General features: G+C 62.0%; 54 protein-coding genes (1 of these 54 only partly in view). 20 read left to right on the forward strand and 34 right to left on the reverse strand.

Going from position 1 to position 55,034, the window contains the following annotated elements:
• From PG2093B_RS06175 to PG2093B_RS06210, 8 genes are all read right to left on the reverse strand, one after another.
• Nucleotides 1-335, reverse strand: partial view of a DUF3159 domain-containing protein gene (locus PG2093B_RS06175; RefSeq protein ID WP_129897751.1) — the start only. 400 nt of this gene lie to the left of the window's left edge; only the first 335 of its 735 coding nucleotides appear in the window; its start codon is at nucleotides 333-335; its stop codon lies beyond the left edge, outside the window.
• Nucleotides 335-1,192, reverse strand: a complete 858-nt coding sequence (locus PG2093B_RS06180) for a DUF3710 domain-containing protein (protein WP_129897752.1) — start codon at nucleotides 1,190-1,192, stop codon at nucleotides 335-337. The genes PG2093B_RS06175 and PG2093B_RS06180 overlap by 1 nt, the downstream gene beginning before the upstream one ends.
• A 170-nt stretch (nucleotides 1,193-1,362) precedes the next feature.
• On the reverse strand, nucleotides 1,363-2,223 hold the full coding sequence (locus PG2093B_RS06185) for an exodeoxyribonuclease III (protein WP_129897753.1): 861 nt from the start codon (nucleotides 2,221-2,223) through the stop codon (nucleotides 1,363-1,365).
• 118 nt (nucleotides 2,224-2,341) lie between these two features.
• A complete protein-coding gene (locus PG2093B_RS06190; RefSeq protein WP_129897754.1) occupies nucleotides 2,342-4,360 on the reverse strand; it encodes a dipeptide ABC transporter ATP-binding protein in 2,019 nt (672 codons plus the stop codon).
• Nucleotides 4,361-4,379: 19 nt separating this feature from the next.
• Nucleotides 4,380-5,333, reverse strand: a complete 954-nt coding sequence (locus tag PG2093B_RS06195; protein ID WP_101429902.1) for an ABC transporter permease — start codon at nucleotides 5,331-5,333, stop codon at nucleotides 4,380-4,382.
• 17 nt (nucleotides 5,334-5,350) lie between these two features.
• Nucleotides 5,351-6,277: an ABC transporter permease gene (locus PG2093B_RS06200; protein WP_129897755.1), complete on the reverse strand. Its 927-nt coding sequence runs from the start codon at nucleotides 6,275-6,277 to the stop codon at nucleotides 5,351-5,353.
• A 219-nt stretch (nucleotides 6,278-6,496) separates the two neighbouring features.
• The gene (locus tag PG2093B_RS06205; RefSeq protein WP_129897756.1) at nucleotides 6,497-8,122 is read right to left on the reverse strand and encodes a peptide ABC transporter substrate-binding protein; all 1,626 of its coding nucleotides are present in this window, start codon (nucleotides 8,120-8,122) and stop codon (nucleotides 6,497-6,499) included.
• Between the two features lie 364 nt (nucleotides 8,123-8,486).
• Nucleotides 8,487-9,404 (reverse strand): tyrosine recombinase XerC, encoded by a 918-nt coding sequence (locus PG2093B_RS06210; RefSeq protein ID WP_129897757.1) that lies wholly within the window; start codon nucleotides 9,402-9,404, stop codon nucleotides 8,487-8,489.
• Between the two features lie 554 nt (nucleotides 9,405-9,958).
• Here PG2093B_RS06210 and PG2093B_RS06215 point away from each other — a divergent pair.
• Both PG2093B_RS06215 and PG2093B_RS06220 read left to right on the forward strand, forming a co-directional pair.
• Nucleotides 9,959-10,765 carry an ABC transporter ATP-binding protein gene (locus PG2093B_RS06215; protein ID WP_129897758.1) on the forward strand — a complete coding sequence of 269 codons (807 nt, stop codon included), beginning with the start codon at nucleotides 9,959-9,961 and terminating at the stop codon, nucleotides 10,763-10,765.
• 8 nt (nucleotides 10,766-10,773) lie between these two features.
• The gene (locus tag PG2093B_RS06220; protein ID WP_129897759.1) at nucleotides 10,774-13,608 is read left to right on the forward strand and encodes an ABC transporter permease; all 2,835 of its coding nucleotides are present in this window, start codon (nucleotides 10,774-10,776) and stop codon (nucleotides 13,606-13,608) included.
• A gap of 87 nt (nucleotides 13,609-13,695) precedes the next feature.
• Here PG2093B_RS06220 and PG2093B_RS06225 read toward each other — a convergent pair whose 3' ends face one another.
• The gene (locus PG2093B_RS06225; RefSeq protein WP_129897760.1) at nucleotides 13,696-14,853 is read right to left on the reverse strand and encodes a glycerate kinase; all 1,158 of its coding nucleotides are present in this window, start codon (nucleotides 14,851-14,853) and stop codon (nucleotides 13,696-13,698) included.
• 90 nt (nucleotides 14,854-14,943) lie between these two features.
• Between PG2093B_RS06225 and PG2093B_RS06230 the strand changes: the two genes are divergently transcribed.
• Nucleotides 14,944-15,192 (forward strand): DUF6725 family protein, encoded by a 249-nt coding sequence (locus tag PG2093B_RS06230; RefSeq protein ID WP_026644009.1) that lies wholly within the window; start codon nucleotides 14,944-14,946, stop codon nucleotides 15,190-15,192.
• 12 nt (nucleotides 15,193-15,204) lie between these two features.
• Here PG2093B_RS06230 and PG2093B_RS06235 read toward each other — a convergent pair whose 3' ends face one another.
• The 12 genes from PG2093B_RS06235 to PG2093B_RS06290 form a co-directional block, all read right to left on the reverse strand.
• Nucleotides 15,205-16,245 carry a prephenate dehydrogenase gene (locus tag PG2093B_RS06235; RefSeq protein WP_240814948.1) on the reverse strand — a complete coding sequence of 347 codons (1,041 nt, stop codon included), beginning with the start codon at nucleotides 16,243-16,245 and terminating at the stop codon, nucleotides 15,205-15,207.
• Nucleotides 16,246-16,298: 53 nt separating this feature from the next.
• On the reverse strand, nucleotides 16,299-17,300 hold the full coding sequence (locus PG2093B_RS06240) for a prephenate dehydratase (RefSeq protein ID WP_129897761.1): 1,002 nt from the start codon (nucleotides 17,298-17,300) through the stop codon (nucleotides 16,299-16,301).
• Nucleotides 17,297-17,740, reverse strand: a complete 444-nt coding sequence (locus PG2093B_RS06245; protein ID WP_101399479.1) for an alcohol dehydrogenase — start codon at nucleotides 17,738-17,740, stop codon at nucleotides 17,297-17,299. Before PG2093B_RS06245 ends, PG2093B_RS06240 begins: the two co-directional genes overlap by 4 nt.
• A 138-nt stretch (nucleotides 17,741-17,878) precedes the next feature.
• Nucleotides 17,879-19,807: a translational GTPase TypA gene (gene typA, locus PG2093B_RS06250; protein ID WP_101399481.1), complete on the reverse strand. Its 1,929-nt coding sequence runs from the start codon at nucleotides 19,805-19,807 to the stop codon at nucleotides 17,879-17,881.
• 178 nt (nucleotides 19,808-19,985) lie between these two features.
• A complete protein-coding gene (locus tag PG2093B_RS06255) occupies nucleotides 19,986-21,392 on the reverse strand; it encodes an MFS transporter (protein WP_129897762.1) in 1,407 nt (468 codons plus the stop codon).
• A gap of 32 nt (nucleotides 21,393-21,424) precedes the next feature.
• Nucleotides 21,425-22,237, reverse strand: a complete 813-nt coding sequence (locus tag PG2093B_RS06260) for an NUDIX hydrolase (protein ID WP_242502841.1) — start codon at nucleotides 22,235-22,237, stop codon at nucleotides 21,425-21,427.
• 128 nt (nucleotides 22,238-22,365) lie between these two features.
• Entirely contained in the window at nucleotides 22,366-23,205 is an 840-nt protein-coding gene (locus PG2093B_RS06265; protein ID WP_129897763.1) for a ParA family protein, read from the reverse strand.
• A 144-nt stretch (nucleotides 23,206-23,349) separates the two neighbouring features.
• Nucleotides 23,350-24,273, reverse strand: coding sequence for a site-specific tyrosine recombinase XerD (gene xerD / locus PG2093B_RS06270; protein WP_129897764.1), 924 nt, complete (start codon nucleotides 24,271-24,273; stop codon nucleotides 23,350-23,352).
• Nucleotides 24,274-24,374: 101 nt separating this feature from the next.
• A complete protein-coding gene (gene rplT, locus PG2093B_RS06275) occupies nucleotides 24,375-24,758 on the reverse strand; it encodes a 50S ribosomal protein L20 (protein WP_022857986.1) in 384 nt (127 codons plus the stop codon).
• A 47-nt stretch (nucleotides 24,759-24,805) separates the two neighbouring features.
• Nucleotides 24,806-25,000 carry a 50S ribosomal protein L35 gene (gene rpmI / locus PG2093B_RS06280; RefSeq protein ID WP_026644000.1) on the reverse strand — a complete coding sequence of 65 codons (195 nt, stop codon included), beginning with the start codon at nucleotides 24,998-25,000 and terminating at the stop codon, nucleotides 24,806-24,808.
• 14 nt (nucleotides 25,001-25,014) lie between these two features.
• A complete protein-coding gene (gene infC, locus PG2093B_RS06285) occupies nucleotides 25,015-25,713 on the reverse strand; it encodes a translation initiation factor IF-3 (RefSeq protein WP_129897765.1) in 699 nt (232 codons plus the stop codon).
• Between the two features lie 255 nt (nucleotides 25,714-25,968).
• Nucleotides 25,969-27,609, reverse strand: a complete 1,641-nt coding sequence (locus PG2093B_RS06290; RefSeq protein ID WP_242502842.1) for a spermidine synthase — start codon at nucleotides 27,607-27,609, stop codon at nucleotides 25,969-25,971.
• A gap of 131 nt (nucleotides 27,610-27,740) precedes the next feature.
• Between PG2093B_RS06290 and PG2093B_RS06295 the strand changes: the two genes are divergently transcribed.
• From PG2093B_RS06295 to ybaK, 3 genes are all read left to right on the forward strand, one after another.
• The gene (locus PG2093B_RS06295) at nucleotides 27,741-28,496 is read left to right on the forward strand and encodes a thiamine diphosphokinase (RefSeq protein ID WP_242502843.1); all 756 of its coding nucleotides are present in this window, start codon (nucleotides 27,741-27,743) and stop codon (nucleotides 28,494-28,496) included.
• Between the two features lie 195 nt (nucleotides 28,497-28,691).
• Nucleotides 28,692-29,750, forward strand: a complete 1,059-nt coding sequence (gene gap / locus PG2093B_RS06300) for a type I glyceraldehyde-3-phosphate dehydrogenase (RefSeq protein ID WP_026643997.1) — start codon at nucleotides 28,692-28,694, stop codon at nucleotides 29,748-29,750.
• A 98-nt stretch (nucleotides 29,751-29,848) separates the two neighbouring features.
• Nucleotides 29,849-30,358 (forward strand): Cys-tRNA(Pro) deacylase, encoded by a 510-nt coding sequence (gene ybaK, locus PG2093B_RS06305; protein ID WP_129897767.1) that lies wholly within the window; start codon nucleotides 29,849-29,851, stop codon nucleotides 30,356-30,358.
• Here ybaK and PG2093B_RS06310 read toward each other — a convergent pair.
• The gene (locus PG2093B_RS06310; protein ID WP_129897768.1) at nucleotides 30,350-31,324 is read right to left on the reverse strand and encodes a 4-hydroxy-3-methylbut-2-enyl diphosphate reductase; all 975 of its coding nucleotides are present in this window, start codon (nucleotides 31,322-31,324) and stop codon (nucleotides 30,350-30,352) included. The genes ybaK and PG2093B_RS06310 overlap by 9 nt on opposite strands.
• A gap of 211 nt (nucleotides 31,325-31,535) precedes the next feature.
• On the opposite strand from PG2093B_RS06310, the gene PG2093B_RS06315 reads away from it, so the two are divergent.
• Nucleotides 31,536-32,486: an aldose 1-epimerase family protein gene (locus tag PG2093B_RS06315; protein WP_129897769.1), complete on the forward strand. Its 951-nt coding sequence runs from the start codon at nucleotides 31,536-31,538 to the stop codon at nucleotides 32,484-32,486.
• 82 nt (nucleotides 32,487-32,568) lie between these two features.
• Nucleotides 32,569-32,643 carry a 50S ribosomal protein bL37 gene (locus PG2093B_RS09145; RefSeq protein ID WP_369803150.1) on the forward strand — a complete coding sequence of 25 codons (75 nt, stop codon included), beginning with the start codon at nucleotides 32,569-32,571 and terminating at the stop codon, nucleotides 32,641-32,643.
• A gap of 104 nt (nucleotides 32,644-32,747) precedes the next feature.
• Here the strand turns inward: PG2093B_RS09145 and PG2093B_RS06320 are convergent, their stop codons facing one another.
• Both PG2093B_RS06320 and PG2093B_RS06325 read right to left on the reverse strand, forming a co-directional pair.
• Nucleotides 32,748-32,975: a hypothetical protein gene (locus PG2093B_RS06320; RefSeq protein ID WP_230473157.1), complete on the reverse strand. Its 228-nt coding sequence runs from the start codon at nucleotides 32,973-32,975 to the stop codon at nucleotides 32,748-32,750.
• 53 nt (nucleotides 32,976-33,028) lie between these two features.
• Nucleotides 33,029-33,718 carry a sigma-70 family RNA polymerase sigma factor gene (locus PG2093B_RS06325; RefSeq protein ID WP_101429886.1) on the reverse strand — a complete coding sequence of 230 codons (690 nt, stop codon included), beginning with the start codon at nucleotides 33,716-33,718 and terminating at the stop codon, nucleotides 33,029-33,031.
• Between the two features lie 103 nt (nucleotides 33,719-33,821).
• Between PG2093B_RS06325 and PG2093B_RS06330 the strand changes: the two genes are divergently transcribed.
• From PG2093B_RS06330 to PG2093B_RS06340, 3 genes are read left to right on the forward strand one after another with little or no spacing between them, the layout of a single operon-like run.
• The gene (locus PG2093B_RS06330; RefSeq protein WP_129897770.1) at nucleotides 33,822-35,354 is read left to right on the forward strand and encodes a UDP-N-acetylmuramoyl-L-alanyl-D-glutamate--2,6-diaminopimelate ligase; all 1,533 of its coding nucleotides are present in this window, start codon (nucleotides 33,822-33,824) and stop codon (nucleotides 35,352-35,354) included.
• Nucleotides 35,355-35,371: 17 nt separating this feature from the next.
• Nucleotides 35,372-36,457, forward strand: a complete 1,086-nt coding sequence (locus PG2093B_RS06335; RefSeq protein WP_129897771.1) for a lipid II:glycine glycyltransferase FemX — start codon at nucleotides 35,372-35,374, stop codon at nucleotides 36,455-36,457.
• Between the two features lie 4 nt (nucleotides 36,458-36,461).
• Nucleotides 36,462-36,920 (forward strand): hypothetical protein, encoded by a 459-nt coding sequence (locus PG2093B_RS06340; protein WP_129897772.1) that lies wholly within the window; start codon nucleotides 36,462-36,464, stop codon nucleotides 36,918-36,920.
• A gap of 65 nt (nucleotides 36,921-36,985) precedes the next feature.
• Here the strand turns inward: PG2093B_RS06340 and PG2093B_RS06345 are convergent, their stop codons facing one another.
• Nucleotides 36,986-38,533, reverse strand: a complete 1,548-nt coding sequence (locus tag PG2093B_RS06345; protein WP_129897773.1) for a bifunctional folylpolyglutamate synthase/dihydrofolate synthase — start codon at nucleotides 38,531-38,533, stop codon at nucleotides 36,986-36,988.
• A gap of 110 nt (nucleotides 38,534-38,643) precedes the next feature.
• Here PG2093B_RS06345 and PG2093B_RS06350 point away from each other — a divergent pair, with 110 nt between their 5' ends.
• Entirely contained in the window at nucleotides 38,644-38,997 is a 354-nt protein-coding gene (locus PG2093B_RS06350; protein WP_129897774.1) for a response regulator transcription factor, read from the forward strand.
• A gap of 192 nt (nucleotides 38,998-39,189) precedes the next feature.
• Here PG2093B_RS06350 and PG2093B_RS06355 read toward each other — a convergent pair whose 3' ends face one another.
• The 8 genes from PG2093B_RS06355 to PG2093B_RS06390 form a co-directional block, all read right to left on the reverse strand.
• Nucleotides 39,190-39,780 (reverse strand): hypothetical protein, encoded by a 591-nt coding sequence (locus tag PG2093B_RS06355; RefSeq protein WP_129897775.1) that lies wholly within the window; start codon nucleotides 39,778-39,780, stop codon nucleotides 39,190-39,192.
• Between the two features lie 61 nt (nucleotides 39,781-39,841).
• Nucleotides 39,842-40,099: a hypothetical protein gene (locus tag PG2093B_RS06360; RefSeq protein WP_129897776.1), complete on the reverse strand. Its 258-nt coding sequence runs from the start codon at nucleotides 40,097-40,099 to the stop codon at nucleotides 39,842-39,844.
• A gap of 216 nt (nucleotides 40,100-40,315) precedes the next feature.
• A complete protein-coding gene (locus PG2093B_RS06365; protein ID WP_129897777.1) occupies nucleotides 40,316-41,527 on the reverse strand; it encodes a hypothetical protein in 1,212 nt (403 codons plus the stop codon).
• Nucleotides 41,528-41,769: 242 nt separating this feature from the next.
• The gene (locus PG2093B_RS06370; protein WP_129897778.1) at nucleotides 41,770-42,249 is read right to left on the reverse strand and encodes a hypothetical protein; all 480 of its coding nucleotides are present in this window, start codon (nucleotides 42,247-42,249) and stop codon (nucleotides 41,770-41,772) included.
• 14 nt (nucleotides 42,250-42,263) lie between these two features.
• A complete protein-coding gene (locus PG2093B_RS06375) occupies nucleotides 42,264-42,884 on the reverse strand; it encodes a hypothetical protein (RefSeq protein WP_129897779.1) in 621 nt (206 codons plus the stop codon).
• 130 nt (nucleotides 42,885-43,014) lie between these two features.
• Nucleotides 43,015-43,581 (reverse strand): GNAT family N-acetyltransferase, encoded by a 567-nt coding sequence (locus PG2093B_RS06380; RefSeq protein WP_129897780.1) that lies wholly within the window; start codon nucleotides 43,579-43,581, stop codon nucleotides 43,015-43,017.
• A 72-nt stretch (nucleotides 43,582-43,653) separates the two neighbouring features.
• A complete protein-coding gene (locus PG2093B_RS06385) occupies nucleotides 43,654-44,070 on the reverse strand; it encodes a HepT-like ribonuclease domain-containing protein (protein ID WP_165369728.1) in 417 nt (138 codons plus the stop codon).
• Nucleotides 44,071-44,087: 17 nt separating this feature from the next.
• Entirely contained in the window at nucleotides 44,088-44,420 is a 333-nt protein-coding gene (locus PG2093B_RS06390; protein WP_129897782.1) for a nucleotidyltransferase family protein, read from the reverse strand.
• A 179-nt stretch (nucleotides 44,421-44,599) separates the two neighbouring features.
• Here PG2093B_RS06390 and PG2093B_RS06395 point away from each other — a divergent pair, with 179 nt between their 5' ends.
• The 7 genes from PG2093B_RS06395 to dtd all read left to right on the forward strand — a co-directional run bounded on the left by PG2093B_RS06395 (nucleotide 44,600) and on the right by dtd (nucleotide 51,766).
• Nucleotides 44,600-46,183 carry an aminopeptidase P family protein gene (locus PG2093B_RS06395; RefSeq protein ID WP_129897783.1) on the forward strand — a complete coding sequence of 528 codons (1,584 nt, stop codon included), beginning with the start codon at nucleotides 44,600-44,602 and terminating at the stop codon, nucleotides 46,181-46,183.
• On the forward strand, nucleotides 46,180-46,707 hold the full coding sequence (locus PG2093B_RS06400; protein WP_129897784.1) for an NUDIX hydrolase: 528 nt from the start codon (nucleotides 46,180-46,182) through the stop codon (nucleotides 46,705-46,707). Before PG2093B_RS06395 ends, PG2093B_RS06400 begins: the two co-directional genes overlap by 4 nt.
• A gap of 169 nt (nucleotides 46,708-46,876) precedes the next feature.
• Nucleotides 46,877-47,566, forward strand: coding sequence for an NAD(P)H-binding protein (locus PG2093B_RS06405; RefSeq protein WP_129897785.1), 690 nt, complete (start codon nucleotides 46,877-46,879; stop codon nucleotides 47,564-47,566).
• Nucleotides 47,567-47,781: 215 nt separating this feature from the next.
• A complete protein-coding gene (locus tag PG2093B_RS06410) occupies nucleotides 47,782-48,990 on the forward strand; it encodes an ATP-binding protein (RefSeq protein WP_129897786.1) in 1,209 nt (402 codons plus the stop codon).
• A gap of 120 nt (nucleotides 48,991-49,110) precedes the next feature.
• On the forward strand, nucleotides 49,111-50,358 hold the full coding sequence (locus PG2093B_RS06415; protein WP_129897787.1) for an ROK family protein: 1,248 nt from the start codon (nucleotides 49,111-49,113) through the stop codon (nucleotides 50,356-50,358).
• 5 nt (nucleotides 50,359-50,363) lie between these two features.
• Nucleotides 50,364-51,260: a carbohydrate kinase family protein gene (locus PG2093B_RS06420; protein ID WP_022858004.1), complete on the forward strand. Its 897-nt coding sequence runs from the start codon at nucleotides 50,364-50,366 to the stop codon at nucleotides 51,258-51,260.
• A gap of 26 nt (nucleotides 51,261-51,286) precedes the next feature.
• Nucleotides 51,287-51,766, forward strand: coding sequence for a D-aminoacyl-tRNA deacylase (dtd, locus tag PG2093B_RS06425; protein WP_129897788.1), 480 nt, complete (start codon nucleotides 51,287-51,289; stop codon nucleotides 51,764-51,766).
• Between the two features lie 6 nt (nucleotides 51,767-51,772).
• Here dtd and PG2093B_RS06430 read toward each other — a convergent pair whose 3' ends face one another.
• The gene (locus PG2093B_RS06430) at nucleotides 51,773-53,797 is read right to left on the reverse strand and encodes a M13 family metallopeptidase (protein WP_165369729.1); all 2,025 of its coding nucleotides are present in this window, start codon (nucleotides 53,795-53,797) and stop codon (nucleotides 51,773-51,775) included.
• A gap of 254 nt (nucleotides 53,798-54,051) precedes the next feature.
• Here PG2093B_RS06430 and PG2093B_RS06435 point away from each other — a divergent pair, with 254 nt between their 5' ends.
• Complete coding sequence (locus PG2093B_RS06435; protein WP_129897790.1) at nucleotides 54,052-54,480, forward strand: PH domain-containing protein; 429 nt, start codon at nucleotides 54,052-54,054, stop codon at nucleotides 54,478-54,480.
• The last annotated feature ends 554 nt before the right edge of the window (nucleotides 54,481-55,034 follow it).

The following is a 55,034-nucleotide window of genomic DNA, read 5'->3' on the forward strand; positions in this document are numbered from 1 at the left end:
TTCGTGAGGAACCCGTACATGTAGTAATCGCGCGCCTCACCGGTACGCCATGCCCAGATCAGACAGATCGCGACCGCCGCCAAGCCACTGAGCGCACCCATGACCGATTGGCGTTGGCACAGCCGCACCACTACCTGCAGCACGGCGAGCGCCGCGGACATGATGATCGTGAGCTGCAGATTCGACGTGACGACGAACATGACGACGAAGAGGAAGCCCGGCAGCATGGATTCCACCACGCCGCGCGGGCCGCCGATGGCCGTGATGACCGAGAAATCGTCGTCGCCGGCCTGTGCGAGCGCGCCGAGTCCGGTGCGTTTGCGGTCGTTGCCCATCAACGCAGTTCCGAGAACATCGGTCCGCGCGACAGTGTCGTCTTCGTCTCCGTCTCTTGGTCGGAGTTGAACGGACCTTCCGGCTTGCTAGGCAGCTGTGCGCCCTCGCCGTCCTGCTGTGCGGCGTCACGCTCGCGGCGCTCGTTCGGTGTGAGCGGCGGTGCCATCGGGATCAGATCGCGCGGGGCGAGCGGCTCCTCGCCGCGGTCCACGACGATGTCGGAGAAGAAGCGGTTGAGGATCTCCGCTTCCGGCGACTTGGGGTCCTCGGCCGCGGGGCCCGAGAAGATGCCGCGCAGCATCCAACGCGGGCCGTCCACACCCACGATGCGCGTGGTGTGCACCTTGCCGTTGTCGAGCTTGACGGGCAGTTCGATCTCGGCTCCGAAAATGCCGGGCACTTCCTTGGCGTTGGCGTTGCCTTCGAGCAGGTCCTCGCGCACGTCGTCCCACAGGCCGAGCGTCTTCGGCGCGGCGAACGCCTCAAGCTCAAGGCTCGACCGCCCGATCGTCACCGTCGCGCCGAGCAGCGTGTTGTCCGCACGGCTCGCCTTGATGCGCAGCTGGATGCCACGCACGAACGGGATGTAGAACGCGCCGAGCGACATGTATTCGTCGAAATCAGGGGCGTTGTCCTCGTCGATGTCCCACGGGCCGTACTCTTCGCCGCGGCCCTCGTATGTCATGCTCGTCTCTTCGGGGATCTGCCCCGTCATGCGCTCGCCAGCCGCGGCATCATCGCCCTGCTGAGATTCGTTGTCGATCCGGACGTCTTCCTTCGCCATGTCTTCGGTCTGCGAGGCGATGGCCTCGGCCTCACGGTTTTTCTTCTTCTTGCCGAACCCGAACAGTCCCATATATCCTCATTTCGTTGCGGGCCGCCGGCGGCGCGCATGGCCACCGGCAGCCCATTGGCAATAGTCAATCACTACTTCCAGTTCAGTATAGGGCGCATGAGTGATTGCATGGAACGCCGCGCCCGGTTACTGCACCAAACATCCATGGCCTGCATGCGCGGTCTTGTGCGTCAGACGTCGTACGTGATGGTCAGCGGCGCATGGTCGGACCACCGCTTGAACCATTCCTCGGCGCGGTCCACACGGAATCCCCGTGCGGTGAGCGCAAGCTCGGGCGTGGCGAACTGGTAGTCGAGGCGCCAGCCGGCGTCGTTGTCGAAGGCACGGCCGCGCTGGCTCCACCACGTATACGGCCCTTGGATGTCGCCGGCAAGGTCGCGCATCACGTCCACATACTCCATTTGTCCGATCCAGCGGTCCATGTAGGCGCGCTCCTCGGGCAGGAAGCCGTGCGTGGTGATGTTGGCCTTCGCGTTCTTCAGGTCGATCGGCGTGTGCGCGATGTTGAAGTCGCCGCAGATCACCGCCTGGTTGCCGCCGGACGCCGCGATGTCCTGCAGTTCACGCATGCGTTCGGTCATCGCGTCAAGGAAGCGGTATTTCTGCACTTCCTTGATGTCGTCACCGTCGCCGCCCGCGTGCACATACACGCACACCACGGTGATCTCGTACCCCTGCGGAGTGTGCACGTCGGCCTCCACCCAGCGCCCCGAGTCCACGTCTTCGTCAAGCCCCGGCAACCCGATGCGCGTGCGTTCCACGGGGCGGTCGGTGACAAGGCCCACACCCGCGCGCCCCTTGATCCGGCACACGTCGTCCACGGCGGCCAGGTCGTCGGGCGTGGCGATGCGCCCCTGCTCCACATAGGTCGCGCCGAAGTCCTGGAACATCGCGTCAAGGATCTCCTGCGGCGCACGCGTCTCCTGCATGCACCAGATGTCGGGCGTGTTGCGGGCGAGCCATTTGCTCACCCCTTTGCGTTTGGCGGCGCGGATGCCGTTGAGGTTCGCGGTGGTGATTGTGAGTGTCATGCTTTAGAGCCTACCAGTGCGCCGGATCCACCACTCCCGTTCATGCGTGGTGAACGCACTGACAATGGTGGGCGGGTCTCGTGGAAGGTCGTCCTTCCACGAGACCCGCCCCTTCCCATCAGTCCAGATTGAGGCCGAGCTCGAGCTTGCCGCCCGGGATCGCGTCGAGCAGGTCGCGTGTGTACTGCTGCTGCGGGTGCAGGAATACCTCGTCGGTGGTGCCGTGTTCCACGAGCTTGCCATGCTGCATAACGACCACATCGTCGGCGATCTGGCGCACGACCGCGAGGTCGTGCGTGATGAACAGGTAGCTCAGGCCGTTCTTGGCCTGCAGATCGTTGAGCAGATGGAGCACCTGGTCCTGCACAAGCACGTCGAGTGCAGACACGGCCTCATCGCAGACGATGACATCCGGATTGAGCGCCATCGCGCGCGCGATCGCGATGCGCTGGCGCTGTCCGCCCGAAAGCTCGTTCGGGTAGCGCCGCATGACCGACTCCGGCAGCTCCACAAGGTCGAGCAACTCACGCACACGCGCGGCACGGCTCTTCTTGTCACCGATCTTGTGGATGCGCAGCGGCTCCTCGATGGAACGGAAGATCGAATACATCGGGTCGAGCGAACCGTAGGGGTTCTGGAACACCGGCTGCACATGGCGGCGGAAGTCAAGCAGGCTCTTGCCCTTGAACTGTGCGATGTCGCTGCCGTTGTACGTGACGGTGCCGCTTGTGGGCTCAAGCAGCTTGAGCACCATGTTCGACACAGTGGACTTACCGGAACCGGATTCGCCCACAATCGCCAGCGTGGTGCCGCGCTTGACCTTGAAACTCACGTCGTCGACGGCCTTGAACATGTCTTTGGTGCGCGGGAGCTTGAACTCGCGGGTCAGGTGGCTCACCTCGATGATCGTGTCCGCCGTCTCGAGCGACTGCTCATTGACCTTGTGCTCCATGATCGCGGAAGCGTCCTGGCCATGCTCCTCGACCGACACGATGCGCTGCGAGGCGAGCGAAGGCGCCGCGGCCACCAGGCGCTTCGTGTACGGGTGCTGCGGGTGCTGCAGTACCTCAAGCGACGGGCCGGACTCCACTACCTGCCCCTTGTACATGACCACGATGTGCTGGGCGCGTTCGGCCGCCAGACCCAGATCATGGGTGATGAACAGCACGGCGGTACCCAACGAATCGGTCAGGTCCTGCAGATGGTCGAGGATCTTCTTCTGCACCGTCACGTCGAGCGCGCTCGTCGGCTCGTCGGCGATGAGCAGTTCCGGCCGGCAGGCCAGACCGATCGCGATCAGCGCGCGCTGGCGCATGCCGCCGGAGAACTCGTGCGGATACTGGCGTGCGCGCGTGGCGGCATCGGGCAGGCCGGCCTCATCGAGCAGGCCGGCGATGCGGTCCTCCATCGACGAGCCGGTGACGTATTTCTTGGCGATGTACCATGCGTCGTCATCCTTGACGCCGGCCTTGATCAGGTCGTCGGCCACGCGCCAGCGGGTTTCGGAGCCCGGCACCCATTCGGAGCGGAAGTACCCCATCTTCTTCGTGAACGCGTCGCCTTCCACGCCAATGCCCACAAGCGCCTGTTCGGCGGCTTCGAGCAGTTCCGGCAGCTCCTTGGAACCGAGGAACGTCTCGTCGCCTTCGCTCTTGATCTCGATGTCCGCGTTGGCGAGCGCCTTGGCCAGATCGGAGCGCTTTTCGTGCGAGACGTCCATGTTGTTGGCCACAAGCGCCTCTTTGACCTGCGTGCCGATGCGCCACACCGGATTGAGGTTGCTCATCGGGTCCTGCGGCACAAGGCCCATCTTGGAGCCGCGCACGTTCACGAACTCTTTTTGCGTGTAGTGCGAGATCTCGGTGCCGTTGAGCTTGATGGAGCCGCCCACGACCTTACCGGTGCCCGGCAGCAGGCCCAGGCACGCCATGGCGGACGTGGATTTGCCGGAGCCGGATTCGCCCACGATGGCCACCCACTGGCCCGGGTAGACGCTGAACGAGGAGTCGCGCACCGCATGCACGGCGCGGCCGTCGTCGGTCGTGAAGTCCACCTGCAGGTCCTTGACCTCGAGAAGCGGCCCTTCGGCGCGCTGCAGCTGGTCGAGTTTATCGTCGATATTCGTTTGCTCACTCATTTGCTTAACCTCGCGAAGCTCACGCCGTACGGCTCTTGGGATCAAGGGCGTCCTTGACGGCATCGCCCATCATGATGAACGCCAACACGGTGACCGCCAATGCCACGGACGGGTAGAACAGCACCATCGGGTCGGTGCGCAGAATCGACTGCGCGTTCGAGATGTCGCCGCCCCAGCTGACCGTCGTCGATGGCAGACCGATGCCAAGGAAGCTCAGTGTGGCTTCGGAGACGATGTACGAACCGAGCGACGTGGTGGCGATGACGATGATCGGCGCAAGCGAGTTGGGCAGGATATGGCGGAACAGGTTGCGCATCGGGGTGGAGCCCAGTGCGGTGGACGCCGTGTTGAATTCGAGGTTCTTCGACGAAAGCACGGCGCCGCGGGCGATGCGCGCGGTGGAGACCCAGCCGAAGAGCGCGAGCACGAGCACGACCTTCCAGATCGAGGTGACGGTGCGGAACATCTGCAGCACCACGATCGCGCCGAGCAGCATCGGGATGGCCATGAAGATGTCGACGATGCGGCTGAGCACCGCGTCGATCCAGCCGCCGCAGAAACCGGCGATGGCGCCGATGAGCGTGCCGACCGCCACGACGATGAGGGTGGAGAGAATGCCGACGCTCAGCGATGTGCGTGTGCCGTAGATGACACGCGCGTACACGTCACAGCCCTGCATGTCGAATCCGAAGGGGTGCCCCGGGCGTGCGGGCTCAAGCGAATCGTCGAGCGTGCAGTAGTTCGGGTCGGTCTTGGTGAAGACGCCCGGGAAGAGCGCCACGAAGATGATGAACACGATGAGGATCGCCGAGATGATGAACAGCGGGTTCCTGCGCAGCGTGCGCCACGCGTCGGACCACATGCTTGTGGCCGGTGCGGATTCGTCGACCGTGTCCACCGTCTGCAGCGGCGTCTCTTCGAGCGGGGCGACGTAACGCTCCTGCCCCGGAAGCGTTGTATTGATGTCTGTCATGTGCAATACCCCTTTACTCACGCGTACCTGATGCGCGGATCAAGTGCCGCATACAGCATGTCGACAAGCAGGTTGCACACCACGAACACGAGCGTGAGCAGTGTGACGACCGAGACGACCATGTTGGCTTCGCCCTTGAGGATGCTCTGGTAGGTCAGGAAACCGATGCCGTGGATGTTGAAGATCTGTTCGGTGATCATGGCGCCGCCCATCAGCGCGCCAAGGTCCTGGCCCAGATAGGTGACGACCGGGATCATCGAATTGCGCAGAATGTGGCGGAAGATGACCGAACGGTTGCTCATGCCCTTGGCGCGCGCCGTGCGCACATAGTCGAGCGAGACGTTCGACGAGACCTCGGAACGGGCCAGGCGGATGATGTAGGCCATCGAGACCGATCCCAGCACCATCGCCGGCATCAGCAGGTCGAAGAAGCCCGGGTTCGAGCCCGCCGTGACCGGCAGGATGCTCCATTTGACGCCTAGGAAATACTGGCCCAGGAAGCCGGTGACGAATGTCGGCACCGAGATGAGCAGCAGCGAGACGATCAGGATCACCGAGTCATACCACTTGCCCTTCTTGAGGCCCGAGATGACACCAAACACACATCCGAAGATGGCTTCGAAGCAGAATGCCATGAGCGCGAGCTTGATCGTCACGGGGAACGCGCGACTGATCTCGTCGATGACCGGCTGCCCGGAGAAGGTGTTGCCGAAGTCGAGTGTGAAGGCGTTCTTCAGGAACAGCAGATACTGCACCAGGAATGGCTTGTCCAAATTGTATTCCGCGCGGATCTGGGCGGCGACGGATTCATTGACAGGCTTGTCTCCGAACATCGCCTTGACCGGATCGCCCGGCAACGCGAAGACCAGCGCATACACCAACAGTGTCGTACCAAGAACCACAGGGATCATCTGCAGAATGCGTCGCAGAAGATATTTGCCCATCGGTTTCTCCTTATTCCTCTTGACCCCGTTCGGCCACGGCGGCGTGCGCGGTCGGCGCGGCTGCCGTCCATGGGGTCCACAAGTACCCAGCAAGTCTACCGCATGCGCTGACTTAGCGTTCAGCTCATGCATCAATCATCACAAAGGCCCCGCAATCATTGACGATTGCGGGGCCTTGCCATGGAACGGTTTGTTCAGCGTTTCACTGCGAGCGCCGTCTCACTTGGAGAGGTTCTCGTAGATTGGCTGGTTCTGCCAGTCCATCTCGAAGTTCTTGATGCCCTTGGCGGCCACGCCGTTGGCGTTCGAGTAGTACAGCGGAATCGCAGGGAGCTGCTCGAGCAGGATCTCCTCGGCCTGCTGGTACAGCTTGTTCTGCTCATCGGCGCTCGGCGAGGACGCCGCCTTGGAGAGCAGCTCGTCGACTTCGGCGTTCTTGTAGTCGCCGTCGTTGGAACCGTGGCCATCGGCCGCGTCCGAATCGTACAGCTGGTACAGGTAGTTCTCCGGCGACGGGTAATCCGGCTGCCAACCGGTGCGGAACGCGCCTTCGATCTTGCGCTGCGAGACGGCGTCGCGGAACTCCTGGAAGGTCGGCATGGGGTTGGTGGCCACATCGATGCCAAGGGTGTTCTTCACGGAGTTGACGATGGCGTCGTAGATCGGCTTCGCGCCGCCGTCGGCGTTGAACGAGAAGGTGAGCTTGCCGTCATACTTGGAGATGGCGTCGGCCTTCGCCCACAGTTCCTTGGCCTTCGACTCGTTGTACTTGAGGTTGTCGGAGCCCTTGAGGTCATCGGAATACCCCGGGATCACAGGCGCGATGAAGTCGGTGGCCGGCGTGCCCACGCCATTGAGCACCTTGGAGACGATGTTCTCACGGTTGATGGCCATGGAGAGGGCCTGACGGCGCAGCTGGCCTTCCTCGGTGCTGGTCTCCCAGTGCTTGAGGCCCGCGGGGATGGTGAAGGTCTGGATCACGGAACCGGCCTTGTTGTAGGCCTCGACCTTGGAATCGGATTCGAAGGTCTTGGTGGCGGAAGCGGGGACGGTGTCCATCACGTCGAGGTTGCCCGCCTGCACGTCGGCATAGGCGGCATCGGTGTCGGTGTAGATCTTGAAGGTGACGCCGTCGTTCTTCGGCTTATCCTCACCCTTGTAATCGCCGTTCTTGGTGAGCACGATCTGGGAATTGTGGTCCCACTTGTCGAGCTTGTACATGCCGTTGCCCACCGGCTTTTCGCCGAAGGCCTTCGGATCCTTGTAGAAGGACTCCGGCAGCGGGGCGAACGCCAGGTAGCCGACCATGATCGGGAACACCGAGTTCGGGGAGTTCAGATCGACGGTGAAGGTCTTGTCGTCCTGCACCTTGAGGCCCTCGAGCTGCTCGTCGCCCTTGAGCGAATCGGCGTCCTGCAGCTTGTCGTAGCCCTTGATGGAGCTGAAGAACGACGAGCACTTCTGCGCGTTCTTCGCGTTGGCCGTGTAGCTCCACGACTTGGTGAAGGACTCGGCGGTCACCGGGGTGCCGTCCGTGAACTTCCATCCGTCCTTGAGCTTGATGGTGTACTGGGTGGCGTCCTTGTTCGGCTCGATCGAGTCGGCCACTTCCATCTTGGTCTCGCCCTTGGAGTCGTAACGCACCAGGTTCGCGAACAGCAGCTGGCCCACCTTGCCGCCGCCGGTCTCGTTGGTGTCTCCCGGGATGAGCGCGTTCTGCGGCTCGGAGTTGAACGCCGTGATGACGTTGCCCGCCGAGGCAGTAGAGCCGGATCCGCCACAGCCACTGAGCAGCATGCCGAGCGTACATACGCCGGCAGCGATCGCCATGACCTTCTTCTTCATGTTGTACTCCTGTCCTTGAGGAATGCGGATGGTGTATCCACCAAAGCAATGGGGTTGAACGCGCGCATACGCATATGCGCTCCGTCAACCCCGTTGCTGCATAGCTCACCATTGTGCCACACGGGTATGGCGCGCAGATTTCAACAACGTTTGCAAAACCATGAGCAAAAGAGGTGCTTCTTCACACAACACTCACTGTCATTCCACAACATCATACGAGGTACTGCACGCTATTTACCGGGATTTACGAGGTCGCCGCACACGCCAATATGTCCCGAAAACGATTGCATCCGTCTTCGAGCGCCATGTTCACCCAATGCGAACCTTCACAATTGCGCCACAACCACACCGTGCAGCGACCGCGCTACGCGCGCGGGAACGCCTGCTGGTAGCGAGATTTGAGCTGCTCGATCGACACATGCGTATAGCGCTGCGTCGTCTGCAGCGAGGAATGCCCCAGCATCTCCTGCACCTCGCGCAGGTCCGCTCCCCCGTCGAGCATATGCGTCGCCGCGCTGTGACGCAGCGCATGCGGTGAGATGTCGGGCACACCGGCACGCGCCGCTTCGCGGTGTACGACACCACGGACCACGCGCTGGTCGATGCGCGCGCCACGCGCGCCAAGGAACAGCGCGTTGCCCGAACGCGGCGTCATGAGGCACGGCCTGCCCTGTTCAGTCCATTGTTCGAGCGCATGCTGTGCGGGCACGCCGAACGGCACGACGCGCTGCTTGTCGCCTTTGCCCGTGACGGTGATTGTGCGGTTGCCGTAGTGCACGCTGCCCAGGTCCATCGAGACCAGTTCCGCGACGCGGATGCCCGTCGCGTACAGCACTTCGAGCATCGCGCAGTCGCGCAGTGCGAGCGCGCGTGCATGCGGGTCGTCGTCGCCCCGTGCGGCTTCGGCGTCGGCTTCGTCCATAAGCGCCCCTGCCTGCGTCTCGTTGAGCACGGCGGGCAGCGTCTTCGGCAGTTTCGGCGTCTTGAGCGCGGACGCCGGATTGTGCGTGAGCACACCGTGTTCGAGCGCCCATGCAAAGAACCGGCGTACCGCGATTGTCTTGCGCGCGAGGCTGCTTTTCGAGACGTGGTGCGACTCCTCCCCCATCCACATCCGCAAGTCGGACAACGTCACACCGTCGAGCTCCGTCTTCCCCGATGCCGCGAGCGCGTCGAGGCATTGGAGCACATCGGAACGGTAGGCGGCGACGGTGTGTTCGCTCAATCCTTTCGCCGCGCGCAGATAATCGACGAACCGTTCGACCGTATACTGTGCGTCCATCCGCTCCCCTGTTCTGTCGACGATGCCGTTTCCACCTCTCACTATATCCATCCATATCCACGGCGCATACGTCCTCGGCAGCGCACGCAACTGCTGTGTGCATATCCGCTGCTTCCCACATTGTGAGACGGACGTCGGCGCGGCGGGGAATCGAGAGGTCCCCCAGCATCGTTGCAATGACGCGGATGCAACCGTCGGTTGCGGGCATTCGGGCGTGGTGCAACGCGGCGTTGCCGCCGAGAGTGTGCGCCATCGGGTATAGCTGGAGTCGTCCTTGACGGGCGGCCCCGGTACGGCCGCACGAACGTGGACATTGTGGCAAACCGCACACGCCGATACGGTACGATGCGGTCATGGGCGGTCCGCCCGTTGAAGTTTCGGACACGATGGAGCAGTGACAGCAGTCACGGCTCCATCCAAGAACAGTGACAGCAGTCACGGCTCCATCGAGACGGTTTCGCGGACAATGGGTAACGGAAAAGCACACGGCAGGCGTCTGGCGCGCCGCCGTGCATCGAATCATCACTACCACCAGATCACTGGGAAAGGTTCATATGAGCAGGAAAACCACAGGCGCACCCGCGCCGAGCAATGATCCGATCGTCGCGAAGGCGGTCGATTTATACAAGACCTATGGAGACACCGACAGCCAGGTGACGGCACTCAACCATGTGAGCGTCGACTTCCGCCGCGGCGAACTCACCGCGATTATGGGGCCGTCCGGTTCCGGCAAATCGACCCTGATGCACTGCATGGCCGGCCTTGACGTGCCCACAAGCGGCCAGGTGTTCGTCGAGAACCTCGAGGTCTCGTCGATGAATCAGAAGCAGCTCACGCAATTGCGCCGCAAGGAGATCGGCTTCATCTTCCAGTCGTTCAACCTCGTACCGACACTGACGGCAGAAGAGAACATCCTACTGCCGCTGCAGATCGCGCACCGCCCAATCGACCGCACCTGGTTCAAGAAGGTCGTGGGCGTCGTCGGTCTGGAGAACCGCCTCGACCACCGCCCGAGCCAGCTGTCGGGCGGGCAGCAGCAGCGCGTCGCATGCGCCCGCGCGATGATGGAGCGTCCGAGCGTGATTTTCGCCGATGAGCCGACCGGCAACCTCGATTCGCGCTCAAGCCGCGAAGTGCTCGAGTTCCTGCGCAAATCCGTGCGCGACTACGGACAGTCGATCGTGATGGTCACACACGACCCGCGCGCGGCGAGCTTCGCCGACCGCGTGCTCGTACTGTCGGACGGCTCGATCACACAGGACATGGACCACCCGACCTACGACGACATCCTCACCGTCTTCGCCGAGCACGACGACCCGGACAACAGCCCGGTCGAGGTCGAGTCCGCCAAGGAGGTCTGAGCCAAACGATGTTCCGCATAGGATTACGAGACACGAAGGCGCATTTCCGCCGCTTCATCATGTCGATCATTGCGATCGCGCTCGGCGTCGCGTTCGTCGTCGGCTCGTTCTGTTTCCGCGAGATGCTCAACGACCAGGTCGCGCAGATGATGGGCTCCAACTCGGATGCCGACGTCTATGTGCGCGGCGCGACCGAGCAGAAGAAGGAGAACGGGGGCAGTGTCACCAGCTACAACAGCACCTACAATGAGATCAGCGCCGACATCATCCCCGACATCGAGGAGATCAAGGGCGTGGCAAGCGCCGACGCGACGCATCAGCTAGGCAACGCCGTATTGCTCGACCATAATGGCGACGCGATGACGACGGTCGGCGCGCCGACGCTCGTCATCGGCTTCGATAAGACCGACCCGTGGCGTTCCGTGCATTTCGTCTCGGGCGAATATCCGCAGACGGATGATGAGATCGCGCTGCTGCAGGACACGGCGGACAAGGCCGGGCTCAAGACCGGCGACACGGCGAAGCTCGTCGTCGACGGCGAGGTGCACGAGATGAAAGTCTCCGGCGTCTTCACGTCGCCATCGACACAGCTCGGCGCGATCCTGATCCTCGCCCGCCCGAGCTTCGTCGAGCACACGCTGCAGCAGGAGGGCGAGGACACGTCGAGCGTCCAGTTCATCGGCGTCTACGGCAGCAAGACGACGCCGCTCGACGAGCAGGCGCAGCAGCAGCTCGCCGACCGCATCAACAAGGAGCTGCCGAAGAGCGCCGACGCGCACGCCGTGACCGGCGACTCGGTGCGTGACGACGCGACGAAGAGCATCCAGGACCAGCTCGGCTTCATCCAGCCGCTCATCCTCATCTTCGCGGCGATCGCATTGTTCGTCGGCGCGTTCATCATCGCGAACACATTCACGATGATCGTGCGCGAGTCGATGCGCGGCTACGCGTTGCTGCGCTCGGTCGGCGCCTCGCCGGCCCAGGTGTTCGCAAGCGTGCTCATTCAGGCCGTCATCCTCGGCCTGGTCGGCTCCGGCATCGGCGTATTGCTCGGCTGGGGTCTGCTCGAAGCGATCGCGAAGGGCATGACAAGCGGCGGCATGCCGCTGTCCGGTTCCCCCGCGCCATCGGCGACCGACGTCATCATCGGTGTGGTCGTCGGCGTCGTCGTGACGATCATCGGCGCGACACTGCCCGCCAAAACCGCCGCGACCGCTCCCCCGATCCAGGCGATGAACGAAACGGTCAATCCGGAGAAGCCGGTCAGGACCCGCGGCTGGATCGGCATCGCCATGGTGCTGCTCGGCGCGGCCTTCTGGGTGCTGTGCTACCTCGACGCCGCGAAGACGGTCGACTGGCAGTGGCTCAAGGACCTCGGTTCCGGCTGGACGCTCGGCCTTGGCGCGGCATTCGTCGTCATCGGCGCGATTGTCTGCGCGCCGGCGTTCGTCGCGCCCGCCGCAAAGGTGCTCGGTTGGATCCCATCAAAGATGTTCCCCGTCACCGGCAAGCTCGCGACGCGCAACATCGGCCGCGCGAAGCGCCGCACTGCGAACACGGCCGCCGCGCTGTTCATCGGCGTTGCGATCGTCAGCTGCCTCGGCGTCGTCGCGACGTCGATGAAGACATCGGTGAGCAACCTCGTCGACAACAACGTGAACGCCGACTATGTGGCGATGACGGCGAGCATGACACAGCCGATCTCGACGAAGGCCGTCGACGCGATCGAGGGCACCAAGGGCGTGGGCGCCTCATCGGCCGTGTATATGCTGCCGACCGTGGAGGCGACGAATGCCGAAAAGGACGTCATGACGGCCGCGATCAAGACCGATCTGCTCACGAAGCTCGCACCAATCGAGCAGCAGGACGGCGATGCCGCGAAGGCGATCGAAGACGGCGAAGCTGCGGTCGGCCGCACGGTCGCCGACGACGAGCATTGGAAGATCGGCGACGTGATCGAGCTTGAATCGGAGAACACGTCGGTCGACGAAGAGGCCACGAAGCAGGCGTCCGAAGCGTACCAGAAGCAGGTCGAGTCCCAGGCGGTGGCGTTGCAGCAGGAAGCGCAGCAACTTGCGGCCTCCGGCGACGTCTCCGGCGCGCAGGCCAAGGCGAAGGAGGCCGAGGACGTCGTCAAACAGGCACAGAACGCCGACCCGAAGCAGTTCGTCAAGATGAAGACCGAGACGAAGAAGGAGCAGGTCAGGATCGGCGCGATCATCGACGACTCCCTGTATGCGGACAGCATCTTCGTCTCGGTGCCGACCGCGGAGAAGATCACAAGTGAAGACATGATGATGGTCACGCAGATGTACGTGCAGGCGAAGCCCGGCGCGAACGTCGAACAGCTCGGCAAGGACCTCAAGGAGACCGTGAAGCCGTTCTACACGGTCTCGGTCCTCACGCGCGACGAGTTCAAGTCGTCGATGAGCTCGATGATCAACTCGATGCTCGCGATCATCTACGCGCTGCTCGCGTTGTCGATCATCATCGCGATCTTCGGCATCGTCAACACGTTGGCGCTCAACGTGTCCGAGCGTACGAAGGAGATTGGCCTGCTGCGCGCGATCGGCACGTCGAATGGCCAGGTGCGCGGCATGCTCGCGATCGAGGCGGTCATCCTCTCGGTGTTCGGCACCATCGTCGGCATCGTCGTGGGTGTGGCGGCTGGTGTCGTCATCCGAGCAGCCTACGAGTCACAGGGCATGACGACGTTGACGATTCCGTGGGACCAGCTCGTGCTGTTCCTCATCGTCGCGATCCTCGTCGGCCTCGTGGCGAGCATCTCGCCGGCGCGCCGCGCGCTCAAGCAGCCGGTGCTGGACGCCGTCGCGAGCGAGTAACGGCAACTGTTTTCGCCCCAACGGAAGGAGGGTGCGCCCGTCACCATGGTGACGGGCGCACCCTCCTTCCGTTGTTGTCTGGTCTCCCTAGACCCGCGGAGTCATGCCCTTCGCGCAGGCGATCAACCGGGTCACGTTCGCAGCGCAACGTTCCAGATTCTCCGCACCGCAAGCGAGCGCCTGCCGCAGGCTCTGTGGGCCAGGCACGATGCCGAACACGGCATCGATGCCCTGGCTGTACAGCTCCTCGACGCCACCGCCCACATTCCCGGCGAACGCTACGACCGGGCAATGGGGTGCGGCTTCTTTCACTGCACGGGCCACACCGATCGGCGTTTTGCCGTATTGTGTCTGGCTGTCGATGCCGCCTTCGCCGGTGAAGCACCAATCCGCGCCGGCCGCCAGCGTATTGAGCCCGGTCGCCTCCACCACGAGGGACACGCCCGACTGCATCTGTGCATTGGTGAACGCGAGGAATCCAGCTCCAAGGCCTCCTGCGGCGCCAGCCCCCGGCACGGCCTCCACGTCACGGCCAAGGTCGCGCGCCACAATCGACGCGTAATGGTGCAATGCCGCATCGAGTTCGGCCACCATCAATGCATCGGCGCCTTTCTGGGGGCCGAAGACCGACGACGCACCCTGTGGGCCGGTCAGTGGATTCGTCACGTCGGAGGCCAAGCGGATGCTGGCCGTGGCGATCCGCGGGTCAAGGTCGGAAGCATCAATGGCGGCAAGGTCGGCGAGCGCCGCGCCGCCGAAGGGCAGCTCCCCTCCGTGGGCATCCAGCAGGTGCGCGCCGAGGGCCTGAGCCATCCCCGCACCCCCGTCGTTCGTGGCGGATCCGCCGAGGCCGATGATGAACGCCGTGACACCATGGTCGAGTGCGTCGCGAATGAGCTCGCCCACACCATAGGTTGTGGTGATGCGCGGGTCGCGGGTCGTCTCGTCCACGTAGCCGATGCCACTGGCCGCGGCCATCTCGATGACCGCCGTCCGCCCATCGCCCAGCATGCCATACTGTGCGTGCACCGGCGTGCCCAATGGCCCGGTCACCGTCGCCTCGAGCAATGTGCCGCCGGTCGCGTCCACGAGAGACTGCACCGTGCCCTCGCCACCGTCGGCCATCGGCACGAGCACGCATTCAGCATCCGGCAACACATGGTGCACACCGTGTTCCATTGCCTCAGCCGCCTGCCGTGCGCTCATGCATCCCTTGAAGGAGTCTGGTGCGATCACGATCTTCATGCGACGCCTCCATTGGCATGGCTGACTCGATGGACCGGGCGGTATGATGAGGTGCTGCAGCATAGACCGCCCGATGCCAAGGAGACCCCCATGCGACTTCCCGAGACCATTCCCGCAGGCGCGCGCATTGTGGTGCGCACATACGCCGGGCTCGACCCGCATACCGGCAGACAGCAGTACCGCGACGTCGTGGGCCATGTGCGGGCTTGGGACGGCACGACGCTCGAGATGACGCGCGACGCCGCCGCCAATGGCTCACGGCCTGCACAGGACGTGAGCATCGACGCCGCGAGCATCGCGATTCTCAAGCCGGTGCCCGAGCGTCCGCGGCGCCGTTGAGGCGCCACAGGTTCAGATGGTGGGGTGACGTTCGGCGAGCGCATGGTGCCCCGAGGTGAAGCGCACAATGTATTCACCACGTTTGGCTGACTCGAGGAAGTCACTGCGCCAATGCTCCGGGTGGATGCGCAGCGTGGTGAACACCGTCTCGGTCTCCCCGCTGTTGCGGTTGGCCAGATGCTGCTTGAAGTCGCGGTATGGCTGGCCTTCTGTGAAGAACCGGTGGATGGCGGCCACATCGTCATCACGCAGGGCGTCGGCGAATTCGGTGAGACGGCTGGCCATCTGGCGCAGCAGGACCTCCACGTTCTGGCTGTTCTCCACGACCATCGCGCATGTGCGGTCCGGGTCGGTGAGCGCCACACGCGTCATGTCGCGCCATGATCCCGCCGACAGTTCGGCGGCGATGTTGCGGTCGGGGTCGGCTGTCATCTGATTGATCAGCGCCGTCGAGACGACATGCGGCATATGCGAGATCAGCGAGGCGGCGCGGTCGTGTGTCTCGTCGTCGATGACGATCAGTGAATTCTGCAGGCCGCGCGTGATCAGGCCAGCCACCTGCACGATGCGCCGGTATTCGGTGTGCTCGTCGTAGGTCAGGGCCCACAGCGCATTGTCGAAGATGCCCGGGTTGGCGGCCGTCCAACCGGAACGCTCATTGCCGGTCATCGGGTGTGCGCCCACATAGCAGTCAGTGATGCCTGCGGCGTGCACCTGCTCGCGCACCAAGCCCTTCACGCTGCCCACGTCGGTGAGCGTTGTGCGCGCCGGGTCGATGATCGGCTTGATCGTCTGCAGGATCTTGGGCATCGCGACAAGCGGATTGCACAACACGAGCACATCCGGCTGGGCCTCCACGAGTTCTTCGAGGGTGTCTTTGCACTCAATACCGATGCGCGCCGCAGTCTCATACGGGTGCGCGCGGTGGTTCCATGCACTGACGGCGCAACCCGCGGAACGCAGACGGACCGCGAGCGAACCACCGATGAGCCCGAGGCCGACGATGCCCACGTGCTGCGGGCATTCGATGCCGTCTGCGGCGATCGCCGGCAATGTGGACGTGACTTCAACCGGGGCTGCCGCCGGTGGTGTAGGGGTGTGTGCTTCTACCACAGCAGTTCCTTTCTCATGGACGCATCGCCTTGCCATGCCTCCTGCAAGGTTCCTGCATTGCATCGTACGCCCCCTTGTGGAAGCATCCATTCATCCACGGGCGGATGCGGGCGTTCTTGGCGCGGGTAGACGGCGAGTGTCTTGAGCCAGTCGCCGTGCTCCGCTATCTCGATGAGCGTTTCACGGAAACGCGGTTCCCACGGCGCCGCATCGAGGGTCACGATGAAACTGTAGGTGCCATCGTGCCCCTTGATCGGCCTAGAGATGAAACTCGTCATGTTGAGTCCCGCGTCACGCACCACGTCGAGCAGATCGGCGAGCACGCCCGGGCCAGTGGCCAGGGGGATGAACGTGAGGATCGATTCGAATTCGCGCACACCGCGCTCCCGTGCCCCGGCGAGCAGGCGTTGCACACGGTCGCGGGGGGCGACGACGAGGAATTCGGTGCGGGCGCCGGTGAAGTCCTCGACATGTGCGGCCACACGTTCCAATCCGTAGAGCTCCCCACAGATGGACGGGCCAAGGCCCACCTCACCCTCGCGTAGGTCGCGGCAGGCGGCGGCATTCGACGACGCGGGCACGGCGCGCATGCCGTAGCGGTCCGCAAAGGCGCGACATTGCGCCAAACCGTGCGGGTGGGCGGTGACGACGGAGCAGGATTCGAGGATGTGGTCACGATCCTGCGCGTGCTGCGCGGTCGCGGCGGTCACGAATGCGTCGAACGTCACATCCACACCGACACGCATGAACGCGGCCACGTCAGTGGCGTCGATCATCATGTCGAGATTCGGCACCACGTAGCCTTCCACATTGTTTTCCCAGGCGATCACGCCCAGCCCCTCGCCGGCTGCCACATGGCGCAGGATCTGCGGCACGTCGGCGCACGCATGCAACCGTGCGTCATGCTCGCCGTGGCTTGCAAGACCTTCAGCCGCAGCGATCGCCGCCTGATGAGTGAATGTGCCTTCGGGGCCCAGATAATATACGTCGGTCATTGGCGCTTCCTGTCCGGAATCGTGAACCAGCGCGCGGGCAGGAACAGCATGATCGCCTGCAGCAGAATCGAGCCATACAGCCAGATCACGCCGCAATACAGGCTGAGCCACGGCAGGGTAGAATCGTGGAAGCCCACAATGACCGCGTCACCGTTGGGCCAACCCTGGGCGATCATATAGATCAGCAATGTGGAGCACAGCATGTGCACGGCGAATCCGGTGATGCCACCGCGCGAGCGCGCGCACCACGCCGACATGCCAAGCAATGCGAACGCGATCACCAGACCGATCGGCATGTTGTACGCGGCGCCGATGCGCGAGGCGAATGTGGCGACGAGGGCCGATCCCAACGCCGAAAAGACGGTGATGAGGGTGCGCACCGGTGCGCTGCGGCGATGCGACCACGGTTGGCTCGTGTCCTGCTGCTGTGGATTGCTCATATCTGCCCAGTGTAAGCCGACCGCGCAACTTCGCCCGGGGCAGCATCGGGCGTAGGCGCCCGAATATGCGTGGGCGGGGCCCGCACAATCCACTGTGCGGGCCCCGCCCATGTCATCCCCGTTTGCGGGGTTCGGCGCTTACTTGGTCGCGTTGTTGTTGGCGCGGCGCTGCTTGGCGCGCCACTTGTACCAATCCTCACGGTTGAGGATGATCTTGCGGATGCGGATCGATTCCGGCGTGACCTCCACGCACTCGTCCTCATTCGCGAAGTCGAGCGACTCCTCGAGGCTCATCTTGATCGGCGGCGTGAGCGTCTCAAGCACGTCGGCGGTGGCCGAGCGCATGTTCGTCATGTGCTTGGCGAGCGTGATGTTCACATCGAGCTCTTCGGGCTTGTTGTTGACGCCCACGACCTGGCCTTCGTACACCTGCGACTGCGGCTCCACGAAGAAGTTGCCGCGCGCCTGCAGGCGCTGCATGGCGTACGGGGTCGCGGTGCCCTGGCGGTCGGAGACCATCGAGCCGTTCTGGCGGGTCACGATCTGGCCGGCCCACGGCGCATAGCCCGCGGAGAGCGACGACGAGATGCCGGTGCCGCGCGTCGCCGAAAGCAGCGCGGTGCGGAAGCCGATCAGGCCGCGCGACGGCACGGTGAACTGCAGGCGCACCCAGCCGGAACCGTGATTCGACATCGATTCCATGCGGCCCTTGCGGTCCGCCATGAGCTGCGTGACGGTGCCCATGTATTCCTCGGGCACGTCGATCGTGGTGGATTCCATCGGCTCGCACAGCGTGCCGTCAATCGTCTTCGTCACGACCTGCGGGCGGCCGACGGTCAGCTCGTAGCCTTCGCGGCGCATCTGCTCGGCGAGCACGGCGAGCGCGAGTTCGCCACGGCCCTGCACTTCCCATGCGTCCGGGCGGTCGGTCGGGATGACCTTGATCGAGACATTGCCGATCAGCTCGCGGTCCAGACGGTCCTTGATCATGCGGGCGGTGAGCTTGTGGTCCTTGCCTTCGGTGCCGGCGAGCGGGGAATCATTCGTGCCGAAGGTCATGGAGATGGCCGGGTCGTCCACGTGGATCAGCGGCAGCGGGCGCGGATCGTTGGGGTCGACGATTGTCTCGCCGATCATGATGTCGTTCACACCGGCCACGGCCACGATGTCGCCGGGGCCAGCGGAATCCACCGGAATGCGGTCGAGGCCCTGCGTGCGCAGCAGCTCGGAGACGCGGAAGTTCTCGATCGAGCCATCCACACGGGAAAGACCGTAGGTCTTGCCCTTCTCGAGATTGCCGTTGTAGATGCGCACCAGGCCAAGGCGGCCCAGGAAGTCGGAGGAGTCGATGTTCGCCACATGCGCCTGCAGCGGGGCATCCGGATCGTATTCCGGAGCCGGGATGTTCTTGATGATCGCGTCGAACAACGGCTCGAGGTTGTCGTTGTCGGGCAGTTCGCCGTTCGCGGGCTGGTCCGTGGAGGCGTAGCCCACCTTGGCGGCGCAGTAGATGACCGGCAGGTCGAGCAGCGAATCGAGGTCGAGGTCCACGCCTTCCTCGATCACGTCCTGGGCCAGACCGAGCAGCAGGTCGGAGGCTTCGCCCACCACTTCCTCAATACGCGCGTCGGGGCGGTCCACCTTGTTGACGCACAGGATGACAGGAAGCTTGGCCTCAAGGGCCTTGCGCAGCACGAAGCGGGTCTGCGGCAGCGGGCCTTCGGACGCGTCGACGAGCAGCACAACGCCGTCGACCATCGAGATGCCGCGTTCCACTTCGCCACCGAAGTCGGCGTGGCCCGGCGTGTCGATCACGTTGATCGTGATGCCTTCCGGGTGGCCGTACTTCTCGGCGAGCGGGCCGGTGTATTCCACGGCCGTGTTCTTCGCGAGGATCGTGATGCCCTTCTCGCGCTCGAGATCGTTCGAGTCCATGACACGGTCGGGCACTTCCTCACGCTCGTTGAACACATGGGACTGCTGAAGCATTGCGTTGACCAATGTGGTCTTGCCGTGGTCAACGTGAGCCACAATTGCCACATTACGAATATCGCCGCGAACCGCCATTGCTGTTTTCTCCTAAAAAGTATTGATGCTCTCGTGTAACCGGTGGCATGACATAGGCATTCACCATTCGTACACAAACCGGCACAATACTACGCGCACATGCTGACACGATGATTGCGTGCAGCCCTCTCGACCAATGCGAGAAGGCTGCACGCTCAGGAAGGTCAGACTGGTCCGCTCAGTCGTCGAGCGATGCTCCCGTGCGCTCCGGCAGGAACAGCGCCGCGACGCAGGCGAACACGAACGACGCCGCGAACACGATGAACGCGATCGACTTGTTGCCACCCGAAAGCGTGAGGAACCACGGCACAAGCAGCGGTGCCACAATCGCCGCGACACGACCGCATGCGGCTGCGGCGCCGGCTGCGGCACCACGCAGACGCGTCGGGTAGATCTCTGGCGTGACCGCGTACAGCACGCCCCATGCGCCCAGGTTCGACGCGGACAGCAGCATGCCGAAGCACAGCACGGCGGTGACTGTGGAGGACCGCGAGAACAGGAACGCCGCCACGGCGGATGCCGCGAGGAACACGCTCAGCGTGGTGCGCCTGCCCCAACGCTCCACGAGCCATGCCGCCAAGAAGTAACCGGGCAGCTGTGCGAGCGAGATGGCCAGCGTGTAGCCGAAGGACTTGGTGAGCGAGCCGAACTGGTCGGCGAGCAGGCTCGGCATCCATGTGAACGCGCCATAATACGAGAAGTTCACAAAGAACCATGTGGCCCAGATCGCCAACGTGATCGGCAGGTATTTGCGGCCGAACAGTTCGCGCGTGCGGATCTTGGGGAGTTTGACCGCCTTGGCGCTCGCCACCGGACGCACGCCACTGGCCGCCTCGAAGTAGCGCACCGACCGTTCGGCGCCATCATCGTCGCCGCGCGATTCGAGGAACCGCACCGATTCTGGCAGTTCACGGCGCACGATGATCGCATAGAGCAACGGCAGTGCGCCGATCAGCAGCGCCCAACGCCAACCCCAGTCGCCGGTCGTGGGGATCACGAAATAGCCGATCATGGCGGCCAGGATCCAGCCGATGGCCCAGAAGGATTCGAGCAGCACCGTCATGCGGCCGCGCTGTTTGGTCGGCGAGAACTCCGAGACGAGCGTGGAGGCCACCGGCAGTTCGGCGCCAAGTCCCAAGCCGATTACGAAGCGCGCGGCGAGCAGCATGCCGAGGGTCCACGAGAACGCCATCGCGCCATTGGCGACGCCGAAGATGATCATCGTAGCGGTGAAGACGGTCTTGCGGCCCCAACGGTCGGCGAACCAGCCGCCGAGCGCGGCGCCGATCGCCATGCCGATGAAGCCGATCGAGAGCACCCACGACTTCTGCATGGCGTTGAGGTTGAAATGCGGGTCAGCGGCGATAGCCGTCACCACGAACGAGACGAGGCCCACGTCCATCGCGTCGAACGCCCAGCCCACGCCGGAGGCGACGAGCAGGCGGCGGTGCGCCTTGTTGAGCGGCAGGCGGTCCAGGCGCTCATTGCGCGTGAGCGGGGCGCCTTCGCGGTCAACGGGTTCCGGTTCTATACGTGGGGCCGGCGCGCCGGCAATGGCTCCGGCGGTGATTTCGGCAGCCGTCATCATAACCTCCAGGGGGAAACGGCGGGTGAATGTCAATCGTGAAGCAGAGCGGTGGTCAGCGATCCGAGCGGATTATCATCCGCACAGGCGCGTTCTGGCGCAGTGTTCATATGCTCGAGCTGCTCGCCTTCGCAGCCTGCGGGGAGCCATGGGGCGCCCGCATCGTCCAGCGCGCCCGGGCGGAACCGGTAGAGCGCGGCCGGGCGTTGCCGCCCTTCGCGCAGCACTCCCCCGGTCTCTTCGAGCAAGCCGGACGCGAGCATGCGGCGCCGGTAGTTGGCAACGTCGACGCGCTCGCCTCGGATCGCCTCGGTCAGAGCATGCAATTGGCGCAGCGTGAACGGTTCGCCGACGAGCTGGCGCACCACGCGCGGGCTGTCCATGCGGTGGCGCAGGCGCCACAGCGCATAGTCCACGATCGCGCGGTGGTCGAACGCGAGCGGCGGCAGGTCGTCGTCGGCGAACCACTGCACGTTGTGCCGCGGTTCGAGCTGCGCCACATCCGCCTGGCCCACGAGCGCCCAGTAACACACCGAGACCATCGGCACTCCCCCGTGCGAGCGCGCGGGGTCACCGAAGGTATAGAGCTGTTCCAGATAACGCGGGCGCAGGTCGGTCGTCGAGGCGAGCGTCTCGTACGCCGACTGTTCGAGCGACCGGTCGGCGCGCAACGGGCCTCCCGGGAGCGCCCACTGTCCGAGGAACGGCTCGCGCACGCGGCGCACGAGCGGCAGCCAGAGGCGCCGCCGCCCGTGCTCGCGCGCGGGTTCCAACGCCAGGATGACGGAGGTCACGCCCACCTGTGGCGGCTCATGCCGCCGTTCGCTGACGTTGCCCCGGTTCATGATGGCTCCTGACGATATGCTGAACTCTTGCTTCCACGGCGAGCCTATCAGTAATAGTCAACGTGACTATAAGTCAGGGCCGCATTGTGGACATACCATGCGATGCGGTTGTGTGGGTGCGCGGCGCCTCAGGCGACGATGCCCTTGGCGATGAGCTCGCGCGCGACCTCGCGGTATTCGCGCGCGGTCTTGTGGTTATGCGCATAGTACGTGATCGGCGCAGCCGCAACGTTGGCATCGGGCAGCTTGATCGAACGCGAGATCACCGAGTGGAACACCTTGTCTCCGAACGCCTCGTAGATGCGCTGCATCACTTCGTCGCAGTGCAGCGTGTGCGTGTACATCGTCACGAGCACACCGTACACCTCAAGGCTGGGGTTGATGCGCGACTGCACCTTTTCGATGGACTGCATGAGCAATGCCACGCCACGCAGGGCGAAGAACTCGGCGGCCACGGGGATGATCACCCCGTCGGCCGCGGCGAGCGCGTTCACCGTGAGCAGGCCGAGGGACGGCTGGCAGTCGATGAAGATCGCGTCGTACTCATTGACGATCGGCCGCAGCACGCTCGCGAGGATCTGCTCGCGCCCCACTTCCGTGACGAGCTGCACTTCCGCCGCGGACAGGTCGATGTTCGCCGGGATGATGTCGAGCCCGTCGAATTTGGTGTGCTGGATGATCTCATGCACGTCGATGCGCGGGTTGAACAGCGCGGTGTAGATCGTGTTCTCGAGCGCGTTCGCGTTGATGCCGAGACCCACGGTCGCGGCGCCCTGCGGGTCGAAGTCCACGATGAGCACGCGGCGGCCGTACTGGGCCAACGCGCCCGCGATGTTGATCGAGCTCGTCGTCTTGCCTACGCCGCCCTTCTGGTTGCACATGGCGATGACCCGCGCGGGCCCATGCTGCCGCAAAGACTCAGGCACCGGAAAGGTCTCGTATTCTCGTCCAAGCAAATCCGTAGGCATACAGCTCTCTTTGATCAGTCCGTGCACATCCTTGAGGCGTCCCCACCCGCGCCGCACGCCGGATGCGCACCGCGGGATGGCCGAGGGGGCGCCGTATTCCTCATTGGTTCTCAAGTGTACCGCTTCACCCGCACAGCGCGTCGCCTATTTGGCGCGTGGGTGAGCGGTGATGTAGGTCTCGATGAGCTTGTCGGGGCTGATATGCGTGTAGATCTGCGTTGTCTTGACCGAGGCATGCCCCAACAGCTCCTGCACCGTGCGCACATCGGCGCCCCCTTGGATCAGGTGCGTGGCGAATGAGTGGCGCAGGGTGTGCGGGTGGAGCGGGCGGTCGATGTGCGCGCGTTCGCCGGCGCGCCGGATCACCTCCCACACCGATTGGCGCGACAGGCGTTTGCCGCGCAGATTGAGGAACATGGCGCGCATCTCCTGCTCGCCCTTCGCCTTGGCCGCAAGGGCCGGACGGCCGTGGCGCAGATACCCCTCAAGTGCGCGGCGCGCGTAGTCGCCGAACGGCACAAGCCGCTGTTTGCCCCCCTTGCCCATGAGCCGCACCACGCATTCGTCGAAATCGACGTCGTCGAGATTCACCCCCACAGCCTCGCTCACACGGCAACCCGTGGCGTACATGAACTCCAACAACGCGCTGTCGCGCAATCCCACGGCGTCCTGCGGGTCGGCGGTCTGCGCAGCCTGCAGCAGCGCGGTCACCTCGTCCACATCGAGCACGTCGGGCAGCTTGGAGCCGGTCTTCGGGGCGCGCACCTGTTGCGAGACGTCGTCGGGCACCATGCGCTCGCCGAGCAGGAAGCGGTGGAACATGTGCACGCTCGCGAGATGCCGGGCGCGGCTCGTGCCGCTTTGGCCGGCGAGGGCCAGCGCCTGCATGAACGCCTCCACATGGAGTGTGGTGATCTGCCGTGCGTCGTCGATGCCATGGTCGCCGAGCCACTCGATATAGCGGTCGAGGTCACGCCGGTAGGCTTCGACCGTCGCATGGGCGAGCCCTCGTTCCACGTCGACGTAGGTGAGGAACCGCGATTCCATCATCTGCAGTGCGTGTGCCATCCGCGCTCCTTTGCTGTGCTCGATGTGCGGCTGTCAATGCAAAGAGCCGAACCCGCGCACGGCTGGGTTCGGCTCTTTGCGATCAGTGCGATGCAGTCGGCTCAGGCGGCAACCGGAGCGTTGACGTCCTCAGGCAGCGCGGCCTTGGCCTGCTCGACGATGGCCTTGAACGTGTCGGGATCGGACACGGCCAGCTCGGCGAGGGCGCGGCGGTCCAGCTCGATGCCGGCGAGGCGCAGGCCTTGGATGAAGCGGTTGTAGGTGATGCCTTCGTTGCGGACGGCGATGTTGATGCGCTGGATCCACAGCTTGCGGAAGTCACCCTTGCGGGCCTTGCGGTCGCGGTAGTTGTAGTTAAACGAGTGGAGCAGCTGTTCCTTCGCCTTGCGGTACAGGCGGGAGCGCTGGCCACGGTAGCCCGAAGCCCTTTCGAGTACGGTACGACGCTTCTTGTGTGCGTTCACTGCGCGCTTGACACGTGCCATTTGATTTCCTCAGCTTTCTAACGTATTCCCAATGTCTGCGGTGCGGTTCAGCGACCCAGCAGGCCCTTCATCTTCTTTGCCTGTGGCGTCGACAGGACGTCGTCACGCTTGAGCGCGCGACGCTTGCGAGCAGACTTGTGCTCGAGGTTGTGGCGCATGGCGCTGCCGGCATGCATCACCTTGCCGGAACCGGTGATGCGCACACGCTTGGCTGCTGCGGTCTTTGTCTTCATCTTCGGCATTGCTGCCCTCCTTGTTATTTCTTCGTTTCGGAAGTCTCGGTGGCTTCGGAGACCACGGCCTTCGCCGCTTCGGCCTCCTGCGCCTTGGCCTCTTGCTTGGCGGCGAGGCGGGCGGCCTGGCGCGCCTGGCGTTCGGCGCGGGATTCCGCACCGCGGCGGCGCTGCTCGGACTGCGTGTGGACCTTCTTGCCCTTCGGCGCCAACGTCATGATGATGTTACGGCCCTCTTGCTTCGGCGCGGATTCAATCGAACCCGACTCTGCAACGTCGTCGGCGAGTCGCTGCAGCAGCTCCACACCGCCGATCGGGCGGGACTGTTCACGGCCACGCAGCATGATCGTGACCTTGACTTTGTCTCCGCCATTGAGGAAGCGCTCCACATGGCCCTTCTTGACTTCGAAGTCATGGTCGTCGATCTTCAGGCGGAAGCGGATCTCCTTGATCTCAGCCGTGCTTTGGTTGCGGCGCGCTTCACGCTGCTTGACCTTTTCGTTGTATTTGAACTTGCCGTAATCGATGAGCTTGGCGACCGGAGGTTTTGCGTTCGGTGCCACCTCGACGAGATCGAGGTTCGCTTCCTTCGCCAGGTTCAGGGCCACTGAGGTGGCGATGACGCCGACCTGTTCGCCGTTCGGTCCAATAAGACGCACCTGTGAGACGCGAATCTCGTCGTTAATGCGTGGTTCGTCGCTAATGATGACTCCAATCCTCATATGGTTGTATGCGCGGGCCCCTTGGCACACACCGTGATCGGATTCAACAAGCAACCGTGCGCATGCTCAGCACGCGACGGCATGACGCCCATATGCACACCGGCCTGCTGCCGTATGCGATTGCGTGCCTCATGCACGCCGGAGGCGTTGCCTTGAACCCGAAACCACAATGGGCTTCCAGGTGGGTTTCCCACTTTCTTGATTGCTCAAGCCTTGTCGAGTATAGCACAGCCCCCGACAACAGCCATCCGCGTGTCAGCGCACTTCGCGCAGTAGTCCCCCGATGCCTTCGTCGCGCAGGATCTTCCGGTACGGGCCCGCCTGTTCGGCGATGATGCCGTCGATCGCGCGCATGCCGAGCACTTCCACGGGCGCCTTGTCGTCGGTGAGCACCACTGGCCGCCTCCCCACATGCACCGGTTCGAACACCGGATCGACCTGGTCGACCGCACGGTCGAGGGCCGTGCTCCCCGCGTGCATCGCCGCGATCCGCTGGCCGATGGACGGCGACGACGCCGAGCCGCGCTTGAGCGCGAACAGCTCGCGGTTCGTGGTATGCGGCACATCCGCCGTCACGATGTTCGCCTCGCCGAACACGCTGGCGATCGTGTCGGTGAGCGCCTCGTTGATCGACCCTTCGCCGTCGCTGATCATGTTCATGTTGACGACCATGACGCCGCCGTCGTTGAGATGCTCATGCACGAGCGTGAAAAACTCCTTGGAGCTCATCTGGAATGGGATCGTGATGTCCTGATACGCGTCGACCATGATCACGTCGAACCGCTCGTGGCTCGCCGCAAGCCATGCGCGCCCGTCGTAGGTGGCCACGCCGATGTCATCCGGCTCGTCGAAATACGTGTTCGCCAGATGGGTGATCTTGCTGTCGATCTCGACGCCCGTCACTGCCGTCCCCGGCGAATACTTGCGCAAGGCGCGCGCATACGTGCCGGTGCCCATCCCCAGGATCAGCGCGGAGTCGGCGTGCTCGGCGATCGCGGGGGCGGCGAGCGCGACGTCGTAATACATGCCGGTGGGTTCGTCGCTCTTCATCGTCACCGACTGCACACCGAAGAGCACGTTCGTGGAGAGGATCGTACGGTCGGGCAGATCCTGCACCTGCAGGTAGTTGTACATCGATTCGCCCTCATACGCGAGCGTGCGCTTGTCCATCCAGAACGCGAAGCCGGTGAGCGGCGAGCACACCGCACTGACCGCGAACACGACCACGCTGACCGCGCACGCCACGCGGTGCACATGTGCGGACAGGAAGTAGATGACGGGCAGCGCAAGCAGCAATCCGGAGAACACGAGGAACGTGACGAACGTACCGACGGCCGGGATGGTGACGAAAGTGGGCAGGAATGTGCCGAGGATCGAACCGACCGTGTTGCAGGCGGACAGCCGCCCGACGACCGACGCGTTGTCTTCGAGCGAATCGGTCGCGAATTTGTTGAGCGCCGGCGTCACCGTGCCCAGCAGGAACAGCGGCGGCACGAAGATGACCATGCAGCAGACGAACGCGGCGACCGTCAGGAAGTTCGTGGAGACGGTCACGATGAGCGCGCCGGAGACGAGCATCACAATATATTTGCCCACAAGCGGGATCAGCGCGATCCACACGGCCGCCACGAGCACGCGCATGTACATGCGGTCCGGGTCGGGGTCGCGGTCCGCCCACCTGCCGCCGAACACCGCGCCCAACGCGAGCGCGATCATGATCGTGCCGATGATGATCGTCCACACGATCTGCGAACTCGAGAAATACGGCGCGAGCAGGCGCTGGGCACCGAGTTCGGCCGCCATGACGGCCATGCCCGAGACGAACTCGGTGACATACAGAAACACCTTCGACGCGAGGATCGGCCGCTTCACGCCCTCGGCACTGCTCACTTCCATGCGACTCCTCCCACTGTGCGCCCGGCGCGCGTCCATTGCGCGGCGCGGCAAGTACATATACATACGGTACGGTGGCTTACACAGTACACAACATGCACTGCGCAAGCCAACACACAACCCAAGGAGCGGCCATGGCACCGGTACGGACGGCGCGCACACCCCTGCCCACCTGCGTGGTATTCGCGGCCGGCGAGTACTACCACGAGCCGATCGACGTGCCGCCCGGCGCGTTCGTCGTCGCCGCGGACGGCGGTTACGACCACGCGCGCGAACTCGGTGTGCGGGTGGACGCCGTGGTCGGTGACTTCGACTCGGTGCACAGCGCGCGCGGCACCATCGGCGCCGAGACCGTGGCGCTGCCGCCGCAGAAGGACGACCCCGACCTGCTGAGCGCGCTGAAGATCGGGTGGGCGCACGGCGGGCGCACATTCCACATCTACGGCGGGTTGGGCGGGCGCGTCGACCACACGATCTCCAACATCCAACAGCTCGCGTTCATCGCCGCGCACGGCGGCATCGCGTTCCTGCACGGCGCCGGGCAGGTCGTGACCGCCATATGCGACGCGGCGCTCACGTTCCCCGCGCACCCCGTGCACGGCACGCAGTACATCTCCGTGTTCGCGCACAGCGACGAGGCGCGTGGCGTCGACGAGCGCGGGCTCGCGTACGAACTGCATGACGCGACGATGACGAACCTGCAGGTCAATGGCCTGAGCAACGAATTCGTGGATGGGCTCAGCGCCGAGGTGCGTGTGCGCAAGGGACTCCTGACCGTCGTGTTCGACGCCGCCGCACCGCTGCCCACGCTCGTAGGTGCGCCTGCGGCGGCCGAGACGCTTGGCGCGCCTTCCACCCATGTGAGCGCGGCGCTCGCGGATCGCGGATAGTTGCGCTCACAGCGCATGATTGCCGACGGCGTGGGCTGGGGGCCGTTCAATGCAACCGTTCGCAGCCAATTCCAACGGTTTTCGACGCGCAGGGCGGCCACCTTGGTCAAGCAACGCCACTAGAATGGGGCACGTTGGTTAACCACGCCGACGGGCGTTCATTGGCCGCCGGCTGTTCCCCAAGGGAGTAATTACATGACAGTGAAGATTGGTATCAACGGCTTCGGTCGTATCGGTCGTCTCGCATTCCGTCGTATTTTCGAGTTGCAGGAAAAGGGCGGCGAAGCTGCTGACATCGAGGTCACCGCGATCAACGACCTGACCTCGCCGCAGGCGCTTGCATACCTGCTCAAGTACGACAGCACGCACGGCGTGTTCAAGCACGTCGACGGCACCCCGGTCGACGTCAAGGCCACCGATTCCGCCATCGTCGTCGACGGCAAGGAATACCCGGTCTACGCCGAGCGCGACGCCCGCGACCTCAAGTGGGTTGCGAACGACGGCGTTGAGTTCGTGCTCGAGTGCACCGGCTTCTACACCTCCGCCGAGAAGTCCCAGGCTCACCTGGACGCCGGCGCCAAGAAGGTCCTCATCTCCGCCCCGGCCAAGGATGAGACCACCCCGACCGTCGTGTTCGGTGTGAACCACGACATCCTGAAGAAGGACGACAACATCGTCTCCGCAGGTTCCTGCACCACCAACTCGATGGCCGCCATGGTCAAGCTGCTCAACGACAAGTGGGGCATCAAGGCCGGCTTCATGACCACGATCCACGCCTACACCGGCACCCAGATGATCCTGGACGGCCCGCGTGGCAACAAGAGCGGCCGTGCACTGCGCGCCGCCGCCGTCAACACGATCCCGCATTCGACCGGTGCCGCCAAGGCCATCGGCAAGGTCGTGCCGGAAGTCAACGGCAAGCTGCAGGGCCACGCCCAGCGCGTGCAGGTTCCGGACGGATCGATCACCGAGCTCTTCACCGTGCTCGACAAGGAAGCGACCGTCGACGAGATCAACGCCGCGTTCAAGGACGCCTTCGAGGATTGCGCCTACTACGGCTACAACGATGACGAGATCGTCTCCGGCGACATCGTCGGCGACACCCACGGTGGCGTCTTCGATCCGACGCAGACCGACGTCAACGAAGTGGACGGCGTGACCATGGTCCGCACCGTTGCCTTCTACGACAACGAGTACGGCTTCACCTCGAACATGGTGCGCACGCTCGAGTACTTCGCCGAGATCTCCGAGTGATTGACCGCGCCTAGCGCGCGCCATCACTGACCCATCAGGGCTTTCGCTCACGCGGAAGCCCTGTTTTGTTGCCATACGCCAGCCCTACACTGGTGCACATGGGCAAAAAGAAACAGAAGGCGGCCGCCACACCCGCCATCGCACAGCTTGAGCAGGCGGGCATCACGTTCACGATCCACGAATACGAACACAGCAACGACGACACGGAAGGGTACGGCCTCGAAGCCGCGCGCAAGCTCGGCTATGACGAGCGGCAGGTGTTCAAGACCCTGATGGCCGACACCGGCGACGAGCGTGTGATCGGCGTCGTGCCGGTCAATGGGCATATGAGCCTCAAGGAGCTTGCGCACGCCGTGGGTGCGAAGAAGGCGGAGATGGCCGACCCGAAAGTCGCGATGCGCGAAAGCGGCTATGTCGTCGGCGGCATCTCCCCACTCGGCCAGCGCACCAAGCATAAGACCGTGCTCGACAAGTCGGCGATGGAGTTCAGCGAGATCCTCGTGTCGGGCGGCAAACGCGGCCTGAGCCTCGGCGTCAATCCGCACGATCTGGTGCAGGTGCTCGACGCAGTCGTCGCGCCGATCGGCACGACGAAGAAATCATACTGAACGCAGCGCCTTCGGCAGCACGAAGTGCATGTTCTCTTGGATCGTCTCGACTGTGCTGACCTCAGTGAACCCGAGCTCCTGCAGCCGTTCGACGACCCCGGCGACGAGTTCGTCGGGCACCGAGGCGCCTGAGGAGACGCCGACCGTGTTCACGCCGGCGAACCATGCGGGGTCCATTTCGGCGGCGTCGTCGACGCGGTGCGCCTCGCCGCGCGCGCCGAGCGCCTCGTTCGCGACCTCCATGAGCCGCACCGAGTTCGACGAGTTCGCCGAACCGACGATGACCATGCAATCCGCCTGCTGCGCCACGAGTTTGACAGCTTCCTGCCGGTTCGACGTGGCGTAGCAGATGTCCGAGCTCGGCGGCAGTTCGATCCACGGGAACCGCCGCTGCAGGGCGGCGATCACATCCGCTGTCTCATCCACGCTGAGCGTCGTCTGCGACAGCAGCACGAGCTTGGTGCGTTCAGGGAAGTCGAGCCGCTCGACGTCGGCGGCATGTTCGATCAGGTGCACATGCTCGGGCGACTCCCCCACCACGCCGACGGCCTCGTCGTGGCCGTTGTGCCCGATGTAGACGATCTCGTACCCTTCGCGCACAAACCGCAATACTTCGCGGTGCACTTTGCCCACGAGCGGGCACGTCGCATCCACAATGCTCAAGCCGCGCGCGTCGGCCTCACGCTGCACTGCGGGGGACACGCCGTGCGCCGAGAACACGACCGGAATGCCGGCTTCGGCGGCGGCGTCCGGAATCTCATTGAGTTCCTCGACGAACACGGCGCCACGGCCGGCGAGCTGTTCGACGACATGCTTGTTGTGCACGATCTGCCGGCGCACATACACCGGCGGCAGGCCATCCGCACGGGGCCCGGCCGTGCGCAGAATCGTGTCGACCGTTTGGATGGCGCGGTCCACGCCGGCGCAGAATCCGCGTGGATTCGCCAACACAATGCGTTTCGTCATGATGTCCTTTCGCAGTTCGCCCCCAATAGTAGACCACGGCGTTCACCATGCGCCAGCGGTGCCCTGTGATGTTGCGCACAGACCCGTCCACATACGCACATCGCATGTGAACGGTCACATGAGCGGCTAAGATAGGGAGATGTGCGCTGTGCGCATCGTTGTGGCGCGCAGCACCGGCACACACACCTTACCGACAATGGAGTATGCATCTATGGCTGTCACCCAGCTTCCCCCTCGCACGGGCCAACAATATACCATCACTTTCGGTGATTACACCGCCGTCATCACCCAGCAGGGCGCAGGATTGCGCCGCCTGACGTGGCAAGGCAACGACGTGGTGGTGCCCTTCGGCGCCGACGACGTGCCCACCTGCATGCGCGGCCAGCTGCTCGTGCCGTTCCCCAACCGCATCGAAGACGGCGAATACACCTTCGAAGGGCAGACCTACGAGCTGCCGATCGACGAGCACGAACGCAACAACGCGATCCACGGCTACGGCTACCGCCACTTCTGGACCCTCGAGCGGCTCACCACGTCGTCCATGACGCTCTGCTGGCGCACACCGAACCTCGCGGGCTACCCGTTCGACGTGCTTGTGCACGTGACTTACGAACTCGATGAGGACGGCCTGCATGTGCAGGTGCACGCGGAGAACCATGGCGGTGAAGACGCGCCGTGGGCGTTGGCCATCCACCCGTGGATCGCCAACGGCGGCGACGCGTATGGAGACGCGATCGACGAGCTCAACGCGCAGTGCACGCTCGAACTACCCGCACGCACGCATGTGACGATCAACCAGAACCTGATCCCCACCGGCACCGAGCCGGTGGACGGCACCGCATACGACTACCGCGAGCCCAAGGCCCTCAGCGCGCAGCCGATCGACGACGCGTGGACCGACCTCGAGCATGACGCCGGCGGCACGGTCACCGCCATGTTCACGCGCATCGACGGCATCCGTGTGCGCATCACCGGCGACGAATCGATCACGTCGTACCAAGTGTGCGACGCGAGCGGCTTCCCCGAGCCAATCCACCCGTGCGGCGTGGCGATCGAACCGCAGACGGCGTATGCGAACGCCTTCAACACGGGCATCGACCTGATCACGATCGCGCCGGGCGAATCGTCCACGACCAACATGCTCATCGGAGTCGTGCGCTGAACGCGCGTGGCGGCACGTCTGGGCGCTATGCGATAATCCTGTAGGCATATTGGCTAGAACCGTTCTACAAAAGGAGTCCATTATGGGTATGCGCGGACGTAAGCGTAAGGCTCGTCGTAAAAAGGCTGCGAATCACGGCAAGCGTCCAAACGCCTGATCCGTGGGCGGCAACGCCTTGCCGCGAGCAATGTGAAGGCCCCGCAATCATCCAACGATGATTGCGGGGCCTTCACATTGCTCGCATGCTTCGGCGCGGTGTGCTCACGCGTCGTCGTGGCGGCGGATCACCGTGTGGTGGATGATCGCCGAACCACAGCATTCGTCAAGCGTCACACGCAGCCGTTCATACAGGCATTCGGGGGCCTGCTGCGGGCGCAGGTACGCGCGCATCGCCTCGATCATGAGCCGTTCACGCTCATCGCAACATGTGCGCGGGTCGAAACACTCCTGGTCCTGTGCGTCTTCCGCCTCATGGTTTGCAGTGGTCATCTCTTCGCTTTCGGTATCCATGTCGCCGTCCGGGAACCCATGCTGTTGCGTGCTCATTGCGCCGCCTTTCCCGAAGCACCGACCAATTCACGGTCACTATGAGATTCAACGGATTTGCCGGTGGTTTTATTTCCACGCGCCGTTTTGCCATACCCACGGGCCGCGGCGTACTCCGCGAGCTCCTGCTTGAGCTGGTTGCGCGCGCGGTTGAGGCGGCTCATCACCGTGCCGATCTTGATGCCCTGCTCATCGGCCACCTGTTGGTACGATTTGCCGTCGATCGCGGCATCGATGAACACCTGCCTGCGTTCCTCGGGCAGCTTGTTGAGCGCGGCCATGATCTCTTCGGGGGCGAAGGCCTCGAGATACTCCTGCTCGGCGGAACGCAGCCCCTGCGACGCATGCTCGGACGCCGCATAGATGTCCCAATCGTCGTACTCCCCCGTCGAATCGTTGGCGCGTTTCGGCCGGCGCTTGGCCTTGGCGTATTGGTTGAAGAACGCGTTGCGTTCGATCGTGGTCATCCACGCCTCGAAATTCGACCCCGGCTTGAACGTGTCGAACGCCTTGAACCCACGCTCGAAGGTGTCTTGCACCAAGTCCTGCGCGTCTTCCGGGTTGTTGGTGAATTTCATCGCCTGCCGGTACAGCGCATTCACCGCGGGCATCGCCAGCTTCTCGAAGCGGGCCCGCTTCTCTTCCATGGTTTCGGCTTTGCTGTCTTGTTCGGTCACGCTGCCCATTCTACGGCACCGCTGCGTGATTCGCCGGTGTCGGAGCGGCGCCGGGCACTTCATTGCCACGCGTTAGAATGCATACGCTACGGAAATCCAAGGAGATCATGGCATGACGTTGACATTGCAATCGGCCGCAACACTGCTGAACGAGCATCATCTGCTCAGGGAGATCATCACCCCGGACCAATGGACGATGAACCCGGCCACCGTGGAGGGCTCCGGCAAGGAGTTCACCGCGATCACCTACAGCACCCAGCACATCGTCAACGGTGCGATCATGTGCTGCAAGGGCCGGTTCAAACCCAAATACCTCAAGCACGCCGACGAGCTGGGCATGGCCGCCTACGTGGCCGAGCACGATTACAGTGACCACACGCAGGCCCCCGGACTCATCGTCAACAACGCGAGCCAAGCGCTGAGCCTGCTCGCCCAGGCCTTCTACGACTATCCGCAGGACGAGCTCACGCTCATCGGCATCACCGGCACGAAAGGCAAGACCACAACCGCCTACCTGACGCACGCCATCCTCAACGCCGTCTCGGGCGGCAAGGCCGCGCTGTTCTCTTCGGTCGACAACTGCCTCGACGGCGAGCACTACCACGAGTCCGACCTGACCACCCCGGAGTCGCTCGACGCGATCCGCATGATGCGCGAAGCGGTCTCGTACGGCATGCAGTACCTGGTGATGGAAGTCTCGTCGCAGGCGTACAAAGTCAACCGCGTCTACGGCCTCAACTTCGACGCCGCCGCGTTTCTCAACATCTCCCCCGACCACATCAGCCCCATCGAACACCCCACATTCGAGGATTACCTGTACTGCAAACGCCGCATCGTCGCCAACGCCGACGCACTCGTGCTCGGTGTGCCCGGCGACTTCGCGCCGCTCATCGAACAGGACGCCGCACTCGCGCAGATCCCCGTCACCACATTCTCACTGACCGACCCGGCCGCCGATGTCACCGCCACGCCGACGAACGCGCAGCACACCGCGTTCGCCATGCGCGCAGGCGGCCAGCCGCTCGGCGACCTTTCGCTCGCGATCAACGGCGATTTCAACTATGCGAACGCCGCCGCCGCGATCGCGATCGCACACGCCGTGGGCGTCGACGTTTCCGACCCGCGCGTGCTCGAATCCATGCACGATGTGCGCATCTCGGGACGCATGGAAGAGACGCGCGACCCACATTCGAACACCCTCGCGATCGTCGATTACGCGCACAACTACGCGTCGGTGAACGCACTGCTCGACTACGTGGAGCAGCGGTACGGAAGCGAACACCCGCACATCACACTCGTCACCGGATCGGCCGGCAACAAGGCGATCGACCGGCGCAAGGAAATCATCGAAGCCGCGCAACACCGCGTGCAGACGATCATCCTCACGCAGGAGGACTCCGACACCGAGCCGTTCGAAGACATCTGCGCGCAGATGTACGACTACGTGACCGACCCGCATGTGGAGCGCATCATCGAACTCGACCGCCCCACCGCGGTGCGGATGGCGGTCGACGCGGCGCGCGCACGCGACGGCTTCGACGTGCTGCTAATCATCGGCAAAGGCGACGAACAATGGATCAAGGTGCTCAACAAACACGTGCCATACGAAGGCGATGAACAGATCATCCGCCGACTCTTCGCGTGACAACCGGAAGGAACATGATGATTACGATTGAACGCGTGACGCCGCAGACGCTTGAGAAGGAAGCGGCGGCCAACGGCATCGACCTGCCGATCGAACAGACCGCCGTATGGGCCGATTTCCAGTCCGGTGTGGCTGGACGCGCACCGTGGGGCAGCCTGCTCATCCGAGACAACGACGCGCTTGTGGCGGTCATCTCACTGATCGACATGGAGACGCACGGCTACCACTACCTGCGCTCCGTGCACGGTCCGGCGTGGAAGACCAAGCCGAGCGAGGCACAGGAGCAGGCGGTGCTCCAAGCGCTCGCCGACTTTGTGAAGCTGCACGACAAGCATGTGGCGTTCCTGCGCATCGACACGTGGACGGACAAAGGCACCTACCCCGTGCTGTCCACGGTGCCCTACAACGAAACCGTGGTGCTCGACATCACCGGCGGCGACGAAGCGCTGCTCGCACGTATGAAGAAGCGCGGCAGGCGCGATGTGCGCAAGGCGTTGCGCGAAAGCCCGGCCGAGGTCGCGGATGAGACCACGCAGGCCACGCAGGACTTCACCGATTATTACGCGGTGATGGTGGAGACCGCCAAGCGCGATGGCTTCACCGCCGCCCCCATGAGCGATTACACCGATATGATCAAGGCGCTTGGGCCAGATCATTGCCGTGTGTTCGCCGCGCGCATCGACGGCAAGGTCGTGGCATGGACCATCGTGACGACCCACGGCAAGACCGCCGTGTACTACTACGCGTCTATGCTCACCTCGGTGCGCCGCCAGCATGTACCGGACAAACTGCTCTACTTCGCGGCCTGCACCTTGGGCCAGGAGGGGTACGAGAAGCTTGACCTCATGGGCATCGGCAACGATTTCGCGCCTTCACTCAAATCGCTCAACGACTTCAAGACGAAATTCGCCCCCGACACCGTGACGATCGCCGCCGGGCGTGACATCCCCATCAAGAAGGGGTTCTACCGGATGCTGCGCATGGTGCAGAACGTGCGTCACGCGCTCAAGCCGAAGAAGAAGGCAAAGGTGAAAGCCAAGCCGCAGAATGCTCCGGCCAAGCCGACTCCTGCCAAGGAGCAGCCGGCGTCCACCGCCAAGTAGACCAATGCCGCCACTTCCCGTGGCGGCATTGTTTTTGGCCATTTTCCAAGCGCGACACTTCAATGAAACACACAACATCGCACGCCTGCTCACCTATACCGATCCACTGAGCGACAATGGCGGTGAGTCACGTGCCCGTGCCGTGATGATCGCCGGCGGCTACATGCTGCCCCACTTGCAATATCCATTTCCAAATCCGGACAATCCCGAATTCCCCTTGCGTGTCGACTTCATCTGGTTTCTTCCAGGGGATGTCACGGTCGTGGGCGAATACGACGGCATGGCGAAGTACGGGAATACGTGGACCGAGGTGAACACGCATGTCACCAAGCAGTGCAAACGCGATGGGTATCTGCGTAAACGCGGTGTCACCACGATTGTGCACTTCAGTTTCGATGATGTCATCCACCGCGAACTGCTGTACAGGAAGCTTGATGACGCGGGTATTCCACGCATGCATTGACGATGAACGACTGCGTCCCAGTGGCTGTTGGTGTCTAGCCTCTAGCCACGGAAGGACGCTATCGGCTACTCCGCGGTGTCGTCATCGGCGCCGAGGATGCTGTTGACGTCGAAGACATCGAAATCGGTGTCCGCATCCGACTCGTATTCGAGCTCCGCCTCGTCCTCCACAGCAGAGTCCGCGCGCGCTTCCGGCGTCACCACCGGCTGATGCACGCGCTCGGCCTTGCTCAGCTTCAGATCGGGGTGGATCGATTCCTTAAGCAGCATGCGCGCGTCACCGGCGGTCACGAAGCTGCCGCAGATCAGCACACCGTGCCCGTAGCCGACGCCGAGCTCGTCTTCGGCATCCACACGGTTCACCGCCTCCTGGATTGCTTCGGGCAGGTCCGGGATGCACGTCACGCGCTCCGCTCCGAACACCTCGCGCGCGATGGCCGCCAGCTGTTCCGCAGGCATCACGCGGTCCTTCCACGAATTCTCGGTGACGATGATCTCACTGACAATCGGCTCGAGCACGCCCAGATACTCCTCGACCTGCTTGTCCTCCATCATCGCGACGACGGCGACGAGCTGCGTGAAGTCGTAGTTCTCCTCGATCGCCGCGCGCAACGCCTCGGCCGCGTTGACGTTGTGCCCGCCGTCGATGATGATCGTCGGCGAGTTCCTTACCTGTTCGATGCGCCCAGGAATCTTGACCGAGCTCAGCGCCTCGCCGACGATGTCGCCGTCGAGCGGGCCGGTCACCGGAATGACAACCTCCGCCGCACACAGTGCCGCGAGCGCGTTGTGCGCCTGATGCTCGCCGAATTTGTCGAGCGGCACGTCCGCGTAGGTGCCGTTCGGTGTGCGCAGTGTCACCATCTGCCCGCCCACGGCCGGCATGCGCGCCACGACTTCCGCCTCCACCCCATCGCGCACAAGCGTCGCGTGGTTTTCAGCCGCAGCCTGCTCGATGATCGGCATGACCTCGTCCTCATGCGGCTGCCTGCCGATGACCGCCGTGCAGCCGGGCTTGATGATGCCGACCTTCTCCGCGGCGATCTGCTCGACCGTGTCGCCGAGCCATGCCATGTGATCCATGTCGATCGGTCCGATGACGGCGGCGTCCGCGTCGAGCACGTTCGTCGCGTCCCAGCGGCCGCCCATACCGACTTCGACGATCGCGACGTCGACCGGCGCGTCCGCGAACTTCCAGATGGCCATCGCGGTGAGCACCTCGAAGAAGCTCATGCGCGGCGCGCCTTCTGCGTCCATCTTCGCGTCGACGAGCGCGACGAAGTCCTTCACCTGGTCCCACAATTCCACAAAATCGTCGTCGGACAGGCGCTGCCCGTCGATCGCGATGCGCTCGTTCACATGCTCAAGATGCGGCGATGTGTACAGTCCCGTGCGCATGCCGTATGCGCGGCAGATCGCCTCGGCCATGCGCGCCGTCGAGCCTTTGCCGTTGGTGCCGGTGATGTGGATGATGCGGAACGAATCCTGCGGGTCGCCAAGTAGGTCGAGGATCATCTTCATCCGCTTGAGATCGAGGTTCGTCGTGTTCCGTTCGCTTGGACGGCCCATGATGTCACGTTCGACGTCGTGGATGGTGGGTTGTGCATCTGCCATGAAAACCTCGGTTTGTTTGAAATACGTGAACCGTGTCCATTCTATGCGCACATTCGACTGCTCGCCGCCCGCGCAAACTATTGTGGAGGGCGAAGGAAAAAGAGGGGGCAATGGCGATGTACAACAGGGCGCTGGAACCAAAGGACTACACACTTGGCATTGTGGACAACGACCCGCTCGTGCTCGAGCTGCTCACACACTATTTCGTAGCATCCCATGCCCCTCTGCACAACGAATCGCTAACCCGCTGGTACCAGCAGTCCGCGCAAGTTAATCCGCTCTCCCCGAGAGAGTTGCAGGCGCTCGACTATTATTCGCAAGGTAAGACCACACTGTTCATCGCGCACAAGATGAACGTGGGTGAATCGAGTGTGAAAACCTTCGTGAAACGCGCGTGCAAAAAACTGAATGTGCGTTCACGTACCGAGGCGATTGTGTCGTGCGTACGCAACAACTGGATATAGAGCCGTCCGGCTCACGGGATCCATCGTATGCATCGGTGAACTGGAACAATCCAGGAATTACCAACAGCATCCCAAACGAGTTCACATGCAATCATCTCGTTTTCGTATATATATTTTATTTCGACTGTCCTAAATAAAAGATGGTTTCGCGATCACCACTAAAAGGGCGGTCGCGAAACCATCGATTTCAGTTCATTCTTCCTTTACTGCACCTTCAGGAAGTTCTCCAAGACTAGAAGTGGACGCATTGTCGAATGTGGGATCTTTCCGCGTTGGCGGATTGCCGTAATACGTAGGATAGTCAAAGTGGACTCGGTAACCTTCCGCAAATAACGACCAACTAATCTTCTTACCAAGAGTACGAATGCTGTCCGCCAGATTCTTTGGCATATTTATGCTACCCGCACTGACTTTCTCACTGTCCGGAGCGACCGAGTTCCATATTTGGGAGGCAAAGGAAGAGCAGTTATTCAGAGGACTCCAAGAAGTGTGCGACGCTATGTTTTCATTGACGATATCTAGATCCACCTGTCGCAGAGGCCGCTGGATAGAGACAGACTGGCTCCAAGTTGTACCACGCGACTGCGCATAGCCTTCCGCGTTATACCAAAGCCCACGAGGATCAGTATTACCCCACGTGCCTACGGTTATCGCCTTATTGTCAGCCACCGTCAATCCGCCAATCTTCAATGGAGATCCATTAAGATTAGTGATGGAGATCCCGGCATGCCCAAAGTTGCCTCCCGAAGAAGAGCTGCTATCACCCAAAGCATAGATATGCATCACTGCTGCGCTCAGTGCGGGGCGTCGGCTCACAACGGTTTTTCTTCATCATAAAGTCCTTTCAGGGTTTAAGCAGCTGCAAGCCAACGCCTGCGACGATAACTGCAATCAGGTAGAACACGCACCGTATCCACACAATCGACGTGCCAATGCTCTCTTCGATATGAGTGCTGAAATACCTGTAGTCCATGTATGTTTTCACGGCACCAAACAACAGAATCCCAACGATCACCATGATTTGAGCCAGCGTCAATAGCCACCCATAGCTCGACAGGAGTTCCGCACGCGAAACCGGATGCACGATTTCATCCACAGTCATCACCACCTTTTCTTTTTCAACTTTTATTTCCTACACATCTACGATAAATAGGAATAAATATCATGTCTAGCTAGCCATGTCCCCCAAATGGTCAGTTTTCGAATCTGTTCGAGTCTGATAAACATATGCGCGAGAAGCAGCTAGTCAAACGATTTCAAAACTCAAAACACACCAACACATCATCCATCGCACTTGCCCGGACCCTACGGCGCGGCATCAATCCCAGCTCATCGTCGGATTCGCGGCGAACACAGTCGGGTGAAGCTCTTTGCGATTACTTAGTAAATCGTTGAGCGCACCTTGCGCAGTGATTGTGTACATGAGTTTCCAGTCGGTTTTGCGGTATACGAATATCTTCGCAGTGTCTTTAGTATCGCCGTTAGGGGTGAAGATCAGATATGCATAATCATCGGATCCCACGATGCCGTAGCTCGCTGCGCCTGCATCGAAAACCTGCGGAGATTCCGCGGACTTAGTGATTTTCGAGGCGTGCATGTCAATGAACTCGACATCGCCGCCCTCGGTCATTGCAATCATTTCCCCAGTGCCAGTCGTCAGAGTTGCACCGTATGTGAAACTCACCTCACCACCGTATAATTGCGGCTTGCCGCTTGCCGAAGTTATGATCTGCTGTGTGAAATCGTGCGTGTTCACATTCCACTTGAGCAGGGTGAGCGTCTGAGAACCATAGCCGTCGCCCTTGGCTCCATCACGTACACCGCCGAAAAACACGAGTTCGTCGTTCACACATGGCACGGCGCCCGAAGCGAGCGCCGCAGTGAACCGTTGGCCCACGGGTTGCGTATCCACCTTTCGCATGCCTTCTGTCTCGCTCACTGAATACAGCACATGGTATCCTTCGTCTCTGGCGACAACGAAGGTTCCGCACGAGCATTGCGCGACAACATCAGGCAATGCCGCGGGTTTCATGACCACTTGCCGTGGCTGTGGCGTGAACCACTGCGTCTGCATCATGGTGCTGCGCTCAACGTCCGAGTACGGCGCCTGATACATCGCCATCATTGCACCATCACCAACCGGCACCATCTGCCAACCCGGAACATTAGGATTCGCGCGATCACTCACATATCCTTGCCCAAGGGTCGTGGCGATAAAGAAATTATGGTCTTTGTCATCAAAGAACAAACCAGCGCGATTCCAAGCCATGTTCTGCGGTGTCGACGTGGTGGTATCGATGTATTCGGCAGTCCCGTCCTTGTGCACGAGCGCCACCATCGCGCTTTTCGCTTCCGTAAACTTCTGCGCTGACGGATTGAGGCCGACCGCCAAGACCACATCTGCCAGATTCACTCGCACAGGCTCTGTTTTCTGTACGCCACACGCACCGATAAGCAAACACACGCACGCGATTGCCGTGGCCTGCGCGACAAATCTGCGAATCATTCGAAATCTCTTCTGCCAAAACATATTGACTCTCCCCGTGCGCCAAACTGCTCTATCATTCCATCGTAGGTCGTACGAATCGAGAATCCAGCCAGAGCTGTCCCCCAAACGGTCAGTGACGCGCTTCATACGCGTCGCACGTGCTGTGGTAAGGCATCGGCGGGATATCCAGTCTGGCACTCATACCGGCGTACAGCCCCAACGTCGACGCCCCACGAATCAGGATTCGGTGGAACAGATACCCATGACATGATGAGATGGAGGACTCAGCCGTTGCCCCTATCCTGCAGCTCCCATGCCTTTGTGCCGTCGGCCTGTGGCAGCAGCATGAATTCCTCCTCGTGGTCCTCGTCGTCCACAGGGTCGCGGCAGGTCATGTCGACGAACAATACAGCCGCGCCGTCGCGCCCATGTTCCCCGATAGCTCTTCCGAGTGCAGAACCATGTCCTTTCGCATCGGCATCGATCTCCATATCGACGATCTTCTCGCTCTGCCGTTCGTCATACTTGACCTTGTCGACGCTGCAGTTCTTCATACCCGCGTTCACTCTGTACGACGCCTGCACAAGGTCATCCAGTTGCGCATCCGCGAATTTCGAGGATGCGGAGATCTCGACCTTCGTATGCGACGTGTCAAGTGGTTTCGGCCACAGCCACCACACGCCCACCACAACCGCGGCTACTACGACCACCGCGACGATTGCTCTTGTCAGCCGCTTCCACGAATGTGCGCTATGCGATTCCATCAATCAACCACCCCTCACTCATCGTGCACAGTGATGCCGTCATCCACAATCGGAGCTGGCGAATCCGATTCGTCGATGCGGTACGCAATCTCCGCCTTCGTACCATTCTCCGGAGTGATTGTGACGACACTCGTGTCGGCTCCGATGCCGGTCACGCCCATGTCCGCGATGCCCGCGTTCATGTACCGCGTGTCACTGTACGGTCGGCAATCGAGATGCTGCCTGCTCAATTGCACACCAAACCGCCATTCGACGTTCGCACCGCCCTCGCCCGTACACATCGCGATGAGCGTGTACGACTTGTCCGCGCGGAAATCGAGTTTCGTCTCGTTCTGCATCGTCTGCATCACATGTGCGCCGTTCACATCCAGATAACTTGGCGCAGGCCCCGCGGATTCGATCATCGTCCCATCCACCGTGAAGTTCCTCAGCTCGTCCTGCAGCCGCTTGACCTGATAGTCGGGCAGCACATGGTATCCATTATCCGCATTCGAGGTTGCCGTTTCCGCACTGCTCGACAGCGGAGAGGACGACGCCGGAGCGTTCGCTGCATCACGCGCTCCCCCGCATGCACAACATGCGCCAATCATCACAATCGACAATGCAACGGCGCTGATGATACGATATTTCCCCATCGCAATCACCTTCTCATGGTGTTGACGTTTGCAGATACCCCCTACGAATATCTTCTTCCATTATTTCTCTCGCGCACGCACGACGCAACCCGACACACGGTACTGTTCACATTGTTGCGCCGCCATCCCTTCAGCCGCGCAGCATCTGCCAATAATCGTAGTAGTGCGTGCCGTCGTGCCCGATGAGCGACTGGCGTTTCGCGACGTATCCCGCATCCGCGAGTGCCGCGCGGCGTTCGACCGCGTAAAGTGGCGCCTTCGTCGCGATCTTCGAGCAGTCGAACCATATCATGAACGGCACCGAGACGAGATTGAGGATGTCTTCGATGACATCGGCCCGTTCGCACTTCGCGCCCAGGTCGATGCGCAGGATACCGCAGTCGTCGTAGTAATCGTCAGCTTCTCGCCTGAACATTTCCAGCGTGCCGATCACGTCGCCGGTTTCCACGGATTCCACTGCGAAACGGACGAACGCGCGGTTCTCATGGTATTCGATGAGCCAATACTTGATGCTCTCCTGCACGTCGTGCAATGTGCGGCAGTAGAAATTCGCGCCGTGGCAATTGTCGCTGTTGAAGAACGGGAGCGCGAGCCTGTCGCCATACACGGCGAGCAGGTCCTCGGCGTCCCTGGGTTCGATCAGTCGGATGCGGTAAGCGTCGTCGCACAGTTCCGGGCAGCTGTCATAGATATCCATGTTTCAATCCTATCCTTCGGAGCACCGGTGACGCGCTTAAGCCTTCCAATGCTCTCTCTGCGTTGATAGGGCCTAGTTTTCCTCCGACGGCAAAGGAGTCGTTATGTCATCCAACTTGGCGACAGGCCCAAAATCCACAGAGTCTTCTTCAAGGAGAGACTCGATCAACTCAACCAATGCGGGGGTGTCATTTACAACCGAACCGTACAGAATACGTAGGTCCACCTCGTCATATTTATGCACTAGCCAATCTCGCGTACCTGCAATCTCACGCCAATCAACAGAGCTCTCATCTGACCTGAATTCCCGAGAGAGTCCTTTCACGTGTTCCCCGACTTGAGCAATGGCCATCGCGACTGCGAACTGGGTTTGCACATGCGATTCATCGGAGAATTCATCGAAGGTCATCTCTCCTATGAACGAAGATGCGAGATTCAGATATCTCAGCATGGCCGCCAAATGCACGGCGTCTTTTTCACCCCGACTCATGCTCTGCCATCGCCTCTTCATAGGATCTTATAAACGGGATGCTGTTGCAGATTATGCATGAACGCTCGTCGGATACGCTCCGAATCCCTGTCTTTTTTGGGCTCATCGAGATATTCTTTGCGGACCAGATCCACAGGCCTACCCAGAGACTCACTCAGTCTTTTTCGAAAATCGATGACCGTCCGATACTGCTCTGGAGCATATGGCAGATTGTAGATGAAATCGACGTCGGACTGTTCGGTTTGCGTGCCCTGAGCCATCGAACCGAACAGATACAGCTCCTTGATTCCAAATTCCTGTGCGATGGGAACCGCAATGGTCGCAATCTTGTGTGGTGTGAGATGCTCCATGCCTTCTCCTTTCACGCATACCAGCCTTTATTTTATCATCAGCCAGCATGGATCCAATAAAGATATTCGGAACCGCAGATTTGCGTACTTCCACACGCTCCGCGAACACGTTCGCTGTGGCGACTACGATGTTGGGCGACAGTCACCGCATTCCACAGGCAGATGAAGAAAGGGCAGGCATGAGCGACGTGATCACCGAACAGGACAAGGAATACGAGGCCCGCGAAGAGGCGGCAGCCCCCGGGGACGAGCAGCCGATGGGCGACCGCGTGAACAACCGCTCGCTGCGCCCGCGTTCCGACGCATTCGTGGACTTCATGAGCAGCGGCTGGGACGACAACGAACCCGCGATCGAGCGTCTGGAATCCGCGGAATTCACCCCCGCACGCCTGCAGGCGCTGAGCGAGGCGTTCCCGGGCGAGCGGCTCGTGATCCCCGCCGGCCAGCCGAAGGTGCGCAACAATGACTGCGACTATGCGTTCCGCCCGGATTCCGCGTTCTCGTATTACACCGGACTCGGCCAGGACTATGAGGCGGGCGCCGTGCTCGTGCTTGACCCGAACGCGGACGGCACGCACACGCCGATGCTGTTCGTCGCCCCGCGCGCCGACCACTACACGCAGGACTTCTTCAAGGACCCGCACTACGGCGAATACTGGGTGGGCCCGCGCGCGGGATTGAAGGAGCTCGAGGCGATGACTGGCATCGAGACGCACGACATCGCCCAGCTCGCCGACATGCTCGGCAAGAACGTGGGCACCGAACCCGGCGCCGTGCAGTTGCGCGTGATCAGCGCGACCGATCCCCAGATCACTGCGCTGGTGCAGGAACTGCGCGCCGAGCACGGATTCCCGGATGAGGCGAACAACACCGTGCACGACGACAAACTGCACGAATTCGCGTCCGAAGCGCGCATGGAGAAAGACGGTTTCGAGGTGCGCGAAATCCGCCGCGCCGTCGACGCGACGAAGCACGGCTTCGACAACATCTTGCGCAAACTGCCAAGCGCGCTGGGCAAGCCGCGTTCCGAACGCATCCTCGAAGGCGCGTTCAACGCGATCTCGCGCGAGGAAGGCAATGAGGTCGGCTACGATACAATCATCGCGTCCGGCGCACATGCACCGATCCTGCACTGGATCCGCAATACCGGCACGGTGAACGCGGGTGAGCTCCTGCTCATCGACGCCGGCGTGGAGGTCGATTCGCTGTACACCGCCGACATCACGCGCACGTTCCCGACGAACGGCAAGTTCACCGACTTCCAGAAGAAGCTCTACCAGGCGGTGCTCGACTCGCAGCAGGCCGGGTTCGAAGCGGCCAAGCCGGGCGCGACCTACTCCGACATCCACCATGCGTGCATGCGTGTGATCGCCGAGCGCCTGCACGACTGGGGCATCCTGCCGGTCGACGTCGAGGAGAGCCTCTCACCCGAAGGCCAGCAGCACCGCCGTTGGCTCGCGTGCGGCGTCGCGCACCATCTGGGACTCGACGTGCACGACTGCGCGCAGGCGCGGTACGAGTCGTACCAAGGCGCGAAGATCACGCCGGGCATGGTGTTCACGATCGAACCGGGGCTCTACTTCCGCGAGGACGACCTGATGGTCCCGCCGGAGTACCGCGGCATCGGCATCCGCATCGAAGACGATGTGTTGATGACCGAGGATGGCCCTGAATGGATCTCCGCCGGCATCCCGAAGCAGATCGACGACGTGGAGGCATGGATGGCGCAGATGGCGGCCGAAGGTGAAAGGATCGCACGATGAGCACACCGGAATTCATTCTCGAACTGCGCGAGCGCATCGACCATATGCCGTTGTGGCTCATCGGCGTGACCGGCTACGTGCGCCGCGACGACGGGCTGATTCTGCTCGAACAGCGCGCCGACAACGGTAAGTGGACGCTCGTGACCGGCATCAACGAGCCCGGTGAGGAGCCCGCGGACACCGTGGCGCGCGAGGCCAAGGAGGAGACGGGCGTCGACGTCATCGTCACCGACCTCGTGAACGTCAAATCCGACCATGAGATCAAGACCTACCTCAATGGCGACCAGACGTGGTACATGGACCACCTGTTCCTGTGCGAGGTCGCGCCGAACGGCAACAGCGAGCCGGTCATCGGCGACGACGAAAGCACATCGGTCGGCTGGTTCTCGCTCGACGCGCTGCCCGAGCCACTCGCGGAAAGCTCGCGCGAGCGCATCGGCTACGTGCAGCAGTTCCTGAAGCACCGCGCTCAGGGCGATGCACGGGCGCAGTTCGCGTTCGACGGGGTCATCGAGCACCTGTGAACACATGACGGTTGTGCGCGCATCGGCAATAGACGATGCGCGCACAACTGTATTCCCACGTTTTACCAAGAGCTAGTTCTATCAACGCACAGGTTCGCGCGCTTAAGATGAGCCTCAGATCAGCGGAGACACCGCACACGCCCATGTGCGTGAATGATCAGAGGTGAATATGACTGCTATTACGATTCTTGGAGCGAACGGCCGCATCGCGCGCATCGCCGAAGGCATGCTGCTCGAACACAACGACATCAAGCTCACACTGTTTGTGCACCATGACAACGAATTGAGCGAGGACATCCGCAACAACGCGAACGTGACCATCGTCAAGGGCGATGCGAAGAATCCGGACGACGTGCTTGCGGCGATCGAAGGCGCCGACGAGGTGTACGCCAATCTGGCGGCCACGCAAGACAGCAGCGCCGACATCATCCCGATGGCCAAGGCCGTGGTGGACATGATGGACAAGGCCGGCATCAAGCGCTTGGTCTGGATTTCGTCGCTGGGCATCTACAACGAGGTGCCCGGTGAGTTCGGCGCATGGAACGCGAACATCCTGGGCGACTATCTGGTGAATTACCGCAAGGCGGTCGATGTGATCGAGGCGAGCGACCTCGACTACACGATCATCCGCCCGGCTTGGCTCACCGATAAGGACGAGGTGGACTTCGAAATCACCGAGAAGGGCGAACTCTTCCGCGGCACCGAGGTTTCGCGCAAGTCCGTGGCGAGCGAAGTGGTGAAACTGCTGCTCAACCCGGACGAGGAAGTGCGCGCCTCGATCGGCCTCGACAAGCCCGGCACCGACGGCGACAAGCCGGAATGGTACCGCTCCGCCTCCACCGAGCATCTTTCGGAGTGATCGAAGACCCCTGCATGCAGAGGTCAGCAACATGAAAGGTGGTTTGCGCGCCCAGTCCGCGCAAACCACCTTTCATATGTGCACTGCCGTCAGTTGGACTCAATGGCTGTTCCATCGAACGCGTCAACCACTACACGTCACTATTAAGCACTATTCCAAACTATATACATCTATAATGTTCTATTAACACGTACAGTCACCGCGAAAGGGAACCAATGGATGACGAACTGGCAGTGACCGGAGCACTCAACCCCTTTTCCCCGGGGGCCGGCCGTCCACCGAAGGAGCTGGTGGGCCGTACGCAGGAACTCGATGCGATGCGCACCATCATCCTACGCACCGCAGCAGGCTATACGAATCGCGGCTTGATTTTCAGCGGACTGCGCGGTGTGGGCAAAACCGTATTGCTCCACCGCATGATGCAGATGGCCAAACAGGCCGGCCTCATGACTTTCCGACTGGAACCCTCAGGTTCATATGACCATGATGTGGCAGCACTGACAAAAGATATGGAGCGTTCCATACGGCGCTACCGTCGCGCACACTTCCAACAACGTGCGAAAGATGTTGTCGAACGCGTGCAATCGCTCAATATTCAGACTCCCCTTGCCGGCGCAGAGATTACTCTGCACGCCCCTACACCTACAGACAGCGCACTGGAATTGGAAATCGCCGTAGAGGACCTTTCCGAAATACTCGCGGAGGAGCATTCAGGCCTGTTCCTGTTCCTCGATGAATTTCAGGAAATGGACACGCGTCTCATGGGCACGCTTATCGGCCTGCAGCACCGGCTTGGTCAGGATATGCTCCCGTTCTACATTATCGGCACTGGTCTACCGAACCTGCCCGGCGTGCTCACCGCATCCCGCTCATATGCAGAGCGCCTGTTCGAATACCACGAAATCGGCGGTCTTTCCGACGCGACGGTCGCACGATGCCTTCAGGAGACCGTCGAGCAATCCGGTCAACGGTTCACCGAAGAAGCACTCAATCGGCTTGTACTGGATGCGCAGGGCTATCCTTACTATCTCCAAGCTTATGGAGAAGCGGCATTCAACGAGACGACTTCGAATCCCATTCCTTTGGACGCGGTGCTCGCCGGCGAACCGCAGGCCTTGCGCATACTCGACAATGGCCTGTATGACTCTCGTTGGCAACGTTCCACGCAGCTTGGACGACAATACATGCACGCGATGGCATCGTTGAACACCGACACATGCGACACCGCCGCCATCGCCGATGCGCTGCACCGTAAAGCTCACGATCTCACCAGCGTGCGTAAGAACCTTATCGAACTTGGACTGATCTACGCTCCTGAACGAGGCAAGGTGGCATTCACGATCCCCGGCATGGCCGACTACATCCAACGCACCAATCCCGCGGATACACTGCCCTACGACGCCAAGAATGGCGTATCACATTAGACAGGTCCCTCCTTTCGGCCCCTCACATCTCGGCGTGTCGTGTTGCATTATTGATTAACGGAGTTAATATATAAACATCGTTAACACAGAGATGTGCACAGAGACACCGAAGGAGGTGCCATGACCACGCAGTCCGCAGGCGACCAGCAGAACCTTTCGGAATACAACCGTTCGCGCACACTGCAATACCTGTACCACCATGGCATCGCCTCACGCGCGCAGATCGCGCAGGCGTTGCACCTCACCCCCGCCGCATTGAGCAAGATCAGCAACCATTTGCTCTCCAGCGGCGCGATCGTCGAAACGGGGACGCTCGAAGGCAAAGGCAACCGCCGGTCGATCGGACTGGCGGTCAACACCGGGCAATACCGCGTGCTCGGCGTCAAATTCGCGCGCAGCCTCATCCAGATCGGCCTGTTCGATCTGGCCGGCAGCGCACAAGCCGTATGGGTGGACCAAGCGACCGACTACCTCACCCCTGCCGAGGCGGTCGACGCCGTGAGGGGGCACATCCGCTCGATCATGCGGCAGCTCACGAACATCGTGGCGATCGGCATGGCCGTGCCCGGACCGTACTTGCGCAGCGTCGGCCACACGGCGGTCGTCTCGTCGATGCGGCAATGGCGCGAAGTCAATTTCAAAGCCGAGTTCGAGCACGCGTTTGGCATCCCGGTGATCATCGAGCAGGACGCGCGCGCCGGCGCCTTGGCCCAGTATCTCTTCGACCCACAACCACACAACGAGAACCTCGCCTACTACCTGCTCGGCGAAGGCATCGGCCTCGGCGTGATCGACCATGGGGCCGTGATCAACGGCGCGCTCGGCACGGCCACCGAAATCGGCCATGTGAGCATCGACGTGCACGGCATACCATGCGACTGCGGCAATGTCGGCTGTCTGGAACGGTACTGCTCGGCCGTCGCGATCCACGACCTGCTCAACGAAGACGGCACGATCGTGCCCGATTCGCCCACGCTCACCCACCACGAAGCGTGCATCGCACTGTTCGAACTCGCCGAGCGCGGCGACGCACGCGCGCAGGAACTCGTCAGGCACATCGGCACCTACGTGGGCTACGGCTGCGTGACGATCTGCAACGCGTTCAACCCCTCGCGCATCGTCATCGGCGACATCGTGGCCGAAGCGGGCGAACCGCTGCTCGACCGCGTCCGCGAGGTCGTGCGGGAACGGGTGCTGCCTGAGCTCGTGGAATCGACCGCGATCGAACTGTCGACGCTGCCGACCGACGCCGCGGTGACCGGCGCCGCCGCCGTGGCGATCATGTACATCCTGGACCACCCCTCGCGGTTCTTCACCCCACAGACTGTGCACAACGCAACAACCAACCACAACAACCAAGAAAGGTGACCACCATGACCAAGCCAATCGTCGTCTCGCTCGGAGAACTCCTGTGGGACATGCTCCCCTCCGGAAAACGCGCAGGCGGTGCGCCCGTCAACTTCGCCTACCATTCGATGATGAACGGCGCCGAAAGCTACTCGATCAGTGCCGTGGGCGAAGACGAGCTCGGTGATGAGCTCGCGATGGCCACCGAAAAGGCCGGCATCCACACGGTGCTGCAGCGCAATGCGTGGCCCACCGGCACCGTGGAAGTCGCGCTGCGCAACGGCATTCCGGAATACACGATCGTGCCGAACGTGGCATGGGACCACATCCTGTACACGCACCAACTCATCGACATCGTGCAGCAGGCCGACGCCGTGAGCTTCGGCACGCTCGCGCTGCGCTCCCCCGAGTCGCATGAGACGATCATCGAGCTGCTCAAGCACACGAAGCCGGAGGCGCTGCGCTTCTTCGACATCAACCTGCGCGGTGACATGTATTCGAAGGAACTCATCGAAGAGATGCTCGGCTACGCCAACGTGTTCAAGATCAACGACGAAGAACTGCTGCTCCTGCGCGGCATGTTTGGCATCGAGAACACCTCGGACGACGAGGCGTGCCGCTGGTTCATCGAACAGTACGACCTGCGTTACCTGATCCTGACGGGCGGCGCCACGTTCTCCACGATCATGTCGAACGACGGCGAGATCTCCACGCTGAACACCCCGCACGTCGAGGTCGTCGACACCGTGGGCGCCGGCGACTCGTTCTCCGGCACGTTCACCGGCCGTCTGCTGTGCGGCGATTCGCTGGGCCTGGCCCACCGCGCCGCCGTGAACACCGCCGCCTTTGTGTGCACGCAGAACGGCGCATGGCCCACCTATCCGGACCAGATGCCCGATTACCTCGCCGAAGCCGGCATGTGACCCACTCTGGCCCTACCATAGGTGCCATGAGAATCGTATTGCAGAAAGTCAGCCAGGCCAGTGTGGACGTCGCGGATGAACGGACGGGCGAACCCGACCCCTCATTCGAACCGCAGTCCATTGGCCCCGGATTCGTGTTGCTCGTCGGGTTCGGCGAACACGACGAGCAACCGAATCTGGCCTGGCTCGCCTCAAAAATCGCCAAATTGCGCGTCTTCGCGGACGACAACGGCAAAATGAACCGCTCGATCCGCGACGTCGGGGGCGCCGTACTGTCCATTCCGCAGTTCACACTCTACGCGCAGGTGCGGCACGGCAACCGCCCGAGTTTTACCGGCGCGATGGAGCCGGCGCGCGCACGCGAACAGTGGCTGCGGTTCAACGACGCGTTGCGCGCCGAAGCACTGCCTGTATACACGGGCAGATTCGGCGCGCATATGCGTGTGTCGCTGACCAATGACGGACCGGTGACGATCCTGTTCGACAGCGACGAACTCGGTGTGTGACCACGCTCACCAGATGTGCGGTCGGTCTTCAGGCGCCACATACATGGCGTCCTGCTCGGTGATGCCGAAGGCGTCGTAGAAGTCATCGGTTGCGGAAAGCGCCGCGTTGACGCGCACCTTCCCCGGTGCGTGGGAGTCCGTGGTGACTAGGTTGGCCAGATATTCGTCACGCACCTCCTCCGCCCACAGGTTGGCATACGCCGCATAGACCTTCCGCAGGTCGAGGCCGCGCTGTTTGGCGACGGCGCTCACGCAGGCCAAGGCACCCAAATCGGCGATGTTCTCACCGAGGGTGAGCTGTCCATCGACCTGCATGCCGCGCACGCTCTGCGCCGAATAATACTCCACGACGCTTTGGCCCAGTTCCTCGAACTTCTTGGCGTCGTCCTGCGCCCACCAATTGCGCAGATTGCCGTTGGAGTCGTACTGCGACCCTGAGCTGTCGAACGCATGGGTGATCTCATGGGCGATAATCATGCCAATGCCACCCAGATTCTCCTCTTCGGTCGCGTCACCACTGTAGAACGGGCTATTCAGTATGCCAGCCAGCAATGTGATGTTGTTGCAGGACAAATCATAGAAGGCGTTGATGGTCTGCGGGGCGTCACTCCAGAGCGTTTTGTCGACCGGCTCGTCTTTTGTGGCGAACTCGTACTCACGCTCGGCCTGCTGCACAGCCAATACATTGTCAATGTAGAGGCCGCCTTCTTCGGGCATCTTCACCTCGATCTCATACTGGTCCTGCGGCCAAACGTCCGGTATACCAATCTGCGCCGTTATGGCGTCAAGCTTCGCCAGGGCCTCTTTCTTGGTGCTTGCACTCATCCATTCAAGGCCGTTGATGCGTTTGGCGTAGACGGTCAGGAAGTCATCCACCATCGACTGGATGTCCGCTTCCGCTTTGGGATCATAATATGCGTTGGCATACAACCGTCCACACTGGAACGGCACCCTGTTGTTGATCTGACCAGCCAGATTCTGCTCGAAGGACTTCTCCTCTTCCAACCCCAGCCGCTTGCGGTGGTTTTCCGAAACCTTGCGGAAGGCATCATAGGTGTTCATCGTGCTGAGGTCCGAGAACAGACAGGTCTTGATATAGTCCTTGACGAGCTGCGGATCCGCTTCGTTGAGGAACTTCGCCGCCGCCTTCCATAGTCCCTCATCCTCGATCACCACCGTGTCTTCGGGACCTACACCGTAGGCCTTGTAGACATGGTCCATCGGCACGGCCTCCCCATAGACGGCCTCCAGATCGGCCATGGCATGCACATTGTAGGTCTTCTCCGCGTTATACACATCGGCCTGATCCAGCGCGGAACCCGAAAGGTCACGCATGGCCTTGGTCACCGAAGACACCTTCGCCGCGGCCTCCTCGGCACTTGCACCGCTTTCGACCCACAGTTGCGCCATCAGTTCCTCATACAGCTTTACACGGGTCTTCGTCTCTTCGATCGAGGAATGCCATTCCTCTTTGGTGAGACCCAGATCCGCGGGAGCCAAGTAATGCACCTTGCGGCTGCCGTCCGCGGAGTCCGGCGCCAACCACATACCGAAGAACGAATAATAGCCATACATGCGGTTGAAATCGATGGATGCTTTGATGGCCTCGCGCGTGGTCCGCGCCGCATCGATCGCATCAATGAACCGCTGCGCTTTGCCGAACCCTCCGGCGTTGCGCGCCTCGATGTCGCTGCCGGTGGCCCACAGGGCGCCGACAACCGCGGTATCACGGTCATTGGTCGTACCAGCGGATTGTGCGGCATCCTTCATGATCTTGAGCAGCCGCTGGTTGTTTTCCAGTTCGAGCGTCATGAAATGGCCGATTGATGGATCAGAATCCGGAATCTCCCACTCATCGAATTGTGCCTTGTTCACCGCCTCATAGAAATCCGTCTTGTACCCCGGGTATTGCTCTTCCCAATTGACTGCGGCAGGCGCGGACTGCTGTTGCATGCCACATCCGGCGCCAATCACCAGCATGACCGCGGCCAAAGCGGACGCCACAGCCTTGTTCATCGTTGAAGTCGTCATGATGTTCGCTCCTTTCTCGCCACATGGCCGCAATAGCATCGACAGCGGCAGGAATAGAGCAACCAGCACCTACAGCGTGCACCATTGCCGGCCACATAGGCGTTATGCCCTTAGCGTAACATCTTTTCATGGTGACATTCCACTGACGCGCTGTACACATGGGTTCGGCAGCCAACGCTCTGCCACCCTGTCTGAACGGAACGGCAGCATAGATGCCGCAAACCATGTGTATCGGTTGAAAGAAGGAGAAAATCATGGGTTTGTTCAATGCCTTGGCAGGCAATCTGCAGCAGGTCAGCAACGAGCAGTTGATGCAGCAGTATGGGCCGTTCCTGTTCACCGGCGAGCAGATCACGAACGGGTACCAGCTGGTGCGTGACGCGGTGGTGTTCACGAACCTGCGCATCATCTTCGTGGACAAGCAGGGCGCCACGGGCGCGAAGGCCAGGTTCAAGACGATCCATCTCGATTCGATCGTCGATGTGGAGGCGGAGACCGCCGGCGCGATCGCGGACGACAGCGAAATCAACATCACCTACCTCAAGGATGTGTACCAGCGCAAGACCGGCAGCGAATCGTTCGGCGAGGTGAAGCTCGAGTTCCCCCGCAAGTTCGACATCGCCCCGATCTACCGTTACCTGGGCGAGCTGGCGCTGGCGAACCGCCACCGTATCAACGCGTAGCGGGCATGCCACGTTCCCCGCAGTCCCGGTTCGCCGGACTCCATCTTCGACGAACCAGACTTGCGCGGTTTCAGTCCCAGCCAAAACCAGGCGCAGAGAAGAACATACAGTGACGGAGCCTATACGATTCAGGGAGCGACACGCACTATAGGATGACAAACATCTATGTGATACTGACGAAAGTCATGCAGTACGCACTATAGGATGACAAAGCTCTAGAAGCCACCGAGGGAAGTCATGCGCGTGTGCCTTGACTGGCCGGTGACGATCCTGTCCGACAACGACGAACTGGGTATGCAGTCCACTGTCACCAACGAGCCCTAAACCAGTTCCCCCCTAAGTTCCCCCTTAACTCGTGGTTTTCCGGCTCATCAAGGAGCCCTGACGCCACTGATTCGATTGGCGCTCATTACCCCACAAAACGTTGGGGTTATACGCCAAAAGATGTGTCTCTAATCTGAGCTGAAGCCTTCTGCCGATTGGCGTGTCGGGGTGTTCATGATGTGTCCGGTCATTATGGCGCCTGGCCATTTCGTGTGTCCGAAATGATTCCC

This window comes from Bifidobacterium pseudolongum subsp. globosum (assembly GCF_004155535.1).
GTDB lineage: Bacteria > Actinomycetota > Actinomycetes > Actinomycetales > Bifidobacteriaceae > Bifidobacterium > Bifidobacterium pseudolongum_C.

Bases quoted from the DNA above. Each gene is read 5' to 3' on its own strand.
- PG2093B_RS06180 (WP_129897752.1), bottom strand. From the start codon at position 1,192: ATGGGACTGTTCGGGTTCGGCAAGAAGAAGAAAAACCGTGAGGCCGAG.
- PG2093B_RS06185 (WP_129897753.1), bottom strand. From the start codon at position 2,223: ATGACACTCACAATCACCACCGCGAACCTCAACGGCATCCGCGCCGCC.
- PG2093B_RS06190 (WP_129897754.1), bottom strand. From the start codon at position 4,360: ATGAGTGAGCAAACGAATATCGACGATAAACTCGACCAGCTGCAGCGC.
- PG2093B_RS06195 (WP_101429902.1), bottom strand. From the start codon at position 5,333: ATGACAGACATCAATACAACGCTTCCGGGGCAGGAGCGTTACGTCGCC.
- PG2093B_RS06200 (WP_129897755.1), bottom strand. From the start codon at position 6,277: ATGGGCAAATATCTTCTGCGACGCATTCTGCAGATGATCCCTGTGGTT.
- PG2093B_RS06205 (WP_129897756.1), bottom strand. From the start codon at position 8,122: ATGAAGAAGAAGGTCATGGCGATCGCTGCCGGCGTATGTACGCTCGGC.
- PG2093B_RS06210 (WP_129897757.1), bottom strand. From the start codon at position 9,404: ATGGACGCACAGTATACGGTCGAACGGTTCGTCGATTATCTGCGCGCG.
- PG2093B_RS06215 (WP_129897758.1), top strand. From the start codon at position 9,959: ATGAGCAGGAAAACCACAGGCGCACCCGCGCCGAGCAATGATCCGATC.
- PG2093B_RS06220 (WP_129897759.1), top strand. From the start codon at position 10,774: ATGTTCCGCATAGGATTACGAGACACGAAGGCGCATTTCCGCCGCTTC.
- PG2093B_RS06225 (WP_129897760.1), bottom strand. From the start codon at position 14,853: ATGAAGATCGTGATCGCACCAGACTCCTTCAAGGGATGCATGAGCGCA.
- PG2093B_RS06230 (WP_026644009.1), top strand. From the start codon at position 14,944: ATGCGACTTCCCGAGACCATTCCCGCAGGCGCGCGCATTGTGGTGCGC.
- PG2093B_RS06240 (WP_129897761.1), bottom strand. From the start codon at position 17,300: ATGACCGACGTATATTATCTGGGCCCCGAAGGCACATTCACTCATCAG.
- PG2093B_RS06245 (WP_101399479.1), bottom strand. From the start codon at position 17,740: ATGAGCAATCCACAGCAGCAGGACACGAGCCAACCGTGGTCGCATCGC.
- typA (WP_101399481.1), bottom strand. From the start codon at position 19,807: ATGGCGGTTCGCGGCGATATTCGTAATGTGGCAATTGTGGCTCACGTT.
- PG2093B_RS06255 (WP_129897762.1), bottom strand. From the start codon at position 21,392: ATGACGGCTGCCGAAATCACCGCCGGAGCCATTGCCGGCGCGCCGGCC.
- PG2093B_RS06260 (WP_242502841.1), bottom strand. From the start codon at position 22,237: ATGAACCGGGGCAACGTCAGCGAACGGCGGCATGAGCCGCCACAGGTG.
- PG2093B_RS06265 (WP_129897763.1), bottom strand. From the start codon at position 23,205: ATGCCTACGGATTTGCTTGGACGAGAATACGAGACCTTTCCGGTGCCT.
- xerD (WP_129897764.1), bottom strand. From the start codon at position 24,273: ATGGCACACGCACTGCAGATGATGGAATCGCGGTTCCTCACCTACGTC.
- rplT (WP_022857986.1), bottom strand. From the start codon at position 24,758: ATGGCACGTGTCAAGCGCGCAGTGAACGCACACAAGAAGCGTCGTACC.
- rpmI (WP_026644000.1), bottom strand. From the start codon at position 25,000: ATGCCGAAGATGAAGACAAAGACCGCAGCAGCCAAGCGTGTGCGCATC.
- infC (WP_129897765.1), bottom strand. From the start codon at position 25,713: ATGAGGATTGGAGTCATCATTAGCGACGAACCACGCATTAACGACGAG.
- PG2093B_RS06290 (WP_242502842.1), bottom strand. From the start codon at position 27,609: ATGGAAGTGAGCAGTGCCGAGGGCGTGAAGCGGCCGATCCTCGCGTCG.
- PG2093B_RS06295 (WP_242502843.1), top strand. From the start codon at position 27,741: ATGGCACCGGTACGGACGGCGCGCACACCCCTGCCCACCTGCGTGGTA.
- gap (WP_026643997.1), top strand. From the start codon at position 28,692: ATGACAGTGAAGATTGGTATCAACGGCTTCGGTCGTATCGGTCGTCTC.
- ybaK (WP_129897767.1), top strand. From the start codon at position 29,849: ATGGGCAAAAAGAAACAGAAGGCGGCCGCCACACCCGCCATCGCACAG.
- PG2093B_RS06310 (WP_129897768.1), bottom strand. From the start codon at position 31,324: ATGACGAAACGCATTGTGTTGGCGAATCCACGCGGATTCTGCGCCGGC.
- PG2093B_RS06315 (WP_129897769.1), top strand. From the start codon at position 31,536: ATGGCTGTCACCCAGCTTCCCCCTCGCACGGGCCAACAATATACCATC.
- PG2093B_RS06320 (WP_230473157.1), bottom strand. From the start codon at position 32,975: ATGACCACTGCAAACCATGAGGCGGAAGACGCACAGGACCAGGAGTGT.
- PG2093B_RS06325 (WP_101429886.1), bottom strand. From the start codon at position 33,718: ATGGGCAGCGTGACCGAACAAGACAGCAAAGCCGAAACCATGGAAGAG.
- PG2093B_RS06330 (WP_129897770.1), top strand. From the start codon at position 33,822: ATGACGTTGACATTGCAATCGGCCGCAACACTGCTGAACGAGCATCAT.
- PG2093B_RS06335 (WP_129897771.1), top strand. From the start codon at position 35,372: ATGATTACGATTGAACGCGTGACGCCGCAGACGCTTGAGAAGGAAGCG.
- PG2093B_RS06340 (WP_129897772.1), top strand. From the start codon at position 36,462: ATGCCGCCACTTCCCGTGGCGGCATTGTTTTTGGCCATTTTCCAAGCG.
- PG2093B_RS06345 (WP_129897773.1), bottom strand. From the start codon at position 38,533: ATGGCAGATGCACAACCCACCATCCACGACGTCGAACGTGACATCATG.
- PG2093B_RS06350 (WP_129897774.1), top strand. From the start codon at position 38,644: ATGGCGATGTACAACAGGGCGCTGGAACCAAAGGACTACACACTTGGC.
- PG2093B_RS06355 (WP_129897775.1), bottom strand. From the start codon at position 39,780: ATGCATATCTATGCTTTGGGTGATAGCAGCTCTTCTTCGGGAGGCAAC.
- PG2093B_RS06360 (WP_129897776.1), bottom strand. From the start codon at position 40,099: ATGACTGTGGATGAAATCGTGCATCCGGTTTCGCGTGCGGAACTCCTG.
- PG2093B_RS06365 (WP_129897777.1), bottom strand. From the start codon at position 41,527: ATGTTTTGGCAGAAGAGATTTCGAATGATTCGCAGATTTGTCGCGCAG.
- PG2093B_RS06370 (WP_129897778.1), bottom strand. From the start codon at position 42,249: ATGGAATCGCATAGCGCACATTCGTGGAAGCGGCTGACAAGAGCAATC.
- PG2093B_RS06375 (WP_129897779.1), bottom strand. From the start codon at position 42,884: ATGGGGAAATATCGTATCATCAGCGCCGTTGCATTGTCGATTGTGATG.
- PG2093B_RS06380 (WP_129897780.1), bottom strand. From the start codon at position 43,581: ATGGATATCTATGACAGCTGCCCGGAACTGTGCGACGACGCTTACCGC.
- PG2093B_RS06385 (WP_165369728.1), bottom strand. From the start codon at position 44,070: ATGAGTCGGGGTGAAAAAGACGCCGTGCATTTGGCGGCCATGCTGAGA.
- PG2093B_RS06390 (WP_129897782.1), bottom strand. From the start codon at position 44,420: ATGGAGCATCTCACACCACACAAGATTGCGACCATTGCGGTTCCCATC.
- PG2093B_RS06395 (WP_129897783.1), top strand. From the start codon at position 44,600: ATGAGCGACGTGATCACCGAACAGGACAAGGAATACGAGGCCCGCGAA.
- PG2093B_RS06400 (WP_129897784.1), top strand. From the start codon at position 46,180: ATGAGCACACCGGAATTCATTCTCGAACTGCGCGAGCGCATCGACCAT.
- PG2093B_RS06405 (WP_129897785.1), top strand. From the start codon at position 46,877: ATGACTGCTATTACGATTCTTGGAGCGAACGGCCGCATCGCGCGCATC.
- PG2093B_RS06410 (WP_129897786.1), top strand. From the start codon at position 47,782: ATGGATGACGAACTGGCAGTGACCGGAGCACTCAACCCCTTTTCCCCG.
- PG2093B_RS06415 (WP_129897787.1), top strand. From the start codon at position 49,111: ATGACCACGCAGTCCGCAGGCGACCAGCAGAACCTTTCGGAATACAAC.
- PG2093B_RS06420 (WP_022858004.1), top strand. From the start codon at position 50,364: ATGACCAAGCCAATCGTCGTCTCGCTCGGAGAACTCCTGTGGGACATG.
- dtd (WP_129897788.1), top strand. From the start codon at position 51,287: ATGAGAATCGTATTGCAGAAAGTCAGCCAGGCCAGTGTGGACGTCGCG.
- PG2093B_RS06430 (WP_165369729.1), bottom strand. From the start codon at position 53,797: ATGACGACTTCAACGATGAACAAGGCTGTGGCGTCCGCTTTGGCCGCG.
- PG2093B_RS06435 (WP_129897790.1), top strand. From the start codon at position 54,052: ATGGGTTTGTTCAATGCCTTGGCAGGCAATCTGCAGCAGGTCAGCAAC.